The organism is Nonomuraea sp. SYSU D8015, assembly GCF_008065375.1.
GTDB lineage: Bacteria > Actinomycetota > Actinomycetes > Streptosporangiales > Streptosporangiaceae > Nonomuraea.
Window position 1 is genome coordinate 1 of sequence record NZ_VJYI01000028.1, and the last position, 56,128, is coordinate 56,128.

Annotated in this window: 53 protein-coding genes, 2 pseudogenes and 2 riboswitches (1 of these 57 cut by a window edge); of the genes and pseudogenes, 28 read left to right on the forward strand and 27 right to left on the reverse strand. The window is 72.4% G+C overall.

What is annotated here, in order from left to right; genetic code table 11:
• The 3 genes and pseudogenes from ID574_RS61015 to ID574_RS50745 form a co-directional block, all read left to right on the forward strand.
• Positions 1-121: pseudogene (locus ID574_RS61015) on the forward strand (IS630 family transposase); the annotation flags it as partial.
• Positions 122-382: 261 nt separating this feature from the next.
• Positions 383-481: riboswitch (glycine riboswitch) on the forward strand.
• A riboswitch (glycine riboswitch) is annotated at positions 482-594 on the forward strand. It begins immediately after the preceding riboswitch.
• Between the two features lie 57 nt (positions 595-651).
• A complete protein-coding gene (gcvP, locus tag ID574_RS50740) occupies positions 652-3,483 on the forward strand; it encodes an aminomethyl-transferring glycine dehydrogenase (protein ID WP_188196282.1) in 2,832 nt (943 codons plus the stop codon).
• A gap of 123 nt (positions 3,484-3,606) precedes the next feature.
• Positions 3,607-4,395, forward strand: coding sequence for a tetratricopeptide repeat protein (locus ID574_RS50745; RefSeq protein WP_188196283.1), 789 nt, complete (start codon positions 3,607-3,609; stop codon positions 4,393-4,395).
• A gap of 22 nt (positions 4,396-4,417) precedes the next feature.
• Here ID574_RS50745 and ID574_RS50750 read toward each other — a convergent pair whose 3' ends face one another.
• Entirely contained in the window at positions 4,418-4,792 is a 375-nt protein-coding gene (locus ID574_RS50750) for a hypothetical protein (RefSeq protein ID WP_188196284.1), read from the reverse strand.
• Between the two features lie 82 nt (positions 4,793-4,874).
• Here ID574_RS50750 and ID574_RS50755 point away from each other — a divergent pair, with 82 nt between their 5' ends.
• A complete protein-coding gene (locus ID574_RS50755) occupies positions 4,875-5,471 on the forward strand; it encodes an alpha/beta hydrolase family protein (RefSeq protein ID WP_188196388.1) in 597 nt (198 codons plus the stop codon).
• A 1-nt stretch (position 5,472) separates the two neighbouring features.
• Here ID574_RS50755 and ID574_RS50760 read toward each other — a convergent pair whose 3' ends face one another.
• Both ID574_RS50760 and ID574_RS50765 read right to left on the reverse strand, forming a co-directional pair.
• On the reverse strand, positions 5,473-5,664 hold the full coding sequence (locus ID574_RS50760; RefSeq protein WP_188196285.1) for a DUF5999 family protein: 192 nt from the start codon (positions 5,662-5,664) through the stop codon (positions 5,473-5,475).
• A 197-nt stretch (positions 5,665-5,861) separates the two neighbouring features.
• Positions 5,862-6,422, reverse strand: coding sequence for a TetR/AcrR family transcriptional regulator C-terminal domain-containing protein (locus tag ID574_RS50765; protein WP_188196286.1), 561 nt, complete (start codon positions 6,420-6,422; stop codon positions 5,862-5,864).
• A gap of 125 nt (positions 6,423-6,547) precedes the next feature.
• Here ID574_RS50765 and ID574_RS50770 point away from each other — a divergent pair, with 125 nt between their 5' ends.
• On the forward strand, positions 6,548-6,949 hold the full coding sequence (locus tag ID574_RS50770) for a hypothetical protein (protein WP_188196287.1): 402 nt from the start codon (positions 6,548-6,550) through the stop codon (positions 6,947-6,949).
• An 85-nt stretch (positions 6,950-7,034) separates the two neighbouring features.
• Here ID574_RS50770 and ID574_RS50775 read toward each other — a convergent pair whose 3' ends face one another.
• The 3 genes from ID574_RS50775 to ID574_RS50785 form a co-directional block, all read right to left on the reverse strand.
• The gene (locus ID574_RS50775) at positions 7,035-8,438 is read right to left on the reverse strand and encodes an RNA polymerase sigma factor (protein WP_188196288.1); all 1,404 of its coding nucleotides are present in this window, start codon (positions 8,436-8,438) and stop codon (positions 7,035-7,037) included.
• A 177-nt stretch (positions 8,439-8,615) separates the two neighbouring features.
• Positions 8,616-8,942: a hypothetical protein gene (locus tag ID574_RS50780; RefSeq protein ID WP_188196289.1), complete on the reverse strand. Its 327-nt coding sequence runs from the start codon at positions 8,940-8,942 to the stop codon at positions 8,616-8,618.
• Between the two features lie 43 nt (positions 8,943-8,985).
• Positions 8,986-10,134 (reverse strand): AMP-binding protein, encoded by a 1,149-nt coding sequence (locus ID574_RS50785; protein WP_188196290.1) that lies wholly within the window; start codon positions 10,132-10,134, stop codon positions 8,986-8,988.
• 100 nt (positions 10,135-10,234) lie between these two features.
• Between ID574_RS50785 and ID574_RS50790 the strand changes: the two genes are divergently transcribed.
• Complete coding sequence (locus tag ID574_RS50790; protein ID WP_442939434.1) at positions 10,235-11,128, forward strand: o-succinylbenzoate synthase; 894 nt, start codon at positions 10,235-10,237, stop codon at positions 11,126-11,128.
• The gene (menD, locus tag ID574_RS50795; protein ID WP_188196291.1) at positions 11,125-12,786 is read left to right on the forward strand and encodes a 2-succinyl-5-enolpyruvyl-6-hydroxy-3-cyclohexene-1-carboxylic-acid synthase; all 1,662 of its coding nucleotides are present in this window, start codon (positions 11,125-11,127) and stop codon (positions 12,784-12,786) included. The genes ID574_RS50790 and menD overlap by 4 nt, the downstream gene beginning before the upstream one ends.
• Before the next feature lie 251 nt (positions 12,787-13,037).
• Here the strand turns inward: menD and ID574_RS50800 are convergent, their stop codons facing one another.
• Together ID574_RS50800 and ID574_RS50805 are read right to left on the reverse strand one after the other, a co-directional pair.
• Entirely contained in the window at positions 13,038-13,931 is an 894-nt protein-coding gene (locus ID574_RS50800; RefSeq protein ID WP_188196390.1) for a 5'-3' exonuclease, read from the reverse strand.
• A 5-nt stretch (positions 13,932-13,936) separates the two neighbouring features.
• Positions 13,937-15,127, reverse strand: a complete 1,191-nt coding sequence (locus tag ID574_RS50805; RefSeq protein ID WP_223167927.1) for a PP2C family protein-serine/threonine phosphatase — start codon at positions 15,125-15,127, stop codon at positions 13,937-13,939.
• A 155-nt stretch (positions 15,128-15,282) separates the two neighbouring features.
• Between ID574_RS50805 and ID574_RS50810 the strand changes: the two genes are divergently transcribed.
• Positions 15,283-16,392, forward strand: a complete 1,110-nt coding sequence (locus ID574_RS50810; RefSeq protein WP_188196293.1) for a M24 family metallopeptidase — start codon at positions 15,283-15,285, stop codon at positions 16,390-16,392.
• A 79-nt stretch (positions 16,393-16,471) separates the two neighbouring features.
• Positions 16,472-17,671, forward strand: coding sequence for a cytochrome P450 (locus ID574_RS50815; RefSeq protein WP_188196294.1), 1,200 nt, complete (start codon positions 16,472-16,474; stop codon positions 17,669-17,671).
• Between the two features lies 1 nt (position 17,672).
• On the opposite strand, the gene ID574_RS50820 is transcribed toward ID574_RS50815, so the two are convergent.
• The gene (locus ID574_RS50820; protein WP_188196295.1) at positions 17,673-18,254 is read right to left on the reverse strand and encodes an HD domain-containing protein; all 582 of its coding nucleotides are present in this window, start codon (positions 18,252-18,254) and stop codon (positions 17,673-17,675) included.
• Between the two features lie 27 nt (positions 18,255-18,281).
• Between ID574_RS50820 and ID574_RS50825 the strand changes: the two genes are divergently transcribed.
• Positions 18,282-19,052, forward strand: a complete 771-nt coding sequence (locus tag ID574_RS50825) for a protein phosphatase 2C domain-containing protein (RefSeq protein WP_188196296.1) — start codon at positions 18,282-18,284, stop codon at positions 19,050-19,052.
• Between the two features lie 77 nt (positions 19,053-19,129).
• Positions 19,130-19,900 (forward strand): annotated as a pseudogene (locus ID574_RS63200) (ATP-binding protein); the annotation flags it as partial.
• Positions 19,901-21,849: 1,949 nt separating this feature from the next.
• Here the strand turns inward: ID574_RS63200 and ID574_RS63205 are convergent.
• A complete protein-coding gene (locus ID574_RS63205; protein ID WP_223167953.1) occupies positions 21,850-22,131 on the reverse strand; it encodes a pentapeptide repeat-containing protein in 282 nt (93 codons plus the stop codon).
• Between ID574_RS63205 and ID574_RS63210 the strand changes: the two genes are divergently transcribed.
• The 7 genes from ID574_RS63210 to ID574_RS50860 all read left to right on the forward strand — a co-directional run bounded on the left by ID574_RS63210 (position 22,130) and on the right by ID574_RS50860 (position 28,820).
• Positions 22,130-22,615, forward strand: coding sequence for a helix-turn-helix transcriptional regulator (locus tag ID574_RS63210; RefSeq protein WP_223167954.1), 486 nt, complete (start codon positions 22,130-22,132; stop codon positions 22,613-22,615). The two genes, ID574_RS63205 and ID574_RS63210, sit on opposite strands and share 2 nt — an antisense overlap.
• 363 nt (positions 22,616-22,978) lie before the next feature.
• The gene (locus ID574_RS50835) at positions 22,979-23,845 is read left to right on the forward strand and encodes a terpene synthase family protein (RefSeq protein ID WP_188196298.1); all 867 of its coding nucleotides are present in this window, start codon (positions 22,979-22,981) and stop codon (positions 23,843-23,845) included.
• Between the two features lie 257 nt (positions 23,846-24,102).
• Complete coding sequence (locus ID574_RS50840; protein ID WP_188196299.1) at positions 24,103-24,696, forward strand: GTP-binding protein; 594 nt, start codon at positions 24,103-24,105, stop codon at positions 24,694-24,696.
• A gap of 24 nt (positions 24,697-24,720) precedes the next feature.
• The gene (locus tag ID574_RS50845) at positions 24,721-25,197 is read left to right on the forward strand and encodes an Lrp/AsnC family transcriptional regulator (RefSeq protein ID WP_188196300.1); all 477 of its coding nucleotides are present in this window, start codon (positions 24,721-24,723) and stop codon (positions 25,195-25,197) included.
• A gap of 403 nt (positions 25,198-25,600) precedes the next feature.
• The gene (locus ID574_RS50850; protein WP_188196391.1) at positions 25,601-27,031 is read left to right on the forward strand and encodes a glycosyltransferase 87 family protein; all 1,431 of its coding nucleotides are present in this window, start codon (positions 25,601-25,603) and stop codon (positions 27,029-27,031) included.
• A complete protein-coding gene (locus ID574_RS50855; protein WP_188196301.1) occupies positions 27,028-28,152 on the forward strand; it encodes an L-talarate/galactarate dehydratase in 1,125 nt (374 codons plus the stop codon). The genes ID574_RS50850 and ID574_RS50855 overlap by 4 nt, the downstream gene beginning before the upstream one ends.
• Complete coding sequence (locus ID574_RS50860; RefSeq protein ID WP_188196302.1) at positions 28,149-28,820, forward strand: FadR/GntR family transcriptional regulator; 672 nt, start codon at positions 28,149-28,151, stop codon at positions 28,818-28,820. The genes ID574_RS50855 and ID574_RS50860 overlap by 4 nt, the downstream gene beginning before the upstream one ends.
• 191 nt (positions 28,821-29,011) lie before the next feature.
• On the opposite strand, the gene ID574_RS50865 is transcribed toward ID574_RS50860, so the two are convergent.
• From ID574_RS50865 to ID574_RS50890, 6 genes are read right to left on the reverse strand one after another with little or no spacing between them, the layout of a single operon-like run.
• Entirely contained in the window at positions 29,012-29,992 is a 981-nt protein-coding gene (locus ID574_RS50865) for an N-acetylglucosamine kinase (protein ID WP_188196303.1), read from the reverse strand.
• Positions 29,989-31,251, reverse strand: coding sequence for a 6-phospho-beta-glucosidase (locus ID574_RS50870; RefSeq protein ID WP_188196304.1), 1,263 nt, complete (start codon positions 31,249-31,251; stop codon positions 29,989-29,991). Before ID574_RS50870 ends, ID574_RS50865 begins: the two co-directional genes overlap by 4 nt.
• Entirely contained in the window at positions 31,248-32,144 is an 897-nt protein-coding gene (locus ID574_RS50875; protein WP_188196305.1) for a carbohydrate ABC transporter permease, read from the reverse strand. Before ID574_RS50875 ends, ID574_RS50870 begins: the two co-directional genes overlap by 4 nt.
• Complete coding sequence (locus tag ID574_RS50880; protein ID WP_223167928.1) at positions 32,141-33,079, reverse strand: carbohydrate ABC transporter permease; 939 nt, start codon at positions 33,077-33,079, stop codon at positions 32,141-32,143. The genes ID574_RS50875 and ID574_RS50880 overlap by 4 nt, the downstream gene beginning before the upstream one ends.
• 2 nt (positions 33,080-33,081) lie before the next feature.
• Positions 33,082-34,422 (reverse strand): ABC transporter substrate-binding protein, encoded by a 1,341-nt coding sequence (locus tag ID574_RS50885; RefSeq protein ID WP_188196306.1) that lies wholly within the window; start codon positions 34,420-34,422, stop codon positions 33,082-33,084.
• Between the two features lie 22 nt (positions 34,423-34,444).
• Positions 34,445-35,641: an ROK family transcriptional regulator gene (locus ID574_RS50890; protein WP_188196307.1), complete on the reverse strand. Its 1,197-nt coding sequence runs from the start codon at positions 35,639-35,641 to the stop codon at positions 34,445-34,447.
• 334 nt (positions 35,642-35,975) lie between these two features.
• Between ID574_RS50890 and ID574_RS50895 the strand changes: the two genes are divergently transcribed.
• From ID574_RS50895 to ID574_RS50910, 4 genes are all read left to right on the forward strand, one after another.
• On the forward strand, positions 35,976-38,177 hold the full coding sequence (locus ID574_RS50895) for a HelD family protein (RefSeq protein WP_223167929.1): 2,202 nt from the start codon (positions 35,976-35,978) through the stop codon (positions 38,175-38,177).
• A gap of 864 nt (positions 38,178-39,041) precedes the next feature.
• Positions 39,042-40,706, forward strand: coding sequence for an apolipoprotein N-acyltransferase (gene lnt, locus ID574_RS50900; protein WP_223167930.1), 1,665 nt, complete (start codon positions 39,042-39,044; stop codon positions 40,704-40,706).
• Positions 40,707-40,708: 2 nt separating this feature from the next.
• Positions 40,709-41,458: a polyprenol monophosphomannose synthase gene (locus tag ID574_RS50905; RefSeq protein ID WP_188196308.1), complete on the forward strand. Its 750-nt coding sequence runs from the start codon at positions 40,709-40,711 to the stop codon at positions 41,456-41,458.
• A 73-nt stretch (positions 41,459-41,531) separates the two neighbouring features.
• Positions 41,532-42,008, forward strand: coding sequence for an FxsA family protein (locus ID574_RS50910; protein WP_188196309.1), 477 nt, complete (start codon positions 41,532-41,534; stop codon positions 42,006-42,008).
• Positions 42,009-42,285: 277 nt separating this feature from the next.
• Here ID574_RS50910 and ID574_RS50915 read toward each other — a convergent pair whose 3' ends face one another.
• The 3 genes from ID574_RS50915 to ID574_RS50925 all read right to left on the reverse strand — a co-directional run bounded on the left by ID574_RS50915 (position 42,286) and on the right by ID574_RS50925 (position 44,065).
• Positions 42,286-42,630 carry an RNA polymerase-binding protein RbpA gene (locus tag ID574_RS50915; protein WP_043625492.1) on the reverse strand — a complete coding sequence of 115 codons (345 nt, stop codon included), beginning with the start codon at positions 42,628-42,630 and terminating at the stop codon, positions 42,286-42,288.
• A gap of 124 nt (positions 42,631-42,754) precedes the next feature.
• Positions 42,755-43,414: a hypothetical protein gene (locus ID574_RS50920; protein WP_188196310.1), complete on the reverse strand. Its 660-nt coding sequence runs from the start codon at positions 43,412-43,414 to the stop codon at positions 42,755-42,757.
• 198 nt (positions 43,415-43,612) lie between these two features.
• Positions 43,613-44,065: a nuclear transport factor 2 family protein gene (locus ID574_RS50925; protein WP_188196311.1), complete on the reverse strand. Its 453-nt coding sequence runs from the start codon at positions 44,063-44,065 to the stop codon at positions 43,613-43,615.
• A gap of 33 nt (positions 44,066-44,098) precedes the next feature.
• Here ID574_RS50925 and ID574_RS50930 point away from each other — a divergent pair, with 33 nt between their 5' ends.
• On the forward strand, positions 44,099-44,578 hold the full coding sequence (locus ID574_RS50930) for a winged helix-turn-helix transcriptional regulator (RefSeq protein WP_223167931.1): 480 nt from the start codon (positions 44,099-44,101) through the stop codon (positions 44,576-44,578).
• On the opposite strand, the gene ID574_RS50935 is transcribed toward ID574_RS50930, so the two are convergent.
• The 7 genes from ID574_RS50935 to ID574_RS50965 all read right to left on the reverse strand — a co-directional run bounded on the left by ID574_RS50935 (position 44,579) and on the right by ID574_RS50965 (position 50,993).
• A complete protein-coding gene (locus tag ID574_RS50935; RefSeq protein WP_188196312.1) occupies positions 44,579-46,006 on the reverse strand; it encodes an MFS transporter in 1,428 nt (475 codons plus the stop codon).
• 119 nt (positions 46,007-46,125) lie between these two features.
• Complete coding sequence (locus ID574_RS50940; RefSeq protein ID WP_188196313.1) at positions 46,126-46,926, reverse strand: glycerophosphodiester phosphodiesterase family protein; 801 nt, start codon at positions 46,924-46,926, stop codon at positions 46,126-46,128.
• 36 nt (positions 46,927-46,962) lie between these two features.
• Positions 46,963-47,502 carry a TrmH family RNA methyltransferase gene (locus ID574_RS50945; RefSeq protein ID WP_188196314.1) on the reverse strand — a complete coding sequence of 180 codons (540 nt, stop codon included), beginning with the start codon at positions 47,500-47,502 and terminating at the stop codon, positions 46,963-46,965.
• A complete protein-coding gene (locus ID574_RS50950) occupies positions 47,499-48,104 on the reverse strand; it encodes a class I SAM-dependent methyltransferase (RefSeq protein WP_188196315.1) in 606 nt (201 codons plus the stop codon). The genes ID574_RS50945 and ID574_RS50950 overlap by 4 nt, the downstream gene beginning before the upstream one ends.
• An 11-nt stretch (positions 48,105-48,115) precedes the next feature.
• Positions 48,116-49,063 carry a VWA domain-containing protein gene (locus tag ID574_RS50955; protein WP_188196316.1) on the reverse strand — a complete coding sequence of 316 codons (948 nt, stop codon included), beginning with the start codon at positions 49,061-49,063 and terminating at the stop codon, positions 48,116-48,118.
• Positions 49,060-49,995, reverse strand: coding sequence for a DUF58 domain-containing protein (locus ID574_RS50960; protein WP_188196317.1), 936 nt, complete (start codon positions 49,993-49,995; stop codon positions 49,060-49,062). Before ID574_RS50960 ends, ID574_RS50955 begins: the two co-directional genes overlap by 4 nt.
• A complete protein-coding gene (locus ID574_RS50965; RefSeq protein WP_188196318.1) occupies positions 49,992-50,993 on the reverse strand; it encodes an AAA family ATPase in 1,002 nt (333 codons plus the stop codon). The genes ID574_RS50960 and ID574_RS50965 overlap by 4 nt, the downstream gene beginning before the upstream one ends.
• 56 nt (positions 50,994-51,049) lie before the next feature.
• Here ID574_RS50965 and ID574_RS50970 point away from each other — a divergent pair, with 56 nt between their 5' ends.
• Positions 51,050-51,817, forward strand: coding sequence for a hypothetical protein (locus ID574_RS50970; RefSeq protein WP_223167932.1), 768 nt, complete (start codon positions 51,050-51,052; stop codon positions 51,815-51,817).
• Between the two features lie 207 nt (positions 51,818-52,024).
• A complete protein-coding gene (locus ID574_RS50975) occupies positions 52,025-52,885 on the forward strand; it encodes a DUF2268 domain-containing putative Zn-dependent protease (RefSeq protein WP_188196319.1) in 861 nt (286 codons plus the stop codon).
• Positions 52,886-53,334: 449 nt separating this feature from the next.
• Here the strand turns inward: ID574_RS50975 and ID574_RS50980 are convergent, their stop codons facing one another.
• Positions 53,335-53,997, reverse strand: coding sequence for a DJ-1/PfpI family protein (locus tag ID574_RS50980; RefSeq protein ID WP_188196320.1), 663 nt, complete (start codon positions 53,995-53,997; stop codon positions 53,335-53,337).
• Between the two features lie 179 nt (positions 53,998-54,176).
• On the opposite strand from ID574_RS50980, the gene ID574_RS50985 reads away from it, so the two are divergent.
• The 3 genes from ID574_RS50985 to ID574_RS50995 form a co-directional block, all read left to right on the forward strand.
• A complete protein-coding gene (locus ID574_RS50985; protein WP_188196321.1) occupies positions 54,177-55,130 on the forward strand; it encodes a GlxA family transcriptional regulator in 954 nt (317 codons plus the stop codon).
• A 353-nt stretch (positions 55,131-55,483) separates the two neighbouring features.
• Positions 55,484-56,047 carry a ClpP family protease gene (locus tag ID574_RS50990; RefSeq protein ID WP_188196322.1) on the forward strand — a complete coding sequence of 188 codons (564 nt, stop codon included), beginning with the start codon at positions 55,484-55,486 and terminating at the stop codon, positions 56,045-56,047.
• Between the two features lies 1 nt (position 56,048).
• Positions 56,049-56,128, forward strand: partial view of an ATP-dependent Clp protease proteolytic subunit gene (locus ID574_RS50995; protein WP_188196323.1) — the 5' portion only. The gene runs 538 nt beyond the window's last position; only the first 80 of its 618 coding nucleotides appear in the window; its start codon is at positions 56,049-56,051; its stop codon lies beyond the right edge, outside the window.

Consider the following 56,128-nt stretch of genomic DNA (forward strand, 5'->3'; position numbering starts at 1 on the left):
GGACATCCGCGACTGGATGGATCAGTGGAACGACGACCCCAAGCCGTTCGTCTGGACCAAAACCGCCGAAGAGATCCTGGAATCCCTCGCTAAATATTGCCGACGAATTTCAGGCGCATGACACTAGGCGAGCGTTCCCCCTTCTCCGCACGATCGGTTCCGTGCCGCCCCTTCGCAGATGTCAAGGCCCCGCCCAAGTGCGGCTTCCGCGAGTGGACCTCCGTCGAAGCCGGCGGGGCGGGGGAGAGCAGGCCTGCCGTGGTGGGACGCGGAAGACGAGGCCCTCGGTGGACGCCCGGAAACCGGTGATTCGGGCCGACGCGACCGGGCAGGGTCATTCGCCCGTAACACGTAGGGTTGTAATCTAGGACAGCAAGGCTGACGACCCCGTGCGGGAGAGTCCCTGGGGCTTCACGTCCCAGGGCGCCGAAGGAGCAACCCTCCCCGGAATCTCTCAGGCATCCTGTACCGCTCGGGCGAGGCAACTCTGGAAAGCAGGCGCGCCCGCCAGGTGCGCCTCACCGACGGTGCAAGCCCCCGCCCGGGGGTGAAGCTCTCAGGTCGCGGCGACGCCGCGCTGACAGAGTGGGGAGATCCGGCACTCGCCCGCGCCCTGGCGCCGGTCTCCATAAGCCTCAGGAGGCACTCTCCATGACCGACCTGTCAGCTCCGCCGTTCTTCACCCGGCACATCGGCCCCTCGGAGTCCGAGCAGCAGCGCATGCTCGAGGCCGTCGGCTTCGAGTCGGTGGCCGACCTGGTGGCCGTGGCCGTCCCCGAGGCCATCAGGGCCAAAGACCGGCTCAAGCTGCCCGCCGCCGCGAGCGAGACCGAGGCGATCGCCGAGCTGCGCGAGCTCGCCGGCCGCAACCGGGTGCTCACCTCCATGATCGGCCTGGGCTACCACGACACGATCACGCCCGCGGTCATCCGCCGCAACCTGCTGGAGAACCCGGGCTGGTACACCGCGTACACGCCGTACCAGCCGGAGATCTCGCAGGGCCGGCTCGAGGCGCTGCTGAACTTCCAGACGGTCGTCTCCGACCTCACCGGCCTCCCCGTCGCCGGCGCCTCCCTCCTCGACGAGGCCACCGCCGCCGCCGAGGCCATGACGCTGGCCCGCCGTGCCGGCAAGTCCAAGAGCAGCGTGTTCGTGGTCGACGCCGACGCGCTGCCGCAGACCAAGCGGGTGCTCGCCACCAGGGCCGAGCCGCTCGGCATCACGCTCGTGGAGCACTCCCTCGACGGCGAGCTGCCCGAGTGCTTCGGCGTGCTCGTCCAGTACCCCGGGGCCTCCGGGCGGCTGCGCGACTTCCGCGCCGTGGCCGCGGCGGCGCACGAGGCGGGCGCGCTGGTCGTGGCGGCCGCCGACCTGCTGGCCCTCACGCTCGTGGCCGCGCCGGGCGAGCTCGGCGCCGACATCGCGATCGGCTCCTCACAGCGCTTCGGGGTGCCGTTCGGGTTCGGCGGGCCGCACGCCGCGTACATGTCCGTCCGCGAGGGCCTGCAGCGGCAGATGCCGGGCCGGCTCGTCGGCGTGTCGGTGGACGCCGACGGCGACCCCGCCTACCGGCTGGCCCTGCAGACCCGCGAGCAGCACATCCGCCGCGAGAAGGCCACCAGCAACATCTGCACCGCGCAGGTCCTGCTCGCCGTCATCGCGGGCATGTACGCCGTCTACCACGGCCCCGAGGGCCTGCGCCGCATCGCCCGCCGCGTGCACCGGCACGCCGTGTCCATCGCCGACGGGCTGCGCCGCGCCGGCCTGGAGGTCGTGCACGACACGTTCTTCGACACCGTCCTGGTCCGCGTGCCGGGCCGGGCCGCCGAGGTGGTCGCCGCCGCGGCCGAGCGCGGGATCAACCTCTGGCAGGCCGGCGACGACCACGTCTCGGTCTCCTGCGACGAGAAGACCGGGGCAGCCGAGGTCGCCGCGGTGCGGGGCGCGTTCGGCGCCTCCGACGGGGAGGTGGACGTCGAGAGCGCGGGCGACGCGCTGCCCGCCTCGCTGCTGCGCCAGACGCCGTACCTCACCCACCCCGTCTTCCACAGCCACCACTCCGAGACCGCGATGCTGCGCTACCTGCGCAAGCTGCAGGACAAGGACATCGCGCTCGACCGCTCGATGATCCCGCTCGGCTCCTGCACGATGAAGCTCAACGCCAGCACCGAGATGGAGCCGATCACCTGGCCGGAGTTCGCCGGGATCCACCCGTACGCGCCCGAGGCCCAGGCCGAGGGCTACCTGGAGCTCATCGGCACGCTGGAGCGCTGGCTGGCCGAGGTCACCGGCTACGACGCCGTGTCGCTCCAGCCGAACGCCGGTTCGCAGGGCGAGTTCGCCGGGCTGCTGGCCATCCGCGCCTACCACCGGGCCAACGGTGAGAGCGGCCGCGACGTCTGCCTCATCCCGTCCTCCGCCCACGGCACCAACGCGGCCAGCGCCGTCATGGCCGGCATGCGCGTGGTGGTCGTGGCCTGCGACTCCGACGGCAACGTCGACCTGGCCGACCTAGACGCCAAGATCGCCAAGCACCGCGACGCGCTGGCCGCGATCATGGTGACGTACCCGTCGACGCACGGCGTGTACGAGGAGTCCATCACCGAGGTGTGCGCCAAGGTGCACGAGGCCGGCGGCCAGGTGTACGTCGACGGGGCCAACCTCAACGCCCTGGTGGGCCTGGCCAAGCCGGGCGAGTTCGGGGCCGACGTGTCCCACCTCAACCTGCACAAGACGTTCTGCATCCCGCACGGCGGCGGCGGGCCCGGCGTCGGCCCGGTCGCGGTGCGCGCCCACCTGGCGGCCTACCTGCCCGGCCACCCGCTGCACGACGGCACGCCGGTCGGACCGGTATCGGCGGCGCCGTACGGGTCGGCGGGGATCTTGCCGATCTCGTGGGCGTACATCCGCATGATGGGCACCGACGGCCTCACGGCCGCCACCGAGCAGGCCATCCTGTCGGCGAACTACCTGGCCCGGCGCCTGGCCCCCCACTACCCGGTGCTCTACACCGGCCGGGGCGGGCTGGTGGCGCACGAGTGCATCATCGACCTGCGGCAGATCACCAAGGAGACCGGCGTCACCGTGGACGACGTGGCCAAGCGGCTCATCGACTACGGCTTCCACGCGCCCACCATGTCGTTCCCCGTGGCGGGGACGCTGATGATCGAGCCGACCGAGAGCGAGGACCTCGGCGAGCTCGACAGGTTCGTGGAGGCGATGATCGCCATCCGCGGGGAGATCGCCAAGGTGGCGTCGGGCGACTACGACAAGTCGGACAACCCGCTCAGGAACGCGCCGCACACGGCGGAGGCGGTCGCCGCCGACGAGTGGGCGCACCCGTACACGCGGAGCGAGGCCGCCTATCCGGTGCCGTCGCTGCGGGACGGGAAATACTGGGTGCCGGTGCGGCGCATCGACCAGGCGTACGGCGACCGCAACCTGGTGTGCTCCTGCCCGCCGCTGGAGGCCTACGAGGACTAGTCCTTCACCGGGGGTGCCGGACAGGGCGAAAAGGGCATCGGCCAGTCCTTCGGCGTCAAGTGAGCAGACATGATCGCCAGAAGTCGTTAGGCTTCGGTGCGACCGTCGCCAGAAGGAGCTCTCTTGACGTCCTCAGAGCTGGAGACCCCGCCTCTCGACACCGCCCGCCGCCTCGCGGAGGCGGGCGACCTCGACGGCGCCGCGGCCATCCTGAGCCGCCTGGTCGCCGACCCGCAGGGCCCCGACCGGGCCCAAGCCGCCGTCGGGCTCGCCGTGGTGCTGGAGGAGCGCGGCGACGTCGAGGGAGCCAGGGCCGCGGCGAGGACCGCGCTGGCCACCGGGCATCCCGAATACGCCGCCCAGGCCGCCTGCCACCTGGCGCAGGGCTTCGAGCGCGAGGGGCGGGCCGAGCAGGCCAGGGCCGCCTGGCAGGCCGTGCTGGGCGTCGGCACGGCCGCGTACGTGCCGCTGGCGCATCTCGCGCTGGCCCGGCTGGCGGCGAGCCTCGACGAGGCGGAGAAGGAGCTGAGGGCCGCCATGGCGGCCGGGGATCCCCGGGTGGGGGCGCACGCGGCGCGGCTGCTGGCCGACCTGCTGCTGGAGCACGGCGAGCCCGGGCCTGCGGCCGACGTGCTGATCGACGCGCTGGAGGCGGCGCCCGAGGACGAGGTGCCGGGGCTGCGGGTGCAGCTCGGGATCGCGCATCTGGAGCTGGCCTGCGCCGAGTTCGCCGAGACCGTGCAGGGCGGGGCCGACCCCGAGACGAGTGCGCTGGCCATCGAGCTGCTGGCCCGGACGCTGCCGCTGCGCGGCCGGCCGGACGACGCCGACCAGGTCTGGTCGTACGGGCTGGAGCACGAGGACGAGACGCTGGCCGCCGAGGTGCGGCTGCGCTACCACCGCGACGCCTGACCCGCGGCGGGTACGCGGCTGCTCAGCCGCGGCGCATGATGGCCCCGGCGGCGGCCACGTTGATGAGGACGATCGCCAGCCAGCAGATCGTCAGCCCCACCAGCCCCGCATTGCCTGCCGCGATCGCCGTCAGCGGGATGCCGATGCCCATCGAGCCGAGCGTGATCGGGATCATGGCGGCGCCGGGGTTCTTGGCCTTGGGAGGGGGCGGGGCGTAGGGCGGGCCGTAAGGGCTCACACCGTGGTTGCCTAGCTCGGCCTGGACGCGGGCGGCGATCGTGGCGTCGAGGCGTTCCACGAACGACTCCACGAGCGCGGCCTCGTAGTCGGGGCCGAGCTCGCGACGGGCGTCGAGCGTGGCCTGCAGGTCGTCCCTGAGCGGGCGCTTGTCGTGCATGGCCACCATCATCCTGGGCGCGGGGCGCGCCGTCATCAGCCCTGAGGCCGAGGACGGGATCGTCCGAAGGTACGGTTCTGCCATGCAGGTCATGACCCCGCGAGGGCCGGCGCTGGTCCAGATCGACGAGGTGGCCGATCCCCGGCTGCTGCTCGTGCTCACCCACGGGTCCGCCGGGGGAGTGGACGCTCCGGACCTGATGGCCGTGCGCGACGCCGCGCTCGCCGCCGGGGTGAGCGTGGCCAGGGTGACGCAGGCCTTCAGGGTGGCCGGGGCGCGGGCGCCCGGCTCGCCGGCCAGGCAGGACGAGGCGTGGGAGATCGTGCTCAAGGAGCTGCGCTCACGGTGGCCCGGCCTGCCGGTCGTGCAGGGCGGGCGGAGCAACGGGTCGCGGGTCGCCTGCCGTACGGCCAAGGCGGTCGGCGCGGCGGCGGTCGTGGCCCTCGCCTTCCCCCTGCATCCGCCGGGTAAGCCGGAGCGTTCCAGGGCCGAGGAGCTGCGCGGCGCCGGGGTTGACGTGCTGGTCGTCAGCGGGGACCGGGATCCGTTCGGGATCCCCGACGCCGCGGACGCGGCGCGCCTGGTGGTGCTGCCGGGCGAGGGGCATGACCTCAAGCGGGACCCCGCCCGGGTGGGCGAGATCGTGGCGGAGTGGATCGTCCACTACGCGCGGGCGTAGCTCAGGCCGCGCCGACGACGGGCCGGTGCGGCTCGATGGCTGCGCCGCTGGGCAGGAGCTCCCCGGTGTCCTCGAACAGGACGACGCCGTTGCAGAGCAGGCTCCACCCCTGCTCAGGGTGGCAGGCGAGGGTGCGTGCCTTCTCGCGGTCAGGCGCCTCTGCATCCGGACAAGCCGGGACGTGCGGGCACATCGGCGTGCCTCCGATATCTCGTGGGATGCCCCCGTTGAGGGCGGGAGCGGACTCGGGTTGTTCTTTTGGCAAGTGTGCGGCGTGCGTCACATATTCCGACATAGTCCGTTCGGACTGTTACAGGAGGATCCCCGGAACGTGTGACCTTCGACACAGCGTGCCTTAAGCAGGATAACGGGCCAAGCGCGACACGCGCATCACGTTTGCAAACCCTTGAGAAGAGCGTCGAGTCCGCGCTCGAAGTCCACATCGGCCCTTTCATCCCTCCTGACCCATTCGTCAACTTCGGGATCGGCCCAGCCGGACTGCTGCACCTCGACGGCCACGCTGCCGAACACGAAGGCCCGCAGCGCGCGTACGGCCTCGGCGGCGTTGTCCAGGCCCCCGTCGGCGAGCTGCTCGGTCTGCTCCCTGATGGCGATGGCCGTGGCGCCCTTGGGCGGCTTCGTGAGCGCCAGGGCCAGCACGCCCGGATGCTCGCGCAGCAGCTCCCGCCCGGCCCGGCACCACGCCTTGGCGGTCTCCTGCCAGGTCGGGCCCTGCTCCACGTGGACGGTGGTGACGTGCTCGGCCAGGGCGTCCATCAGCGCCTCCTTGCCGCGGGGCAGGTGATGGTAGATGGCCATGGCCTCGACCTGGAGCGCGTCGCCCAGGCGGCGCATGGTGAGCCGGCGCAGGCCCTGGCTGTCGGCGATGTGGAGTGCGGCCTCGATGATGCGCTCGCGGGAGAGCGGGACCGGTGGCCTCTTGGCGGGCATGGTGATCATCTTACAATGTAAAGGGCGGTGCGGCGGGCCGATTTCCGGGCGTGTCGTCAGACGGCGTACCCTTGGCCCTTGAACACGTATCAGCCACGTATCAGCAGGGCGAAGGGGCAGGGTCGATGGCGTTTTTCCGTCCGCGGGTGAGCCGGGAGGCCGAGGTTCGCTATCACGCGGACCAGGAGATCTCCAAGAGCTTCCCCGAGCTGCTCGAGAAGGCTCGGCAGGCTGAGCAGACGCTGCGGGAGCTTCGGGCCGCGGCGGCCGACGAGATCGAGCTGCTGGCCGCGGGGCGGGCGCTCGACCGGGCCTTGACCGAGGCGCTGCGGGCCGCCGAGGCGGGGCAGCGGGCGACGTTCGGTGTGAAGGCCTATGACGACCGGATCGCGCGGCGCAAGGCCAAGGCGACGCCTGCGGGGCGGATGTGGACGGCCGAGGTGGATCGGCTGCGTACGTTGCGCGAGGAGAACCGGCTGTGGGGGATCCCGAGCGTTCCCCGGCCCCTCCCCGCCACCACCCGCTGACGCTCAAGGGCCCTGACGCCGGGGGCGTGGGCGGTGAAGACGAGGAAGCCCCGGTCACACGGGGGTGTGGCCGGGGCTTCGGTGGTCAGCTGGCCCAGTCGAGCAACGGGCGGGTGTTGCTCGGGTGGCGGAGCTTGGAGAGGGACTCCTTCTCCAGCTGGCGGATCCGCTCCCGGGTCAGCCCCAGGTGCTTGCCGATCTCGTCCAGCGTATGCGGCTTGCCGTCCACCAGGCCGAACCGCAGGGCCATGATCTTCGACTCCCGGGGCGAGAGATTGTCGAGCACGCCCCGCAGCTGGTCGCCCAGCAGCTGGCGGTCGACGATCTCCGAGGCCTCCGGTGAGTCGACGTCCTCGATGAGGTCGCCGATCGTGGTCTCCCCGTCCTCACCGATCGTCGCGTTGAGCGAGATCGGCTGGCGGCTGGTGCGCAGCAGCTCCTCGATCTGGTCCGGCGTCTTGTCGAGCTCGACCGCCAGCTCCTCGGGCGTGGGCTCCCGCCCCAGCCGCTGGTGCATGTCACGCTCGACCCGCGACAGCTTGGAGAGCATCTCCAGCACGTGAACGGGCAGCCGGATCGTCCGGGCCGAGTCGGCGAAGCCGCGCTGGATGGCCTGCCTGATCCACCACATGGCGTACGTGGAGAACTTGAAGCCCTTGGTGTAGTCGAACTTCTCCACGGCCCTGATCAGCCCCAGGTTGCCCTCCTGGACCACGTCCAGCAGGGACATGCCGCGGTCGGTGTACTTCTTGGCGACCGACACCACCAGCCGGAGGTTGGCCTCCAGCATGTGGTCCTTGGCCTGCCTGCCGTCCTCGACGACCATGCGGAGGTCCTCCTGGACGTCCAGGGGCAGGTCGGGCTGGGTCTCCAGTTTGTACTCGGCGTACAGGCCGGCCTCGATGCGCCGGGCCAGCTCGACCTCCTGCGCCGCGGTGAGCAGCGTGCGGCGGCCGATGGACTTCAGGTACGTGTGCACCGAGTCGCCCATCGTGGACGCCGTGTCGTCCAGGTCGAGCTGCTCGGTCTCGAGTTCGGCTTCCTCGGCGTTCATGACGAGGTCGTCGTCGGGCACGTCCTCCACGTGCTCCGGCTTGGGCTCGGGGGGGACGACGCCCTTGGCCACGCCGTTCGCCGCGTCCGGCGCGGCGGTTTTTGCCTTGGCGGCCTTGCGGCCGGTAGCCTTTGATCGCGAGGCCGGAGCCCTCTTCGGAGCGGCTTCCTCCTGCTCCGCGGCGGACTTCGGCTGAGTGGTCTTCCTGGTGGTCTTCTTGGGGGCGGTCTTGCTGAGAGACGGCTCGTTCTCGGCGGCCAGGCTCACGCCTGCCTCCGACAGCTCGCGGAGTATCGTACGACCCTCAGAGGGGCTGATGCCGGCTTCGGCGAACGCGTCACGCAGTTCCGCCAGAGAAAGGTGACCCTGGCTACGCCCTCGTTCAAGCAGTTGGTCGAGAGTCGCGGGTGGGGTCGCCACGGCGGTTCCGGGCATGAGGACACCTCCTCCGTACGGAGTTAGAAGCGATCGGGCAGATTGTGGCGTGGCGGCTTCGCTTGTCCGCACGGCGCACCAGTATCAATAACGCCATCTGCCGTCATTTGTTCCCGTGTGGCCGAAAAGCCGAAAAAGGGGCGGATCGCCACCTGGCGCCGCCCCCTCGTGCGGGCCTTACTCGCCCACGCGGATCTCTCCTGGTCCGACCTCCGGCATGGGCATGGGCTCGGCGTCTTCCATGCGCTGATCCGTCCAGTATTCGAGGACCTCGCCGGGATCCGGGTTGACCTCTTCGGAGACCACGATGCCGTCGGTGGTCTTGGGGTCGGGGGTCGGCTGCTCCTGCGGGCCGGACGGTGTGGCCTTCTCCACCACTGCTCTGGTCTCCTTGCTGACCTGATCGAGCTTGCCCGCGGAGGCGGCCGCCGCGACCGACGCGCCACCGGCGACGATGACGCCGACGACGGCCACGGATGCCCACATCTTGCGGGTCTGGTCCATGAAGGCTCCCTCCTTCTCCCCACTATGACGCAGCCGCAACTCGTCAGGTTCCTGCTTTCAGCCGTACCAAATCGGTCTTTCCGTTGGGTAGCAGCGGCAGGCCGGAGACCAGACGCAGGCCGCGCGGGGCGGCGTGAACGGGAAGCCTATCGCGGGAATATGCCCGCAATTCGGCAAGCGTGGGCGGCGTGTCGGGGTCCGCGGGCACCACGACGGCTGTGACCAGCTCGCCCCATTCGGGATCGGGTACGCCGATCACGGCCACGTCGGCGATCGCGGGGTGTCCGGCGAGCACCGTGGCCACGGCGGTGGCCACGACCTTCTCCCCGCCGGTGTTGATCACGTCGTCGGCGCGGCCCAGCACGCGCAGCCGCCCGCCGGCCAGCTCGCCCAGGTCGGAGGTGACGAACCAGCCGTCGTCGAGCGGCGCGGGGCCGCCGAACCGGTAGCCGGAGAACAGCACGGGGCCGGAGATCCGGATCAGTCCGTCGTCACCGATTTTGAGATCTACATTGTAAAGGGGCTGGCCGTCGTACACGCAGCCGCCGCACGTCTCGCTCATCCCGTACGTCGTGACGACCCTGGCGCCGAGGTCCCTGGCCCGCTCCAGCAGGCCGGGGCGGGCGGCGGCGCCGCCGAGCAGGATCGTGCGGAACACCGACAGGTCGGCCCCGAGCTCCACCAGCCGGTGCAGCTGGGTGGGCACCAGCGAGACGTGGTCGGCGCCCGAGTCGAGGACCGCGCGCGGGTCGAAGCGGGCATGGATGATCGGCTCGCTGTCCGACATCAGGGCGCGTACGAGGACCTGCAGGCCGGAGACGTGGGAGACGGGCAGGCAGCACAGCCAGCGCTCGCCCTTGGACGCCTCCAGGCGCCGCAGCGAGGCCGCCGCCGAGGCGCGCAGCGCGGTGGCCGACACCATCACGCCCTTGGGCGCGCCCGTGCTGCCGCTGGTGGCGATCACCACGGCGACGTCCGGCGGCACGCCCGCGCCGCCGTCCTGGAGGACCCCGTCCACGTGGGTGGGGCGCAGCGCGGCGATCATGGCATCGGGGGAGTGGCCGGGAGCGAGGGGCAGGACGGCGGGGCCGTCGCCGTGGAGCGCGTCGCGGATCGCCGTGAACAGCGCGGGTCCGGGAGGCTGCACAATGGCATGCAGCGGGCGGTCCGGATGCGACGGGTTCCTCCACATGCTCGTAAGGTTAATGGCGACAAGGTCGGACGGCGGCGCAGGGAAAGCGGGGAGGGTCGTGGCGCGTTCTCCCGTGTCACCCGTGGTCTTCAGGATCCCGATGCGCACGCGTTTCCGGGGGCAGACCGTCAGGGAAGGGGTGCTGCTGCACGGCCCGGCGGGGTGGGGGGAGTTCTCCCCGTTCCCGGAGTACGGCCCGCGCGAGTGCGCCCGCTGGCTGGCGTGCGCCCGTGAGGCGGCCTTCGAGGGCTGGCCGGAGCCGGTGCGCGACCGGGTCCCCGTCAACGCCACCGTGCCGGCCGTGGACGCCGAGCAGGCCCACGACATCGTGCGGCGCTCGGGCTGCGGCACGGCGAAGGTCAAGGTGGCCGAGCGCGGGCAGACGTTCGACGACGACCTGGCCAGGGTGGAGGCCGTGCGCGACGCGCTCGGCCCCGCGGGGCGGCTGCGCGTCGACGTCAACGGCGCGTGGAGCGTCGATGAGGCCGTGCGGCGGCTGAAGCGGCTGGACAAGTACGACCTCGAATACGCCGAGCAGCCGTGCGCCACGCTGGAGGAGCTGGCCGCGGTGCGGCGGGCGTGCGACGTGCCGATCGCGGCCGACGAGTCGATCAGGCGGGCCGAAGACCCGCTGCGGGTGAGGGCGGCCGAGGCGGCCGACGTCGCGGTGGTCAAGGTGCAGCCGCTCGGCGGGGTGCGCAACGCGCTGCGCGTGGTGGAGGCGTGCGGGCTGCCCGCGGTGGTCTCCAGCGCCGTCGAGACCTCGGTGGGCCTGGCGGCGGGGCTGGCGCTGGCGGCGGCGCTGCCTTCGCTGCCGTACGCGTGCGGGCTCGGCACGATGTCGCTGCTGGCGGGTGACGTCGTGGACGACTCGCTGGTGCCGGTGGACGGCGAGCTGGTGGTCCGCCGCCCCTCGGTAAATTTTCAGCTTTTGTCGGCATTTGAGATTGAATCTCCCCAGTGGCTTCGCCGGATGCAGGAGGCCTCACGTTGAACCCCGCCACCGCGCTGGCCACGGTGCTGGTCGACGAGCTGGTGCGCTGCGGCCTGACCGACGTGGTGCTGGCGCCCGGCTCGCGCTCCGCGCCGCTGGCGCTGGCCCTGCACGCCGAGTCGCGGGTGCGCCTGCACGTGCGCATCGACGAGCGCTCGGCGTCCTATCTGGCTCTCGGGCTGGCCAAGCGCGCCGAGCGGCCGGTCGCGCTCATCTGCTCGTCCGGCACCGCGGTGGCGAACTTCCATCCGGCCGTGATCGAGGCCGCCGAGGCGGGGGTGCCGCTGCTGGTGCTCACCGCCGACCGTCCGCCCGAGCTGCGTGGCACCGGCGCCAACCAGACGATCGACCAGATCAAGCTGTTCGGCGGCGCGACCCGCTGGTTCGCCGAGGTCGGCGTGCCGGAGGACCGTCCCGGGCAGGTCGCCTACTGGCGGTCGCTGGCCTGCCGCGCCTACCAGCGCGCAGCCGGCCCGGCCAACCCGGGCCCAGTCCACCTCAACCTGGCCTTCAGGGAGCCGCTGATCCCCGACGGCGACACCACGTGGTGCGAGCCGCTCGACAACGGCGCCGGCGGCCCCTGGGTGCGGGCCAGGGTCGCGCCCCCGCCCATCGCCCTGCACATCCCGCCGACCCGGCGCGGCGTGCTGGTCGTCGGCGACGGCGCGGCCAACGTGCGCCGCTACGTGGCCGCCGCCGGCATGGCGGGCTGGCCGGTGCTGTCGGAGCCGCACGGCGGCGCCCGCTACGGCGACCACGCCATCTCGGCCTACCACTACCTGCTCGGCACGCCCGAGTTCGCCGACGGCCACCGGCCCGACGTGGTGGTCACGCTCGGCCGCCCGGGGTTGTCGCGTCCGCTGCTGTCGTGGCTGCGGCGGGCGGGGGAGCACATCGTGGTGGCGCCCGACCTCGACCGCTGGCCTGACCCGACCCGGTCGGCCACGCAGGTGGCGCAGGCGGTGGAGATCCCCGTCGCCGCGGGCGACGACAGCTGGCTGCACGCCTGGCGGCGGGCTGACCTCGCGGCCCGGGCGGCCATGGACGAGGTGCTCGACGCCTCGGGGACCAGCGAGCCGCGCCTGGCCAGAGACCTGGTGGACGCGCTGCCGAACGGCTCGCTGCTGTTCTGCGGCTCCTCGATGCCGATCCGCGACCTGGACCAGGCGATGCGGCCGCGGCGCGGCATCAGGGTGATGGCCAACCGGGGGGCCTCCGGCATCGACGGGCTGGTCTCGACCGCGATGGGGGCGGCGCTGGCGCACAACGGGCCGGCGTTCGCGCTGCTGGGCGACCTGTCGTTCCTGCACGACCAGAACGGGCTGATCCTCGGGCCCCGCGAGCCGCGGCCCGACCTGTGCCTCGTGGTGGTCAACAACGACGGGGGCGGCATCTTCTCGCTGCTGCCCCAGGCGGCGATCCGGGATCCGTTCGAGCGGGTCTTCGGCACGCCGCACGGGGTCGACCTGGCGTACGTGGCCGCGGCGACGGGCACGCCGTACACGCTGGTGTCGGACGTGGCGGACCTGCCGAAGGCGCTGCGCGGCGAGGGGCCGCGCGTGGTCGAGGTGCGGACGGACCGTGAGGAGAACGTCGTCGTGCACGCCCGCCTGCGCGAGGCCGCCCAGGACGCGGTCCGCGCCTGCCTGACCACCTGACCCCACCACCTCCCGGCCCGAGGGGACCCGCGCTGCGGTCCCCTGCCGCTCCTCCGCCACCCCCATACTTCGGCGGACGTCCCTTGGGAAGAGGACGAAGGCGCTCTTCTCCCGGACGAACCCGCATCGGTCCCTTTCGCAAAGGGGCCGGCACCAGTCGCCTCTCCCACGGGCCTGCACCGGTCCCTTCTCTCCCGAAGGGACCCGCGCCGACGTGCGGTGGGAGTGAAAGGACGCAGGCCGGCCGCAGGTCAGCCGCGCAGGGCGTCGAGCAGGCGGTTGAGCGGGCCGTCCAGGCCGTACCTGTCGGCCAGCGCCACCAGCGCCTCCGGGTCGCGCGGCTTGTCCGGCAGGGTCAGGTCGGCGGGCGGGAGCGGCGCGTCCGGGGCCACCTTGACGACGGCGGGGGCGGCGCTCAGGTAGTCGCGGGCGGCGGCCAGCTTGATGCGGGCGCCGGCGGGGAAGCCGTCGGTCTCGCCCGCGTCCAGGGCGGCGAGCAGCGCCTGGAGGGAGCCGAAGCGGGTGATGAGGGCGGCCGCGGACTTCTCGCCCACGCCTGCGACGCCGGGCAGCCCGTCGCTGGGGTCGCCGCGCAGCGTGGCGAAGTCGGCGTAGCCGCGGCCGGGGATGCCGTATTTGGCGGTGACGAACGCCTCGTCCACGATCTGGAGGTTGCGGATGCCGCGCGCGGTGTAGAGGACGCGGACCGGGCGGGCGTCGTCGACCAGCTGGAACAGGTCGCGGTCGCCGGTGACGATGTCGACCGCGCCGCTCGCCTGGTGGGTGAGCGTGCCGATGACGTCGTCGGCCTCGTAACCGGGCGACTCCAGGCGGGCGATGCCGACGGCGTCGAGCACCTCCTGAATGACGGCGATCTGCGGCACGAGGGCCTCGGGCACCACCTCGGTGTTGCCGTGGGCGACGCGGTGGGCCTTGTACGTCGGGATGGCCGCCACCCGGAAGGCGGGCCGCCAGTCGGCGTCCATGGTGGCAGCGAGCTCCGCGGGGGAGTGCTGGCGCACCAGGGTGGCGATCATGTCGATGAGGCCGCGTACCGCGTTGACCGGCGAGCCGTCGGGAGCCTTGATCGACTCCGGCACGCCGTAGAAGGCGCGGAAGTAGAGGGACGGGGTGTCCAGAAGCATCAGCACTAGCTCAGTATGCCCACCCCCAGCAGGCACGCGTCGTCCTCCGGGTTGGGACCGCCGATGTCGGACAGCATCCGGTCGAGCCCGGCCTCCAGATCGCCGCCCGGCACGTCGCGCGCGGCGGCCAGGGCCAGGTCGAGGCCGACGTCGATGTCGCGGGTGCGCCGCTCGACCAGCCCGTCGGTGAACATCAGCAGCAGGTCGCCGGGCCGCAGCCGGGTGATGGCCAGCTCGTACGGCCGCCCGGACGCGGCCCCCAGCAGCACGCCCCTGGGCTGGTCGAGGCGGCTGGCGGCCCCGTCGCGCACGAGGATGGGCGCCGGGTGCCCGGCCTGGCTCCAGGCGAACACGCGGGTCTCCGGGTCCAGGTGGCCGACGATCGCGGTGGCGGTGGTGTCGGTGAGCTGGTGCAGGACCAGCTCGTTGAGCCAGTCGAGCAGCCGGTTGGCGGGCCGGCCGGTCATGGCCAGGCCGACGAGGGCGTGGCGGAGCTGGGCCATGTGCGCGATCGCGGGCAGTCCGTGGCCCGAGACGTCGCCGACCGCCAGCAGCAGGCGGCCGTCGGGGGCGGGGGTGGCCTCGAACCAGTCGCCGCCCAGGTTCGCGGTCTTCTCCGCGGGCACGTACCGCACCGCGATCCTGGTGTGCGGCAGGTCGGGGCGGCAGCCGGGGTCGGGCAGGATCGCCGCGCGCAGCGCCAGCATCACGTGGCGGTCCTCGGCGGCCTGCTCGCGGGTCTCCAGGAGCTGGCGGCGCGACTCCGACATCATGCGCTCGGCGCGGCGGCGGCCGGTGATGTCCTGGATGACGCCGTGCAGGCCGATGGGGCCGCCGGGGGCCATGAGCGGCTCCAGCACCACGCGCAGGTCGCGCAGCTCGCCGCCGCGGCGGATGCGGAACTCGGCCTGGACGGGGTCGACGCCCTGCACGGCGGCCCACAGGAGGCGGTCGAGCGCGGCCACGTCCGCGGGCTCGACGTGCTTGGCCAGCTGGGGCAGGGCGATGGGGCCCTCGGCGGGGTCGCGGCCGAAGATCGTGTACACCTGGTCGGACCAGATCGTCTCGCCGGTGTGGAGATGCCATTCCGCCCAGCCCATGTTGCCGAGCCGTTGCGCGTGCGCCAGCCGTACGGCGAGCATCTCCGCGTCGGTTTCGTGCCCGAGCAGCCCGGCCCCCACCGCGCCAGTGCCCATGACGTCGACCATAGTCTCACTCTCAAAGTGCAGTGGATCTGGACAATTGTCCCCACGATACGTGATCGATGTTCAACGGAGTGTAGCGATCCATTGCTGTGATGTGAGAGCTTTTCGCGGATTTTAGGAGGCGTGGGCGCGAGTAGATTGGGCCTGTGACGTCCTCAGACCTGTATCCCGTGTCCCGTCTGGCCGCCGTGCAGGAGGCCACCGCCAAGGCCGGGCTCGACGCCCTGCTGCTCACGCCCGGTCCCGATCTGCGTTACGTGAGCGGCTACGACGCCAAGCCGCTGGAGCGGCTGACGTGCCTGGTGGTGCCCGCCTCCGGGGAGCCGTGCATGGTGGTGCCCCGGCTGGAGCTGCCCGCCGCGGAGGCCTCGCCCGCGTCGCGGCTGGGGCTGGAGTTCGTGGCGTGGGACGAGACCGACGACCCGTACGCGCTGGTGGCCGCCCGTCTGGGCCGGGTGGCCAAGGTCGGGCTGGCCGATCGCATGTGGGCGATGTCGTCGCTGCGGTTCCGCGACGCGCTGCCGGGCGCCGAGCAGGTGCTGGCCGGGAGCGTGCTGCGGGAGCTGCGGATGCGCAAGTCCCCGGCCGAGGTGGCGGCGCTGCGCGAGGCGGGGGAGGCCATCGACGCCGTCCACCGGCGGGTGCCGGAGTTCCTGCGGGCCGGGCGGACCGAGCGCGAGGTGGGCAGAGACATCGCCGAGGCGATCCTGGCCGCCGGGCACGCCACGGTCGACTTCGTGATCGTCGCCTCCGGCCCCAACGGCGCCAGCCCGCACCACGACGTGTCCGACCGGGTGATCCAGGCGGGCGAGCCGGTCGTGGTCGACATCGGCGGCCAGCTGCACAACGGCTACTGCTCCGACTCCACCCGCACCTACAGCGTGGGCGAGCCGCCCGCCGACTTCGCCGCGTACTACGAGGTTCTGCGCCGCGCCCAGGAGGCGGCGTGCGCGGCGGTCCGGCCCGGCGTGTCGTGCGAGTCGGTCGACGCCGCCGCCCGCGACGTCATCGCCGAGGCCGGGTACGGCGGCTACTTCATCCACCGGACCGGGCACGGCATCGGGATCGAGACGCACGAGGAGCCGTACATCGTGGCCGGCAACGGCGAGCCGCTGGAGCCCGGGCACGCCTTCTCCGTCGAGCCGGGCATCTACCTGCCCGGCCGCCACGGCGCCAGGATCGAGGACATCGTCGTGTGCACCGAGAACGGAGGCGAACGGCTCAACGACACGCCGCGCGAGCTGGTGATCGTGTAGGCGGGCCGCCGCGGGAGATCGCAATATGAGGCGATCTCAGGTCTATCGCCATCCCTCTCGGATCGCTACCGTCTCGATCATGGCCGAATTCGAGCACTATCCGTTCATGCCCGGCCCGCGGGGTATCCCGGCCGGGACGTACGCCGAACGGCGGGAGAAAGAGCCGCTGGGCAAGGTGCGCCTGCCCAGCGGCGACACCGCGTACCTCACCACCACCTACCAGGACGCCGCCGGCGTGCTGAGCGATCCGCGCTTCAGCCGGGACCTCACCCGTCCCGGCTCGCCCCAGATGTTCGCCGGCTACACCATCGGCGACACGCCCGGCGTCCTCACGAGCATGGACCCGCCCGAGCACACGCGGCTGCGCCGCCTGCTGTCGGGGGTGTTCACGCCGCGCCAGGTCAACGCCTGGCGGCCGCGGCTGCGGGCGCTCACCGGCGAGCTCATCGACGCGCTGCCCGAGGAGTTCGACTTCCTCAACGACTTCGCCTTCCCGCTGCCCGTGCAGATCATCTGCGACATCACGGGCGTGCCGGAGATCGACAACGTACGGGTGCGCGCCTGGTCGGACGCGATGCTGTCCACCTCCAGTCTCACGGAGGAGGAGAAGCTCACCGCGGCGATGGAGTTCTACGGCTACATCGCCGAGCTGATCGCCGCCCACCGCGACAACCCCGGCGACGGCCTGCTGGCCACCATGATCCACGCCCGCGACGGCGAGGACCGGCTGACCGAGGAGGAGCTGGTACGCAACACGCTCGGCCTGTTCCTGGCCGGACACGAGACCACCGGTTCGGTCCTGGCCAGGTCGATCCTGCGGCTGCTCGACCCGCGCGACGGCTACGAGCGGCTGGCCGGCCGGCCGGAGCTGATCCCGAGCGCGGTCGAGGAGCTGCTGCGGCTGGAGCAGCCCGGCGACAGCCCGCTCCTCCGGGTCGCCACCGAGGACGTCGAGCTCCCGTCGGGTGTCGTGCGCAAGGGCGAGGGCGTGATCGCCTCCTTCGCCGGCGCCAACTTCGACCCGTCGGTCTTCCCGGACCCGGAGGTCATGGACCTGCGGCGGGAGACGACGCAGCAGCACCTGGCGTTCGGCCGCGGCCCCCACTACTGCCTGGGCGCGAACCTCGCCAGGATGGAGCTGCAGGAGATCCTGGGCGTGCTCGTCGAGCGCCTGCCCGATCTCGCGCTCGCCATGCCCGCGGCCGACGTGCCGTGGACGGAGGGCAACATCATCGTCAGGCCCGTACGGGTGCCCGTGCGCAAGTCCGGCGCCGCCTGAGTCACCCGGAGGCGAGCGGATACGCGTTCTGGAAGGCGAGGCGGGCGTCGGCGCCCTCCGCGATGCGCGTGAGGAGGTCGTCCAGCTCCATGAAGACCTGCCAGGCCGGCGCCGCGCCCGCGAGCCGGCCGACGACGAGCTGCTCCAGACCGGGCACCCGCTTGGCCTTCCAGACCTTGTCGGCCAGGCTCACCAGGTGATCCTCGAGGGTGGTGCCCGGGCCGGTCCAGGAGGCGTGCGTACGGGCGAAGCGGGCCAGGCGCTCGGGCACCCCGCGGGCGAGCAGGAGCCGGTGGCCGTCGGGCTCGTGGGCCGAGCCCGGGCCCGACAGCTCGGCCGGATGCAGGCATTTGCCGATGTCGTGGGTGGCCGCGCCGAACAGCACGGCCTCCCGGTCCACCGGCACGTCCGGGTGGCGGGCGGCGAGCCAGGCGAGCAGGTCGGCGGCCACGCCGTGGACGGCGCGCAGGTGGGCCGCCAGGCGGGGCGGCGCGTCCAGGTCGCGCAGCAGCGCGGCGGCCTCGGGCGGCAGGGGGCGCGAGGGCGGGTCGGTCAGGGCGCGGTGGAGGGCGGCCGAGGTCACAGCCGCCACTGTGGCACAGTCGCTGTCATGTTCGCGGAGGTCACATACGCCACCGGCGCCGGCTCCGAGCGGCCCAACGAAGACCTGGTGATCGCCGGCCCGTCGTGGCTCGTCGTGCTCGACGGGGCCACGGCGGCGGCCGGGGTGGACAGCGGCTGCCTGCACGGCGTGCCGTGGCTGGTGGCCCGGCTCGGCGCGGCGCTGGCGGCGCGGCTGGCCGCCGGCGGCGACACGCCGCTGGCCGGGACGCTGGAGGCGGCCATCGACGAGACCGCGGCCGCGCACGGGGGCTCGTGCGACCTGGGGAATCCGGACTCGCCGTCCTCGACGGTGGCCATGGTGCGGGCCGCGCGGGGCCGGGTGGAGTACCTCGTGCTGGGGGACTCGCCGGTGCTGCTGTCCCGGGCGGGCGGCGGGGTCGAGGTGGTGGCCGACGACCGGCTGGAGCGGTTGCCCGGCGGGCGGCCGTACTCGGTGGAGCTGGTGCGGCGTATGCGTAACGTGGCGGGCGGGTTCTGGGTGGCCGCCGCCCGGCCCGAGGCGGCCTTCCAGGGGGTGTGCGGGGCGGTGGACGTACGGGAGGTGCGGGCGGCCGGGGCGTGCACGGACGGGGTCGCGAGGCTCGTCGACTGGTACGGCTGGAGCTGGGACGACCTGGCCGCCGCACTGGACGGCCGGGGGCCGGGCGCGGTGATCGGGGCCGTGCGGGAGCTGGAGGCGGCGCGCGGGCCGGTGCGCGGGAAACGGCATGACGACGCCACGGCGGCGTGGGCGCGCTTGGGGGCTGCTTCGCGGTGACGGTCCCCGGCCGGCCAGGGTGTATCAGGCGTGGCCGGCGCTGCTCTGCCATTGCGAGGGCGGCGGAGGGAGTGCGCATGTTCGTCGGCAGGACGGCCGAGCTCGCTCTGCTGCGCGCCGAGCTGCGCGCGGCGGGCGGGGGCTGCGCCAGGAGGGTGGTGATCGAGGGGCCGGAGGGGATCGGCAAGACCGCGCTGGTCCACCACACGCTCGGCGGGGAGGCGGGCGTGCGGGTGCTGGCGGTCAGCGGCGAGGAGGGCGAGCGGCGGCTCGCGCTCGGCGTCATGCGGCAGCTCGCGGACGAGGTGGCGCGGGGGACGGGGGATGAGCACACGGGACGACTTCTGTGGCTCGGCCTCGCCGGACCCGGTGACCCCATGAGGCCTGCGGACCTCACCAGGCCCGGGGGTCTCGCGGGGCCGGGCGACCTCACGAGATCCGGCCGTCTCGTGGGGCCGGGCGACCTTTCCGGGCCGGGCAACCTCGTGGAGCCGGATGACCTCGCAAGGCCCGCCGCCCTTGCGGAGCCCGGCGACCTCGCTAGGCCGGCGGACCTCTCGGCGCCTGGACTCGGAGGCCCGGGATGGGCGGGCCCCAGAGGCATGGCGGCGGATCAGGGCGGTCCGGCCGACGGCCTCGAAGGGGACGGCGCCGGTATGGAGGGGTTCGCGGCGGCCGGGCTCAAGGCGATGGGGCGGGATCCGTGCGCGGCCGGGCAGGTGTTCTGCGACCTGATCGGGGCGCTGCAGGCGCACGGGACGGTGGTGGTGCTGATCGACGACGCCCAGTGGGCGGACCTGCCCTCGCTGCGCGCCCTGGGGTACGTGCTGCGGCGGCTCCGGGCCGGGCGCGTGCTGGTCCTCATCCTCTGCCGCGATCTGGCCGACCCGTGGCTGCCTGACGGGCTGCGCCGCCTCCTGACCGGCGACGAGACGCTCCGCATCACGCTCGGCGGCCTGAGCGCGGCCGAGCTGTCCGAGCTGGCCCAGCTGGCCGTGCTGTCCACCGCCCTGCCACCGGCACCGGCCCCCGTCGGCTCAGCGTCGGCACCGGGCCGTGCGGGCCCGCCGTCCCCGGTGCCCGGCCGTGCTGAGGATCCGCTGTCGTCCCCGGTGCCCGGCCGTGCTGGGAATCCGCTCTCGTCCCCGGTCCCGAGGCCGGCGGGCGTCCAGGAGCCGGCGGGCCTCGGACAGGAAGCGGCCGAGCGGCTGCGGGAGCACACCCTGGGCAGCCCGTTGCACGCCCGCGCCCTGCTGGCGAGCGTGCCACTGCCCGTCCTGCGGGACGCCGCCGTACGCCTGCCGGCACCCGGCACGTACCTGCTGCCCTTCAAACGCCGCCTGGACGGTTGCCGACCGGCTGTCCGGCGGCTCGTCGCGGCCTGCGCCGTACTCGGGGAAGCGGCGCCGCTGCACGTGGCCGCGGCCGTGGCGGGTGAGCTCGGCGAGCCGCTGGACGTCCTCGAGGAGGCGGTCGAGGCCGGGCTGCTCACCGAACTGCCCGGCCGCATGATCGACTTCCCCGAGCCCCTCGCCAGGGCCGCCGCCTACGACGTGCTCGGCGCGGGCACCAGGGCCCGCCTGCACCTGGCCGCCGCCGCCCTGGCGGGCGACACGGGGACGGCGCTGCGGCACCGGGCCGCCGCGGCCGGCGGACCCGACGACGTGCTGGCCGAGGAGCTGTCCGGGTACGCCGCCAAGACAGCACAGCACGGGCAGTGGCGGGAAGCCGCCGCCCTCCTGGAGTTCGCCGCCGGGCTGACCGAGGCGGCGCGGCAGGACGAGCTGCGTACGGCCGCGCTGGAACACGTCCTCATCGGGGGCGACGTGCTCCACGCGGCGCGGCTCGCCGGGGCCCTGAGCGCGCGGGGCGCCGCCGTGGACGGCGATCCGCGCCCCGCCCGCCACTACGTCCTGGGCCGGCTCGCCCTCGTCTCCGGGCGCTTCGACGAGGCGTCGGAGCTGCTGGCGCAGGCGTGGCGGCACCGGGAGCCGGGGATCGCCGCCGACGTGGCCGAGCAACTGGCCTGGCTCCACCTGGTCACAGGGGACCGGGCGGCGGCGGTGAGATGGGCCCGCCTGGCGATCGAGCAGCCCCTTCAGGGCATGACCGCCAGGCCGTACGACGTGCTGGCGCTGGGAGGGGCTCCCGGCGTCGGCGCGCCGCCCGACAGTCTCGCGGCGGCGGCCGTCCACCTCGGACGGGATGCGCCCGAACCGGCGTGCGCCGTGCTCCGGCAGGTCGTGGCCGGGGCGGAGAAGGCCGGACTGCCGCACCACCGGCTGCTGGCCAGCGCGCTGCTGGCCGCCGCCGAGCACGCGTGCGCCCGCTGGGACGACGCCGCCGCCCGCGCCGAACGCGCCCTCGCCGAGGCGACGGCTCTCGGCCAGCGGTGGCTTCTGCCCTGCCTGGAGGCGGTCTGCGTGGCGCCGCTGGCGGCCCGCGGGGAACACGAACGCGCGCTCGCCCACGCCACGGCCGCCATGAGCGCCGCCCGCCGCATGCGCCACGCCCTGGGGGAGAGGCAGGCGGGCCTGGCGATGGCCCTGCTCGGCGTCGAGGACACGGCCTTCGGAGGACGGCTGGGCGATGGGGCGCCGGACGCGGGCGAGCCGTTCGAGCCCGGCCTCTTCGTGCCCGACCCGCGCCCACGCCGCATCGAGGCACTGGTCGCCGGCGGCCGACTGACGGAGGCCGAACGCGCCCTCACCGCCTTCGACCTGGTGAGTGCCACCCCGCCGGACAGTGACGGAACCGCCCCCGACCGGTCGCGGCGCACTCGGCCAAAGACCGATCATCAGCGATCCCCCGGACGGAGGACCGATGGGACCGATGGGTCGGAATCGGCTGAGCCGGGATCTGCCGGCTCGGCACCCGTCACGTCGGCACCCGTCACGTCGGCACCTGGCAGGTCGGCATCCGGCAGGTCGGCACCTGGCAGGTCGGCATCCGGCAGGTCGGCATCCGGCAGGTCCGAGGCGGCACCCGACGGCTCCCGCGGAGCGGGAGACGGCCGGGCCGGGAGGGACGGCGCCGGTCTGGTGCGGTGGGCAGGCGTGCGGCGGGAGGCCGAGCGCATGCGTCTGAGCGCGTTGCTGCTGGCCGCGAGGAACGTTCCAGCCCAGGCCGAGCAGAGCTTCTGCCGCGCACTGACGCTGGTCGAGGGCGGGGTCTGCCCATTGGAGGAGGCGCGGGTGCTGCTGGACCTCGGCCGCCTGCTGCGCCGCACCGGCCGGCGCAGGGCGGCCGCGGAAAGGCTCGGCGCCGCCCGCGCGATCTTCGAACGGCTCGGCGCGCGACCTCTCGTGGACCGCTGCGCGCACGAGCTGGAGGCGTGCGGGCTCGAGCCCCAGGCCACCGTACGGCTCGGGCTGACGCCTCAGGAGCACAGCACCGCCCTGCTCGTGGCCCACGGCCTGACCAACCGCCAGATCGCCACCGAGCTCCTGATCAGCGTCAAGACCGTCGAGTACCACATCGGCAAGATCTACACCAAGCTCGGCATCAGCTCCCGCGTCGCGCTCGCCGCCAAGGTCGCCGCCACCGACGCAGGTCCGGCCTAGCTCCAGACCGCCGCGCTCAGACACGGAGCCAGAGGTCGCCACCGGCTCACGGCCCTCCGGCCGACGCGCCGGAGGGCCGGAGGGCCGGACGCGCCGCCGGAGCGGAGTGGGCGCCGCACGCCGGTGGTGAAGCGGCCTGGCCTCGGTGGCGCGCCCTCCCGCCGGCCAGACGGGACAAACCGTGAGAGCAGGCGACCGGCCTCACCCGGTGGCGTTGACAGCCATCGGATCAGGCCGATCAGCTATGCAGCTGATACCTTGATCGATACCGCGCGATCATGAAAGAATTTCCCAAATAAACGCATATTTCCGGGTATTGGGGGTCGTCGCCCATGATCCGCGAGCCGATCGAGCGGCCCTAGGATGTCGGACGGCGAGCTGGGCGAGGCGTTCGAGCTCGGCAGAACGTGCGCCATGGCCGCCGAGAGCTGCAGGGACCTGCGCCGCTGCGCCCAAATGTACGGCGTGCTGTTCCCGCCGGCGGCCTTCGACGCCGAGCTGTACAACGCCCTGACGCTCACCACGGCCTTCAGCGCCCCCTGGGCCACCGCCGACCGCCTGAAGGTCGTCAACCGCACCGCCTTGTGGGTCCTGGCCGTCGACCGCCTGGTGGACCACACCGCGACCACCCGCGAGCAGGTCAACCGCCTCACCCGCGAATGCCTGTCCGTCGCCGACGGCGCGGTGCCCCGCTCGGCGGTCACCCGCTTCCTGGCCGACCTGCGCGACGAGCTGGCCACGGTCAAGGAGTTCGGCGGCCTGCGGTGGCTCTGGCGCGACCAGCTCGCGAGGATGCTGGCGGGCATGTCGAGGGCGTGGGTGTGGCGCGACACGCAGGCCACGCCGACGCTGGCCCGCTACCTGGACAACGCCGACAGCCGCGGCTCCTGCTTCGTGGACCTGTCGCACTGGATCTACACGGCCGACGGGTGGGCGAAGGCGCACCTGGAGGAGCTGCGTGCCGTCAGCCGGCAGGTGCAGCGCTACCTGCACCTGCTCGGCGACGTCGCGTCGTACCGGAAGGACATGAGCTGGGGCGACCTCAACATCCTGGGCCTCGGCGTCAGCCGCGCCGAGGTGACGGACGCGATGGCCTCGCTCGCCCGCGAGGCCGCGCAGCTCATCGAGCCGGTACGCGAGCACAGCCCCCGCACCGCCGCCTACCTGCGCAGACAGATCGGATTCAACGCCGGGTTCACCGGCGTTTCCGGCCATGACCGGCCGGCGTAACCGCTGTGTCGGATCTCATGACACACGTGCTTGACTCGGTTCCGGTGAGACAGGCAAATAACGGGGCGGGGGGCGACAAACCGTCATATTTTGTTTCTTGTAAAACAGCGCGGCTTGAGTGGAAAATGTGGCGTTGCTAGGGTGTCTCGATGCCAGGCATGTGGATCGGCCTTCTCAACACACCTTGACAGGTACCACTGACCACGGCACCTCAGGGCGGGGCCGCGCATGCGCGGGAGATGTACGGGCGGTGCTGGATGGAATTCGGTCGCTCTGACCGTTGGCGGCTGCCGACGGCGATCAAGATTTTGATCGCCGGAGGGTTCGGCGCGGGCAAGACCACCATGGTCGGCGCCGTGTCCGAGACCCGCCCTCTGCGCACCGAAGAGGCGCTCACCCAGATCGGCACGCACGTCGACGACCTGTCCGGCGTCGAGCGCAAGTTCACCACCACCGTGGCCATGGACTTCGGCCGCATCACCATCGCCAACGACTACATGCTCTACCTGTTCGGCACCCCTGGCCAGGAGCGGTTCTGGTTCGTGTGGGACGAGCTCGCCCTGGGCGCGCTGGGCGCCGTCGTGCTGGCCGACACGCGCCGCCTCGACGACTGCTTCCCGTCCGTCGACTATTTCGAGAAGCGCGAGCAGCCGTTCATCGTGGCGCTCAACTGCTTCGACGGCACACAGCCCTTCACCGTCGGCGAGGTGCGCCAGGCGATCGGCCTGGAGCCCGACATCCCCATCGTGCGCTGCGACGCCCGCAGGCGCGATTCGGGCAAGGAGGTCCTCATCACGCTGGTGGAGCACGCGATGCGCCGCGGAGTCTCCCCGGTCGGGACCATGTCGTGACCATGACCGGCTACCTTTGATCCGATGGAGGAGATCGACCGCCGGATCGTCACGCTGCTGGCCCGCGACGGCCGCATGAGCTTCACCGACCTGGCCAGGGAGACCGGGCTCTCGGTCTCGGCGGTGCACCAGCGCGTGCGCCGCCTGGAAAAGCGCGGGGTCGTCCGCGGATACGCCGCGATCATCGACCACGACGCGATCGGGCTGCCGCTGACCGCGTTCGTGTCGATCAAGCCGATCGACCCGGCGGCGCCCGACGACGCGCCCGAGCGGCTGGCCCATCTGACGGCCATCGAGGCGTGCCACAGCGTGGCGGGCGACGAGAGCTACATCCTCAAGGTCCGGGTGGCCTCGCCGGTGGCGCTGGAGGACCTGCTGCAGCAGATCCGCGCGGCGGCGAACGTCTCCACCCGCACCACGGTCGTGCTGAGCACGCCGTACGAGCACCGCGCCCCCGACGTGACCGCCGAGCCCGCCCCCATCCAGGAGGGCTCCGCCTGATCCGGCCCCGCCGCGACATCACACGCGATCGCACCGCCGGCCCCGTTTCCGCGCGTCACCGTGCCTGACCGCCGCTTCCTCCCTGCCCACCGCACTTCGGCGGAGGCCTCTGATGAGGAGGAAGGGACAGGGACGCGCGTCTCGTGGCGGCCGGCCTGCGACGAAGCGGGACGCGCGAAATGGGGCCGGGCCGATGAGGGCTCGCCTGCATCACGGGTGACCGCACCGCCGATGCGGCCGATGGCGGGATCGCCGGCACCAGGCGCGACCGCGGGACTCGCCCAGGAGACGTCGCGCGTGACCCCGCCGCGTGCGCATCATGAGCGTCCGCACCTCTTACGAAGTGCGGACGGAATGGGCCGCAGCCGCCTCCTGGCCGCCGCGCGATGCCACGCTGCACACCATGAACGCCGCACCACGGTCCCGCTCCTCGACGGTCGCCCGGCCGCCGGAGGTGTCATCGGTGCGCCCCGGACGCCGCGCGGGCCTGGCGGCGGCGCTGCTCGCCGCCCAGGTGGCCGTCCTCGCCGTCGTCTTCCGCGCCGCTCCCGACGGGCTGTTCTGGTGGTACGCCGCCGCCTGGGCGCTGTTCGGCGCCGCGGTGTGGGCGCTGCGCGGCGTGCCGGGACCGGCGGCCAGGCGGCTCGTGATGGCGGGGAGCCTGGCCGCGATCGCCACCGGCCTGCTCGGTCCGCCGGCCACCAGCACGGACTCCTTCCGGTACGCCTGGGACGGGCGCGTCCAGTCCGCCGGCCTCTCCCCGTACGACCACGCCCCGGCCGACCCCGCCCTCGCCCACCTGCGCGACCCGTGGCTCTTCCCCGACTGCCGGCAGGGCCGCCTCTACCCGATCGAGGGGGCGTGCACGAGGATCAACCGGCCCACCGTCCACACGATCTACCCGCCGCTGGCGGAGGCGTACTTCCTCCTCGTCGACCGGCTCTCGCCCGAGGGGGCGCGGCACAAGCCGCTGCAGGTGTCCGGCGCGCTGCTGGCCGCGGGCACCACGGCCGCGCTGCTCCTCCTGCTGCGCCGGCGCGACGTCCGGCAGGCGGCGTACTGGGCGTGGTGCCCCGCCGTCCCGATGGAGGCCGTCAACAACGCCCACGTGGACATGCTCGCGGTGGCCGCCGTGGTGCTGGCCCTCGGCACCGCCCGGCGCGGGCTCGGCGCCGGGCGCGGCACGCTCGGCGCCGCCCGTCCAGGGCTCGGCCTCGCCCGGCGCAGATCCGTCGGCCAGGGGGCGCTGCTCGGCGCGGCGGTCGCGGTCAAGCTGGTGCCCGTCGTGGTGGTGCCCGGCGCGCTGTCGGGCGCCCTGTCGAGCGTGCGGGCGGCCCGCCGCGCCCTGTGGACGCTGGTCCCGGCCGGCCTCGTGGTGGCCCTCGCCTACCTGCCGTACATCCTCGCCTCGAGGGGGTCGGTCCTCGGCTACCTGTCCGGCTACCTGACCGAGGAGGGCTACGACGAGGCCGGGGCCCGCGACCGGTACGCGCTGCTGCGCTGGCTGCTGCCCGACTCCTGGGCCCTGCCCGCCGCCCTCGCCGTCCTCACCCTCGTCCTGCTCCACGTCCTCAGGCACGGCGACCCGGAACGCCCCTGGCGCGGCGCGCTCGTGCTGACCGGGGTGGCCTTCCTCGTCCTGACCCCCGGCTACTCGTGGTACGCGCTCCTGGTCGTCGCACTGGCGGCCCTCGACGGCCGCGCGGAGTGGCTCGGCGTCGCCCTGGCGGGGGCCGCCGCGTACCTGACACCGTTCGGCACCGCCGCCTACGCCGCGGCCGCCGCGGTCGCGGCTGGCGCCTGGGTTGTACGACGACATACGATGTCATCATGATGACTTCCGCGGATCGTATCGCCTGGGTGCGCCTGTCCTCCGTCTACCTCCCGCTCGACACGCCCGTCAGCGACGCCAAAGTGCTCACCGGGCGGCAGCGGCCGATGACCGAGATCGCGTTCCTGTTCGCCGAGATCGGCACCGAGCAGGGCCACGAGGGCATCGGGTTCGGCTACTCCAAGCGCGCCGGCGGCCCCGGCCAGTACGCGCACGCGAAGGAGATCGCCAATGACCTGGTCGGCGAGGACCCGAACGACATCGCCCGGCTGTGGGACAAGCTGTGCTGGGCGGGCGCGTCGGTGGGGCGCAGCGGGCTGGCGGTCCAGGCCATCGCCGCGCTCGACATCGCGCTGTGGGACATGAAGGCCAAGCGCGCGGGCCTGCCGCTGGCCAAGCTGCTGGGGGCCCACCGCGACTCCGTACGCTGCTACAACACCTCGGGCGGATTCCTGCACGCGCCCATCGAGCAGGTGCTCGACAACGCCACGGCGGCGCTGGAGCGCGGCATCGCCGGCATCAAGATCAAAGTCGGCCAGCCCGACACCCGGGCGGACCTGGCCAGGGTGAAGGCCGTACGCGAGCACCTAGGCGACGCGGTGCCGCTCATGGTCGACGCCAACCAGCAGTGGGACCGGCCGACCGCCGCCCGGATGGGGCGGGCGCTGGAGGAGTACGGCCTCGTGTGGATCGAGGAGCCGCTGGACGCCTACGACCACAGCGGCCACGCGGCCCTGGCCGCCGCCCTCGACACGCCGATCGCCACCGGCGAGATGCTGACCAGCGTCGCCGAGCACGCCGAGCTCATCAGGGCCAGCGGCGCGGACATCATCCAGCCGGACGCCCCGCGCATCGGCGGCATCACCCCCTTCGTGCGGCTGGCCGCCCTCGCCGAGCACGAGCGGCTGCAGCTGGCGCCGCACTTCGCCATGGAGATCCACCTCCACCTGGCCGCCGCCTACGCGATGGAGCCGTGGGTGGAGCACTTCGAGTGGCTGGAGCCGCTGTTCAACGAGCGGCTGGAGATCCGCGACGGGCGCATGCTCGTGCCGCGGAGGCCGGGGCTCGGCGTCACGATGAGCGAGCAGGCGGTCAAGTGGACCGCGGAGCGGTACGAGACGTGACCAGCCGCACCCAGCAGCTCGTCGACACGCTGACCGCGCGCATCCAGGAAGGCGTGATAAGGCCGGGGGAGCGGCTGCCGACCGAGAGCGACCTGGTGGAGACGTACGGCGTGAGCAGGACCGTCGTGCGCGAGGCCGTCGCGCGGCTCAAGGCGGCCGGGCTGATCGAGACCCAGCACGGGCGGGGCAGCTTCGTGCTGGCCCGCCCGAGCACGACCGGGTTCGACCCCGCGCCGGCCAGGACCCGGCAGGAGGTGCTCGACCTGATCGACTTCCGCATGGGGGTCGAGGTCGAGTCCGCCGGCCTGGCCGCCGCCCGGCGCACCGGCCCCGGGCTGACGGGGCTGCGGGAGGCCCTGGAGAGCTTCGAGTCGGCCGCGGGGCACCCGAGCGCGGCGGTCAACGCCGACTACCGCTTCCACCTGCGGATCGCCCTGGCCACCGGCAACCGGTACTACGCCGACCTGCTCGCCTCCCTGGGCCCGTCGATGATCATCATGCCGCGCGACCGGCTCCAGCCCGGGCGGGAGGACTTCGCCAGGATCGTGGCCGAACACGACAACATCTACACCGCGATCGAACGCCAGGACCCGGATGCGGCCCGCGCCGCCGCCCGCGTCCATCTGTCCAACAGCCGCGCCCGCCTCCTCCGCGACACCCCCGCCTGACGATCACGAGCGCGCCCACCGCCAGCCGGCATGCGACCGACGGCACCGCCCCCAGCTCCGGTGGCGTGGCGGGGCCGGGCACGGCAGGCGTGGGTGCGCCGGCCGGCCCGCCATGGCATCCCACGGCACGGCGCACGCCCGCGCCGGCGGAGCCTGCGACGGCCCCGCATGCAGGCGAGCCCGGCAAGCGGTCAGGGAGCGCCCGCTGGGGCGTAGTGGGCGCGGAGGCGGGTCTTGGCGGACTCGTGGGCGCCGAGGTGGTCGAGGGCGAGCAGGGCGGCGCCCATGACCGGGGGCACGTCGGCCACCACGAGCTCGGCCCGCGGCGCCCGCAGCGCGAACTCCGCGTCCAGCAGCGACGTCAGCAGCGGATCCCGGGCCGTCAGCAGGCCGCCGCCCAGCACCACCTCGACCGGCGTGTCCAGCAGGCCGAGCCGGCGCAGGCAGACCTCGGCCAGCACCGCCACCTCCTCGGCCTGCCGCTCCACCAGCGACCGCGCCACCGCGTCCCCGGCGGAGGCCACCGCGAACACGCCGGGCACCAGCTCGTGCAGCCGCCCCTCGCCCACCCGCCCGAAATGGATCTCCAGCACCAGCTCCTCGACGCTTCGCGTGCCGAATCGGGCGGTGATCAGGCCGGCCAGCGCCGTCGGGACGCCCCGGCCGTCCTCGGCCCGGACGGCGTGCCACAGCGCCTCCTCCGCCAGCCCGTGCCCGCCGCCCCAGTCCCCGCTGAGGCGGCCGAGCGCCGGGAACCGGGCCACCGCGCCGTCGGGGGAGACGCCGACCGCGTTGATGCCCGCCCCGCATACGACGGCCACCCCCCAGGGGGCGGACGCGCCCGCCCGCAGCAGCGCGAACGTGTCGTTGCGCACGGCCACGTCCCCGCCGAACCCCCTGTCGGTGAACTCCTTGGCGAGCGCCGCCTCCTCCACGGGCAGGTCCGCCCCGGCCAGGCAGGCCGACACATGGCCGAACCCGCCCTCGGGCACCCCGCCGAGCGCCGCGACGGCGGCCTCCACCACGCCCACGGCCGCCGCCACCCCCTCCGACTGCGGCGCGAACGGCCCCGCGCGGCCCGTCCCCAGCACCTCGCCGTCCGCCGACAGCAGCACCACGTCCGTCTTGCTGTTGCCGCCGTCCACGGCCAGGGCGACCCTGGAACGCGTCACTCGCCCACCGTCCACGGCAGGTGCTCGCCTCCCGCCTCCAGCAGCAGCCGCGTCAGCTCCTCGGCCGGTTCGTCCTGCCCGATCAGCGGATGGGCGAGCAGGGCGTCGCGCACGCGGTCCGCGCCCCCGTGCAGGGCCGCCTCCAGGGCGAGCGTCTCGTACGCGGACACGTGCGCGATCAACCCGGCGTACAGCGGCTCGACGGCGGGCACGGGCAGCGGCACGGCCCCGCCGGCGCCGACCGCCGCCGGCACCTCGATGACCGCCGCGTCGTCCAGGAACGGCAGCGTGCCGCCGTTGCGGACGTTCACCACCTGGGTGTCGCCCCGGTCGCCGAGCAGTGAGGCGATCAGCGCCACCGCCGCCTCCGAGTAGAAGGCGCCGCCCCGCTGCGACAGCAGCTCCGGCTTGGTGACCACGGACGGGTCGGCGTACATCTCCAGCAGCCGCGCCTCCATCCCCGCCACCTCGGCCGCCCGCGACGGTTTCGTGCGCTGCTCGCGCACCACCGCGTCGTGCGCGTAGAAGTAGCGCAGGTAGTAGGACGGCACCACGCCGAGGCGCTCCAGCAGCCCCGGCCGCAGACCGAGGCTGTCGGCGATCTCCTGGCCGTGCTCGGCGAGCAGGGCGGGGAGCACGTCCTCGCCGTCCAGGTAGACGGCGCGCTCCCAGGTCAGATGGTTGAGCCCGACGTGGCCGAGCGACACCCGCGACGGGTCGGCGCCGAGCCAGGCGGCGAAGCGGCGCTGGAAGCCGATCGCGACGTTGCACAGCCCGATCGCCCGGTGCCCGGCGTCGAGCAGCGCCCGGGTGACGATGCCGACGGGGTTGGTGAAGTCCACGATCCAGGCGTCCGGCGCGTGCTCCCGTACGAGCGAGGCGATCTCCAGCACGACCGGGACCGTGCGCAGCGCCTTGGCCAGCCCGCCCGCGCCCGTCGTCTCCTGCCCCACGCAGCCGCACCGCAGCGGCACCGTCTCGTCCAGCTCGCGGGCGGCCTGACCGCCCACCCTGAGCTGGAACAGCACCACCTGCGCCCCCGCCACGCCCTCGGCCACCGACGAGGTGGCCACCACCCGCGCCGGATGCCCGGCGTGCGCCAGCATGCGCCGCGACACCCCGGCCACCAGGCCGAGCCGCGCGGCGTCGGGATCGATGAGGGCGATCTCCGTCACCGGCAACTCCTCGCGCAGCCGCGCGAACCCGTCGACCAGCTCCGGCGTGTACGTCGAGCCGCCCCCGACCACGGCCAGTTTCAACCCTTCACTCCCGTCAATGTCACGCCCTCGATGAACACCTTCTGGGCGAAGAAGAACACGATGATCACCGGTGCCGTCACCAGGAGGGTGGCGGCCATGGTGAGGTTCCACTGCACGCTGTGGAACGCCTTGAACGTCGCCAGCCCGAGCGACAGCGTCAGATTCTCCTGCTCGACGCCGGCGTACAGCAGCGGCCCGTAGTAATCGTTCCAGCAGTAGAAGAACTGGAACAGGGCCACCGCCGCGATCGCCGGCCGCGCCATCGGCAACACCACCCTGACCAGGGTCCGGAAGTCCGAGCAGCCGTCCACCTTGGCCGCGTCGGTGTAGTCGCGCGGGATCGTCACCAGGAACTGGCGCAGCAGGAAGATGGAGAACGCGTCCCCGAGCAGCAGCGGCAGGATCAGCGGCCACAGGCTGTCGGTCAGCCCCAGCCGTGCCCACACCAGATAGATCGGCACCGCCACGACCTGCGGCGGCAGCATCATCGTGGAGATCACCACGAGGAAGGCCGCCCGCCGGCCCCGGAACCGGAACCTGGCCAGCGCGTACGCCACCGGCACCGACGACACCAGCGTGAACAGGGTGCCCAGGCCCGCGTACAGCAGCGTGTTCGCCGCCCACCGCAGCAGCCGCGACTTCTCGAACACCTCGGCGAAGTTGTCCCAGTTCCAGCTCCGCGGCCACAGCTCGCTGGTCAGCGCCTGCTGATCGGTCATCAGCGCGGTCAGCGCGATGAACCCCACCGGCGCCAGGAACATCAGCGCCAGCGCGACGGCCAGCGCGTGCGTGGCGATCCACAGCAGCAGCCTGCGCCTGCGGGCGCCGGTCCCACGGCGGCGCGCGTGCCGGGCGAGGGCCTGCGGCGTGGGGGCGGTGATCGTGGCGCTCATGAGGCCTCCTCCGCCCGGCGGAACTGCCGCAGCAGGATCAACGTGAAGATCATCGAGGTGCCGAACAGCAGCAGCGCCAGCACGCACGCGTACCCCATGGAGTAGTCGCGGAAGCCCACCTGGAACAGCCACTGCGGCAGCGTGAGCAGCGACTCGTCCGGGTAGCCGGGGCTGAAGCTGCTGCCGGGCGAGTCGGTCGAGCCCTGGGCGACCCGGGAGGCGATCATGGCCTGGGAGAAGTACTGCAGGGCGTAGATGACATTCGTGACCAGGGCGAACATCAGCACCGGCGCGATCGTCGGCAACGTGACGCTGCGGAACTGCCGCCAGGGGCCCGCGCCGTCGATGGCGGCGGCCTCGTACAGATGCCGGGGCACGTCGAGCAGCGCCGCCATGAAGATCACCATGAGCTGGCCGCAGCCCCACAACCCCAGCAGCGTCAGGCTCGGCTTGGACCAGGCCGGGTCCCCGAACCAGTCGGGGCCGCGGATGCCGATCAGGGACAGCAGGTGGTTCACCGGCCCGGTGGCCGGGTTCAGCAGGAACACGAACGTGATCGTGCCCGCGGTCATCGGCACCAGCGACGGCAGGTAGAAGATCGTGCGCAGCAGGCTCACACCCGCCTTCAGCCGGATCACCAGCTGGGCGAGGGCGAGGGAGAACAGCACGGTCGCCGGGACCATGAAGGCCACCAGCCACAGCGTGTTCCTCGCCGACGCCGCCACGCGCGCGTCCTGGAACAGGTAGCGGTAGTTGTCCAGGCCGATGAACTCGAGGGTGTACATGTCGTAGCGGTGGAAGGAGAAGTACACCGTGGAGATCAGCGGGTAGATGAAGAAGATCGACACGCCGGCGATCCACGGCGACAGCCAGGCGAGGGCGCGCAGGCCCTCGCCGCGCCGCCATCGCGGCGGCGCGGCGGGGAGGGAGGTCACGATCAGCCTCCGGACAGCTTGAGCTTGTCGTTGATCTGCTTGTCGACGTCCTTGAGCCCGGCGTCCAGGTCCGTCACCGAGCCCTTCTCCCACTTGGTCATGAACTGGCTCATGACCTCCTGGTTGAAGACGCTGTTCACAGTCGCCGGCAGAGTCGTGGTCTTCGGGTGGGCGAAGATGTCGAGGAACGTCTTGAAGTTGTCGTCCTTGGCCAGGTCGGGCGACTCCATCGACGCCTTGGTGGTGGGGACGTTGCGCAGCGCGTTCGACAGCGTCACCAGCGACGTGGTGTCGGTGGTCAGATACTTGATCAGCTCCCAGGCGTGCTGCGGGTGCTTGGCGCCCTTCGGCACGCCGATCACGGTGCCGGCGGTGAAGCCGCTGCCGTACAGGTCGGGCTTGTCGTCGGCGACGGGCAGGGGAGCGGTGCCGTAGTCAAGGCCCTTGGCGTCGTTGGCGATCATGGCGTTGCGCCACTCGCCGTCCAGGATCATGGCCACCTTGCCGTGGTAGAACGGGTGCTCGGCGCTCCACTCGTCGCCCAGGCTCTTGCGGAACTTGTCGAGCTTGGCGTAGCCGAACCAGTCGACCAGCTCCTTCTGCCAGGTCAGCAGCTGCTTCCAGGCCGGGTCGGAGCCGATGGCCGAGGTGCCGTCGTCGTTGTACCACTTGGCGCCCACCATGGGGCCGAGGTGGCTCGGGCTGTTCTCGTAGTACTGCACGCTCGGGATGAAGCCGGCCACCTTGATGTCGCCGTTCGCGTCCCTGACGGTGAGCTTCTTGGCCAGCTCCGTCAGCTCGCCGAGCGTTTTGGGCGGCTGCTCGCCCTTCATGAGCGCCTTGTTGTAGTAGAGGCCGTAGGCGTCGGCGAGCAGCGGCAGCGTGCACTGCTTGCCCTCGAAGGCGGTGTAGGAACGTGCCACTGCCGGAAGCACCGACACATCGATGCCGTCCTGCTCGATCACCGGCGTGAGGTCCTGGAACGCTCCCGACCTGCACCATTGTGCGACGTTGTCGGTCGTGAACGAGGCGGCGACGTCGGGGGCGTTGCCGCCGCGGATGGCCTGGGTGATCTGGTCGTCCTGCACGCCCTTGGTGGCTTTGACGGTGATCTGGGGGAACTTCTTGTTGAACCCGGCGATCGCGTCCTCGAACGCCTTGACCTCGGCGTCGGTGGAGAAGCCGTGCCACAGCTCGATCGTGGCGGCCGGGAGGGCCTGCGAGGCGGATCCTGAGGGTTTGGGCTGGGCGCCGAGCGACGGCCCGGCCTCCTTGCCTGCGGTGCAGGCGGTCAGCGCGGAGCCGAGAAGGGCCGCGGCGACCGCCAGGGGGACGAAGCGCACGGGGGGTGCCTCCTGCCTGGGATCAGGTGGGAACGGTTGAGCTGAAGACCTCCTCGCGCACGGTGTCGAGGGCGAGGTCGAGCGCGCCGGCCAGGACCGGGTTGCCCTCGACGCTCGACAGGCGCACGCGGGGTCGCGGAATGGTGAGCGCGTGCAGCTCGTGCTCGACGAGCTCGCGCAGGGTCTCGCCGCCGGACAGCACCACGCCGCCGGTCAGCACGATGAGTCCGGGGTCGACGACGGAGGTGATGGCGGCCAGGCCCACGGCCAGGCGGGCGGCGATGTCGCGCAGCCCGGCCCTGGCGTCGTCGGCCTTCTGTCCGGTGCCCGCGGCCGTGCGCACGGCGTTGGCGACGGCCTGGCGGAAGTCGGCGCCGCGCACGCCGTACGAGCGCAGCAGTTTGAGCACGTACGGGCCGCCGGCGAGCGCCTGGTAGCCGTGGTTGGCGTAGCGGCCGGCCTCGCGGGCCGTCGGCGCGCCCGGGGTGGGCATGTAGCCCACCTCGCCCGCGCCGCCGGTCGCGCCCCGGTGGATGCGCCCGCCCAGGACGACGGCCGAGCCGATGCCCTCGTCCGCCCACAGCAGCACGAAGTCCTGGCTGTCCTGGGCGGCGCCGTGCGCCTGTTCGGCGAGCGCGACGAGGTTGACGTTGTTCTCGACGTCGACCGGCACGCCCAGCCCGGCGCTGAGGGTGGGCACCAGGTCGGGGATCTGCCAGCCGGGCACGTCCTTGGCGGCGGCGTACCCGAGCCGGCCGGTGGTCGGGTCGATGGCGGCCTGCACGCCGATCACGACCCGGCGCAGCTTGTCGGGCGGGTCCGCGCCCAGCAGCGCCGTGTTGAGCCGGTCGACGAGCTCGCCGTGGGGGCGGCGCGGCGTCGGCAGGGTGTGCTCGCCGACGATCGTGCCGGTGATGTCGGCGATCTTGGCCTCGATGCGGTCGGGGGTGACGTCGAGCGCGCCCACGTACGCCGCCGCCGGGTTGATCCGGTAGACCTCCGCCGTACGCCCGGGCAGGCCCTCCCTGATGCCGTCGAGCACCACCAGCCCCGCCTCCTGCAGGCGGGCGAGGAGCTGGGAGGCCGTCGGCTTGGACAGGCCGGTGAGCGCGCCGATCTCGGGGCGCGTCAGCGGGCCGCGTTCGAGGAGGGCCTGCAATGCGGCGCGATCGTTGATGGCGCGTAGCAGACTGGGTGTCCCCGGCACCGGACCGCTCACGGTGTCTCCTTCACTTGCAGTTAGGAAACTTTCCTAACTCGGGATGACCATAGGGAGGCTCGGTGGAGATGGTCAAGGGGTGAAACGAAGACGTAACCGAATGCCATGGAATGGCTCATGGAAAGGAGGAAAGCGAGCGGAGTACCTCAACAGGCATGCTAATGTCGTCGTTTGTCGTAACAACAAGCAGAATGGCCCGGAGTGTCCCATTAACCACATTAATGGTCAGGCGGCAACTCGTCAAACGGAGCTCGCCAGGGAGCAGACGTACGTCACGCGGCTCTACGACCGCCTCGACACGCTGCGCGAGCGCACCCAGCACCAGCTCAAGGAGGTGCTGGCCACGGGCGCCGTCGGCACGATGCAGAACAGGTCCGAGCGCGACACCTTCGCCGACATGTACGCCGCCCGGCTCGCGCGGCTGTGGGCGGTCGAGCGCGGCCTGGTTTTCGGACGGCTGGATCACGTCGAGGAGGGCCGGCTCTACATCGGCAAGCTCGGCCTCACCGACGACGACCAGCGGCGCCTGCTCATCGACTGGCGCGCCCCGGTGGCGCAGCCGTTCTACCGCGCCACCCCGGCCGCCCCGATGGGCGTCACCCGGCGACGCCACCTGCAGACCAAGGGCCGCACGGTCGTCGGCGTCGACGACGACCTGCTCGACCTCGACTCGCTCAGCGACGACGACCGCGCCACGCTCAACGGCGAGGCCGCGCTCCTGGCCGCGCTCGACGAGCAGCGCACCGGGCGCATGCGCGACATCGTCGCCACCATCCAGGGCGAGCAGGACCGCGTCATCCGCAGCGACCTGCGCGGTGTCCTGGTCGTCCAGGGCGGCCCCGGCACCGGCAAGACCGTCGTGGCCCTGCACCGCGCCGCCTACCTCCTCTACACCCACCGGGAGCGGCTGGAGCGCCGCGGCGTGCTCATCCTCGGCCCCAACCTCACCTTCCTGCGCTACATCGAGCAGGTCCTGCCCTCGCTCGGCGAGACCGACGTGCTGCTGTCCACGGTCGGCGAGCTGTACCCCGGGGTGACCGCCACCGTCAGGGAACGGCCCGAGGTGGCCGCGCTCAAGGGCGACCTGCGCATGGCCGACGTGATCGCCAAGGCCGTGCGCGACCGGCAGAAGGTGCCGCGCCAGCCCATCGAGCTCACCGTCGGCCGCGTCACGCTCACCGTCGACCGCTCCATGCTCGAGGCGGCGAAGAACAAGGCCGCCCGCTCGCGCCGCCCGCACAACCAGGCCCGCGCCGTGTTCGTCAGGTCGCTGCTCAACGCGCTGGCCAGGCAGCAGGCCCGCAAGATCGGCAAGGGGCTCATCGACGAGGAGGAGCTGGCCGACCTGCGCGAGGAGCTGCGTACCGAGCCGGTGGTCAAGGCCGCGCTCAACCGGCTGTGGCCGTACCTGACGCCGCAGCGGCTGCTGCTCGGCCTGTACGGCTCGCCGGAGCGGCTCGCGTACGCGGCCTCCGCCCTGAGCCCGGAGGAGCGCGCCCTGCTGCGGCGGGACGGCGCTCGCCTCGGCGAGTGGACCGAGTCCGACGTGCCGCTGCTGGACGAGGCCGCCGAGCTGCTCGGTGAGATCGACGAGCAGGTGCTGCGCGCCAGCGCCCTGCAGGCCGAGGAGGAGCTGGCCGCCGCCCGCCAGGCCGAGGAGCACCAGCGGGAGGCCGAGCTCGCCTACGCCCGCGAGGTGCTGGAGCTGACGGGCCTGTCCGACGTCATGGAGGCCGAGCGGCTGGCCGAGCGCCAGCGCGGCGAGGGGCCCTATCTGACCACCGCGGAGCGTGCCGCCGCCGACCGCACCTGGGCCTACGGTCACGTGATCGTGGACGAGGCGCAGGAGCTGTCGCCGATGGCCTGGCGGGCGGTCATGCGCCGCTGCCCCACCCGGTCGATGACGATCGTCGGCGACATCGCCCAGACCGGCTCGGCGGCCGGGGCTCGGTCGTGGGCGGAGGTCCTCGACCCGTACGTCGCCGGGCGCTGGCGCCAGGAGCGGCTCACCGTCAACTACCGCACCCCGGTCGAGCTGATGGCGGTGGCCGCCCGCGTGCTGGCCACCATCGACCCCGCGCTGGAGGCTCCGGCGTCCGTGCGCGAGCTCGGCGTGGAGCCGTGGTCGGCGCCGCTGTCGGCGCTGCCCGAGCTGGCCAAGGCCGAGGTCGGCGAGGGCGGCAAGGTCGCCGTCGTGGTGCCCGACGCGCTGCTGCCGCAGCTGGGATCGCAGGTCGTGGCGGCCGTGGCCGGCGCGGTGGTGGTCGAGCCCGGGGCGGGGCGGTCGAAGGGGGCCGAGGCCCTGGACGCGCCGGTGGCCGTCATGGGGGTGACCGACGCCAAGGGGCTGGAGTTCGACTCCGTGATCGTGGCCGAGCCCGACCTCATCGCCGCCCAGTCGCCACGGGGGCCCAGCGACCTGTATGTTGCTCTTACCCGCGCCACACAACGGCTCGGCGTCGTCCACGAGCGGCCGCTGTCGCCTGCCCTCGAGGGCTTGCCAAGCCGCTCGACGGCTCCCGCAAATGGGCTTTGATCTGCTTTGCGGCAGGCGGTCGCGCATGTCCTACCTGCGGAAACTTGATGTTTCTGCTGATCGGGACACGGTTGACATCTGAGGTGGAGTCGGTAGTTTGCTGCGCAGTCCAGCACGGGACTTGGCCGGTTGGCCGTCTCTGACATCGCCGGATCCTGCGTCCGTGACGGAGCGTGGCTTCGTCCACACAGCCAGGTGCAGGGCCGTCGGTCCGTCGAGTCGGGGCACCCCAACCGGGCGGGGGGTTGGACCCGGGACGGGCCCGGGAGCCCAGTAGACAACGGAATTCCGCGCTCGCCGCCGACGAGACGGGTCCGGTCCGAAGGGTTTCCGGGCCCTCTTCCCGCTCTCGTGCGCAGGACCGGCAGTGCGCCGGGTGGTCCCGCCGGTCGCGGGATCACCCTGCCGCGCTCGTTCGTCTCCCTCTTCCGAACGCCCTAATCTGATCTTCCACGGCCCGCGCTGGCATGAGCGCGGCCCTGGGGCGGTAGCGTTTTCGCAAGCAGGCGTTCGAGGTGGCGAGGAGATCCCGGAGTGGTTCAGGACAGAACGAGCCTACCGCCCACAACGGGCCGCGGCTCGGACGGTGCGCCGCGCACGCCCTCCGGCCTGTCGCCCGCCGCCGATGGCCTGCTTCCCGAGCCCGCCCTGCCCGGCCCTTTCACGCCCGAGCCGCCGACGTCCGCCGCCGGCACAGGACAGGCGGCTGGGTCCGCGCCTGACGCGCCGCCCGCCGACAGGCCGTCGACGTCCGCATCCGGCGCGCCGGAGGGTGACGGCACATCGGGGTCCGCCACGCCGTCCGTGTCAGACACGCCGCCTGCGAAGACCGCGCCTATCCTTGGCACGTCGCCTGCGGAGGTCGTGCAGGCATCCGACACGGCGGCGGCGGCTGGGGACGAGGTGTCGGGCAGGGCGGCGGCTGAGGACGAGGTGTCGGGCGGTGTGGCCGCGCCACTGGCCGGTGGCGGCGATGCGCCGCCCGCGCCCCGGACCGCAGGTGACGGGTCCGGGCGGGAGTCGCGGAAGACGGTGGTCGCGCGGGCGGCGGCGGCCGTGGCCGGCGGGATCGCGTTGTTCCTGTCATTCCCGCCGCTCGGCTGGTGGCTGTGCGCCCCCCTCGGCATCGCCCTGATCACCGGCTCCCTCTACGGCGCCCGCCCCGGACGGGCCGCCTGGCTCGGCTACCTCGGCGCCGCGGTGTTCCTGTTCCCCGCCCTCGCCTGGGTGCGCACCATCGGCGACGACGTCTGGTTCATGCTGGTCGGCGTCGAGAGCCTGTTCTACGCCGCCATGGCCGCCCTGGCCGCGCTCGTGTTCCGGCTCCCCGGATGGCCGGTCTGGTTCGGCTGCCTGTGGGTGGCCATGGAGTGGGCCCGCGGCCTGGTGCCCATCGGCGGGTTCCCGTGGGCGCGGGTGGCCTTCAGCCAGGGCGAGTCGCTGTTCACCGAATACGCCGCGCTCGGCGGCGCGCCGCTGGTGTCGTTCGCCGTCGCCCTGTGCGGCGCGTTGCTGGCCCACGCCGTCCTCGTACGGAGCCGTGGCTGGCACAGGGCGGTGCCGGTGGCGGCGGCGCTGGCCGTGCCCCTGCTCACCCTGGCGATCCCGCGGCCGGGCGACGAGGGCCGCAGCGTCAACATCGGCATCGTGCAGGGCAACGTCCCCGGCCGGGGCATGTACGCCCTCGGCGACGAGCCCGCCGTCGTGCTGAAGAACCACGCCAACGAGACCAAACGCCTGGCCCAGGCCGTACGTGAGGGCAAGCTCCCCAAACCGGACATCGTCGTGCTGCCGGAGAACTCCACCGACATCGATCCCTACAGCGACGAGTTCGCCCGCCAGATCATCCAGGACTCCGTACGCGACGTCGGCGTGCCCACGCTCGTCGGCGCCGTCGTGGCGATCGGCGACGACGAGCGCGCCACCCGCAGCCTGGTGTGGGACCCGGTGACAGGCCCGGGCGCTTATTACGACAAGCAGAACCTCGTGCCGTTCGGCGAGTACACCCCGTTCAAGGAGATCGTGCTGGCCCTGTGGGAGCGGGCGAGCCTGGTCGGCAGGCAGTCGGTCGCCGGCACCAAGCCGGGGGACCTGAAGCTGGGGCCGGTGACGATCGGCGCGGTCAACTGCTACGAGGTGGCCTACGACGGCACCGTGCGCGGCACCGTGCGCGCCGGCGGCACTCCGCTCGTGGTGCAGACCAACAACGCCAGCTACGCCCTGTCCAACCTGCCGCCGCAGCAGCTGGCGATGTCGCAGCTGCGCGCCGTCGAGCACAACAGGGCCGTGGTGACCGCCGCCACCACGGGGATCTCGGCATACGTCACGCCTGACGGTAAGGTCTCCTGGCAGACTCGCGAACTGGTCGCGGACATGAACGTGGTGAAGGTGCCCGTACGCACCCAGGAAACGCTCGCCACCAAGGTGGGGGCGCTGCCTGAGTGGGCATTGATGACGATGGGAGCGATGGCCGTCGGAGTCGCCGCATGGGGTGGCAGGCGGCGAGGCGACCGGGTGAGGAGCGACTGATCATGGAGACTCTCGGCCGGGTGCTCGTCGTCGTCCCGACCTACAACGAGCGCGACAACCTGCCCCTGATCGTCGGGCGGGTCCGCGCCGCGGTGCCAGACGCCCACCTGCTCGTGGCCGACGACAACAGCCCCGACGGCACCGGCGAGGTCGCCGACGAGCTGGCCGCCGCCGACGACCACGTGCACGTGCTGCACCGGCCCGGCAAGCAGGGCCTCGGCGCGGCCTACATCGCCGGCTTCCGCTGGGGGCTGGACGCGGGCTACGACGTGCTGGTGGAGATGGACGCCGACGGCTCACACCAGCCGGAGGAGCTGCCCAAGCTGCTGGAGGCGCTGGCCGACGGCGCCGACCTGGCGATCGGGTCGCGGTACGTGCCCGGCGGCAAGATCGTCAACTGGCCGCACCGGCGGGAGCTGCTGTCCAAGGGGGCCAACGTCTACACGCGCGTCATGCTCGGCCTGCCGGTGCGCGACGCGACCGCCGGGTTCCGCGCCTACCGCGCCGCCACGCTGGAGAAGGTGGGCCTGTCGGGCGTGGAGTCGCAGGGCTACTGCTTCCAGGTCGACCTGACGCTGCGCACCTCCCGGCACGGGCTGCGGGTGGTGGAGGTGCCGATCACGTTCGTGGAGCGGACGGTGGGCAAGAGCAAGATGAGCGGCAAGGTCATGTCCGAGGCGCTGTGGCGGATTGGCCTGTGGGGCATCACCGGCCTGCCCAAGCGCCTGCGCCGCAAAGGCGAGCACGGATAGGCGCGGAGAGGAACGCTCGCGGCGCTCCGGGCGTTGTTCCTGGCGTACGCGCGTGTGCGGAATCGAGGAAACGATGCGGCTCCTGCTCTTCCTGGCCTTCCTGGTCGTCCCCGTCCTGGAGATCTGGCTGCTGATCCAGGTCGGCTCCGTGATCGGCGGGCCCGCGACCGTGGCCGTGCTGATCGCCGACAGCCTGCTGGGCGCGTGGATCGTGCGCCGTGAGGGGCGCCGGGCCTGGCGGGCGCTGCAGGAGGCGCTGCAGTCCGGCCGGATGCCCAACCGCGAGCTGGCCGACGGCGGCCTGGTGCTGGTGGGCGGGGCGCTGCTGCTGACCCCGGGGTTCTTCACCGACGTGGTCGGGTTCTTGTGCGTGCTGCCGTTCACCCGGCCGTTGATGCGCCGCCTGGGCGCGTGGTTCTTCGAGCGCAGGGTCAAGAAGCTGGCGGCCGCCTCGCCGTACGCGAACCTCTTCCCGCCGCAGCCCGGCGCCGACGCCCCGCACGGCGGCCGTGTCGTGCACGGCGAGGTCATCCGCGAGGACCGCGACTAACCCCATCCTCCGCTCCTCGGCCCCGACAGCCATCGCAGCTTCCGCCGTCCCGGCATTCGCAGCCGTAGCGCTCGCTCGGTGCCCTCACCCCGTGCGGGGCGCTCAGACGGCCCGTCCGGGCGCCTGCGGCCACTGCGCACTGGACGATGGCGGCTGGAGGCAGGGCGCACCGCCGCGGGCATTCGTTCTGTGCGCCGGTCCGCCGTCCTCGGGCGGGAATCGGGCAGAAAATGAACCCCCGGGCCGCTCAGCCCGGGGGTTTCACCGTGAGAGGAGGTCAGGCGCTCTTACGACGCTGGGCCCGCAGAACCGCGAGCCGCTCGTTGAGCACCTCCTCAAGGTCTTCGATGGACCGCCGCTCCAGGAGCATGTCCCAGTGTGTCCGCGGCGGCTTGGTCTTCTTCGACTCCGGCTGCTCGCCGTCCACGCGTACCGCCGTCGCGCCGCACATGCGGCACTCCCAGGTCGCGGGGATCTCGGCCTCGGCGGCAAGCGGAACCTCGAAGCGATGGCCCTTAGGACAGGTGTAGGACACCTCCTGGCGTGGGGCCAGATCCGTGTTACGGTCGTTCTCGTAGCTGGTTGCCCCGAGCCGGGTGCCACGAAGCGCGCGCTCGCCCATGTTTAAATGCCTCCTACAGGGCCCCCTTGCGTGGGGGGTCTGTCTCCCACGGTGTCTAACGCTTGGTACCGTGATGGGATTCCCACCCGCGGGGTGATCCAATCTCGCTTAGGGCCTCGGTTCTTCACGCGATTGCCGAATCCGGCCGTGTTTCCGGGGTTCGGCGGCCGTCGTGCTCCGAGAGTGCGTGCTGGTCACGCCGTGTGACCGCCACCGCGAGCCAGAGGCCGCCGATCATGATGAGCGCGCCGTGCGCGATCCGCAGCGGATACGGCCCGAAGAACTGCGGAATGAAGAGCGCGAATCCGAGGGCCAGCGCCGTGCCGCTCCACCGGGGCAACGTGCCGGAGCGCCACACCGCGACCGCCGCCATGATCGTGCCGGCGGCCAGGAGCAGCAGCCCGGAGGCGAACATGGTGAGCGCGACCGGCCCGTACCTGAACTGCTCCGCCAGCTCCATCAGCGCGGGCGCCCCGTCGCGCAGCGAGCGCTGGGCGATCACGTTGAGCCCGAAATCCTCCGCGCCGTAGTACGGCAGCGTCAGGCCTGCGCCGATCCACGTCATCACGGCCGCACGCACCGACAGCCGGTCGCCGAGCAGCCGGTGCAGGCCGAGCACGGCCAGGCCGAGCAGGACGAAGCCGAACATCGCGGCGGCGTGCCCGGCGACCCAGGCGGTGGAGGCCATCGCCGCGGCATCGTCGCCCCACGGGCGGATCGCCGGGTAGAGGAGGAACAGGATGCCGCAGGCCGCGAAGGCGGCCGAGGTGAGGCGGGAGGACATCGGCGCTCCTTGGAGAGTGCTTTGCTCTATTGTGAGAGCAATGCTCTCTCGGGCGGGACGGTAAAGTCAAGAGCGGTGCTCTCGATCTGGAGCGATGACCGCGCCTCGCCGAATGCCTCGGACGACGCCAGGCCCGCGGCGTCTATGCGCGGGGGCGGCGGGTCAGGAGCGGGACCAGGGTGCGGTCGCCGAGGCGGGTCATCGTGGCCAGCGGCTTGACGGCCGCGGACACCAGCAGCGGAAGCCCCGGCTTGCCGGTGGCCCTGGCCAAGCGGGGCCGAGCGCGGCCATCATCGCCGTCAGTGCGGGCAGCGGCCGGATCCACATGGTGATCTCCTCGACCAGCCCGTCGCCGTCCAGCGCGACCAGGGTCGCCTCGTGAACTTCCTGCCGCCCCAGCCGCGCCGTCGCCGTGAGCATGCGCGTCCGCTCGTCGCCGAGGTCGCTCTCGTACCGCAGTCCCGCCAGGACGCCGAACACGACCGAGAACAGCTCCCGCACCTGCTCCTTGCCTTGGAAGGAGGCCGTGGCGCTGAGCGGCGACCGGAAGGTCACGTCCTCGGCGAGCGTCGCCATGAGCGCGTCGAGATCGTGGGCCTCGCCGGCCTCGCGGTACGCCCGGACAGGTGAGTCCTGAATGTGAACTGTCATGAGTTCACTTTATCAACCCACTATTCTGGGTGCGTGAACAGGTTCGGTGAGATGCACTGCTCCATCGCCCAGGCCGTCGGCGTCCTCGCCGAGCCCTGGACCCCGCTCATCCTGCGCGACCTGTTCCTCGGCCTGCGCAGGTTCGACGACCTCGCGGAGGACCTCGGCATCTCGCGCAACCTCCTGACCCGCCGCCTGGAGCACCTGGTCGCGGCGGGCGTGGTGGAGCGGCGGCCGTACCAGCAGCGCCCCGTCCGCCATGAGTACGTCCTCACGGAGGCGGGCAGGGACGTCGTGCCCGCCCTGATGACGCTGATGGCCTGGGGCGACCGCTGGTCCACGCCGCCCGGCGGGCCGCCCGCGCTGCTGGTGCACTCCTGCGGCGAGACGTTCACCCCGGTGGTCACCTGCCCGCACTGCGGCGGCGAGGCCACCGCCGAGACGGTGACGGCCGTGGCCGGCCCCGGCGCGGCCCAGGGGCCGGGCACGATGCTGCTGGCCGCGCCGGCCTGATCAGATCTTGTCCGGCACCTCGTTGCCCGCGTCCCTGATGGCCTTGGGCACGTTCGTGAGGGCCAGCAGCACGAACCCGAGCACGAAGAAGACGATCAGGGACACGATGGCGATGCGGTAGTTGTTGGTGAGCGTCAGGGCGAGCGTGATCGTCAGGTTGCCGATGAACGCCGACCCCTTGTCGCTGATCTGCAGCAGCCCGAAGTACTCCGCCTCCCTGCCCTTGGGGATCACCTGGGAGAACAGCGACCGCGACAGCGCCTGCGTGCCGCCCAGCACCAGGGCGATGGCCAGCGCCATCAGCATGAACTGCAGCACCGCCCGCTCCTGCACCAGCAGGGCCGCGATGACGATCCCCGTCCACACGACCAGGCTGGCCAGCACCGTGCGCTTGGTGCCGAACACGCGGGCCAGCCGGCCCAGCAGCAGCGCGCCGAAGAACGCCGCGAACTGCACCATCAGAATGGTGATGATCTGAATCTCCGTCCCGAGCTTCAGCGCCTGCGAGGCGAAGGCCGCGCTGTGCCCGATGACGGTCTGGATGCCGTCGTTGTAGATCAGATACGCCACCAGGAGCAGCAGCGTCAGCGGGTATCGCCGCAGCTCCTTCAGGGTGCGGCCGAGCTGGCGGAAGCTGCCGGTCACCGAGCCGAGCGCGGTGGTCTCGTGCGGCGGCACCGGCCGGTTGCGCAGCCGCAGGAGCGGGACGACGGTGAAGATCGCCCACCACAGCCCCGACGACATCAGGCTGATGCGCACCGACTCGCTGGTGCTCAGGCCCAGCGCGTCGTGGTTGAGGTAGAGCGCCAGGTTGAGCGCCAGCAGCAGGCCGCCGCCGATGTAGCCGATGGCCCAGCCCTGGGCGGAGACGCGGTCGCGTTCCTGCGGGGCGGAGATCTGCGGCAGGAACGAGTCGTAGACGACCACCGAGCAGCCGTAGGCGAGGTTGGCCAGGACGAACAGCACCAGGCCCAGCATGTAGCGGTCGCCGTCGAGGAAGAACAGGCCCAAGACGGCCAGCGCGCCCGCGTAGGCGAAGCCGCCCAGCAGCTCGCGCTTGCGGCCGGTGTGGTCGGCCAGCGCGCCCGCGATGGGCAGGAACACGATCTGCAGGAGCACCGCGACGGTGGTGGCGAGCCCCCAGATGGCCGCCGGCCGGATGTCGGCGCCCAGGACGCTGACGAAGCCGAGCTGGTCGGTGACCAGCGAGTCGAACCGCTCCGCGCACTCGGCGGCCGGGACGGTGGGGAAGTCCTTGGCGCAGGCGGCGGTCGTGGCCACCGAGATCAGGTACGGGCCGAGGAAGACGGAGATGACCGTGGTGTAGAAGGCGGAGTTGGCCCAGTCGTAGAGATACCAGCCGCGCTGCTCGCGCTTGCGTGCCGCGGGGGAATCGTCGAGGGCCGCGGGGGGTGCGGGGAGGGGCATGGGTCGTGTCGCTCCTAGGCGGCCATTCGGCCGGCGGTCGTGTCGCTGCGGATGCGGCCGGGCGGCCGGTGGCTGTCAGGTGGCTCTGGTGCGGCGGGCGGCCCCGCCTGCGGTGGCTGTCATGCCGCCACGCTGCCCGGATGCCACTGGCCGCGCCGTACGAGCACCTCGCGCAGGCCGGTGACGTTGTCGGTCATGATGCCGTCCACGCCCAGGTCGAGCAGGTGCTCCATGCGGGCGGGGTCGTTGACGGTCCACACGTGCACCTGCATGCCGATGGCGTGCGCCGTGCGGATCAGGCGCCGGGTGGTGACGCGCAGGCCGCGGAAGCCCACCGGCACCTGGGCGCAGGGGATGCCGGCGTGCGACAGGCGGGCGAGCAATCGGCCGTAGCCGGAGGTGGTGGCGGCGGCGCGCAGCGCGGCCACGCCGCGCGGGCCGAGCGCCGAGCACACCTCCCGTCCGATCGCCGCCCTGGCCAGCGCCAGGCGCTCGTCGGAGAAGGAGGTCAGGCAGACGCGATCGTAGGAGTTGGTGCGCCTGATCGCCTCGGCCAGCGGGGCGATGGCCGCCGCCTCCTTGACGTCGATGTTGAAGCGGATCTCCGGCCAGGTGCCGAGGAGGTCTTCCAGCAGCGGGATCTCGTGGACGCCGCCGATGCGGGCCTGCCTGACCGCCCGGTAGGGCAGCTCGGAGATGCGGCCGCGCTGGTCGGTCACCCGGTCGAGCGTGTGGTCGTGGAAGGCGACCAGCACGCCGTCGGCGGTGGCGTGCGCGTCGGTCTCCAGATAGGTGTAGCCGAGCCCGACCGCCCGCTCGAAGGCGGCCACGGAGTTCTCCGCGTTCTCCGCGGCGCCCCCGCGGTGCGCGAAGGCCAGCGGACCCGGGTGGTCGAGAAAGGCGAATCGGCGGCTGAGCACGTCCTGAAGTATGCCCTTCCTGGAGGAAACCTGTGGTTACGAATCGGGGAGATTCTGCCACTCCTGGCGGCGGGCCTCGGCCAGAGCGATGGCCGCCGCCACCGCCACGTTGAACGAGCCGACGCGCCCGACCTGAGGGATGTAGCAGGCGCCGTCGACGGCGTCGAGCAGGGCGGGGGAGCAGCCGTGGTCCTCGCTGCCGACGACCAGGCAGATGTCGCGGGCGAGGTGGGCCCGGTGGAGCGGCACGGCCTCGGCGGTCAGCTCGATGGCGAGCACCGTGTAGCCCTCTTCCCTGGCGGCCTTGACGGCCTCGGTGGCGGGCACCGGCTCGTGCCAGGTGACCAGCCGTTCGGTGCCGAGGGCTGTCTTGCCCGCCTTGGGGTTGGTGGGCGGGGTGGCGTTGCCGGCCAGCCAGATCTCGTCCACGCCGAACGCCGCCGCGCTGCGGAAGATCGAGCCGACGTTGAACGGGCCGGTGACCGACTCCAGGATGAGGGCGAGGCGGTTTTCCGTCTGCCTGCGCCAGGTGCGGTTGAGCCGCTTGACGTCGGTGGGGCGCAGCTGCCTTCTCATCGGGTCACCTTCAGGATGCGGTAGGCGGCCCGGCTGGCCTCGCGGGAGGCCTGCCAGCCCTGCTCGCCGAGCCAGCGCTGCAGGGAGTCCGAGCCGAGGTGTTTCTGGACGACCAGGTAGGCGACGCCGTCGGGCGTCAGGCGGGTCAGCCACCTGGTGAGCATGTCGTGCAGGGCCTGCTTCCCGATGCGGATCGCAGGATTGGACCAGATTGCCCGAAATTTCACATCATCTGGCATTTCATCAACATGCACGGGCCTTACTTTGTAAAGGCGGGCGGCTCGGGCGTTCCGCTCGGTGAGCTCCAGGCTGCGCCGGTTCACATCGACGGCCCACACGGTCGCCCCGGGCGCCCGCGAGGCCATGGTCAGCGCGATCGGCCCGTAGCCGCAGCCGAGGTCGAGCAGGTCGCCCTCCTGGGGCGGCGGCGGGACGGTCTCCAGCAGCACGCGCGTGCCGACGTCGACCCGCTCCGGCGAGAACACGCCGCTGTCGGTCTCCAGGCGCAGGTGCAGGTCGGGCAGGACCAGGTCGACCGAGCCCGGCTTGCTCGCCGCCTCCGGCCGCTCGGAGAAGTAGTGGGCCCCGTTGCCTTTCGTCACGTGGCAAAACGTTACGGGATGCGGGAACCGAACATGACCGCCGCACCGGCCACCAGCAGCCCGGCCAGGATCGCGGCCACGATGAACCACTGGGTGATCTCCTGGTTGACCAGCTTGTAGCCGAGCGAGGTGCCGATCTGCTCGTAGACCTCGCGCAGCTCGGTGCCGGACTCGGCGGCATAGGCCCGCCCGCTGGTGCCGTCGGACAGCGACTGCAGGGTCTGCTTGTTGACCGGCACGTTCACCGGCCGGCCGTCGATGTTGACGGTGCCCTCCTGTGTGCCGTACGCGATCGTGGAGACCGGCACGCGGGCCTGCTGGGCGGCCTCGATGGCCTCGTTGACGGACCTGCCGGAGGTGTTGTCGCCGTCGGAGAGCAGCACGATCGCGGCGGGCGGCGGGTCGGTGGCGGCCTGCTGGTCGAACGAGCGCAGCGCGTCGAGCGCGTTGAAGACGGCCTCGCCGATCGCGGTGCCGGGGCGGGTGGTGAGGTTGCCGATCGCGGTGACCACGGCCTGGTGGTCGGTGGTGGGGGAGACGACGACGTTGGCCGTGCGGGCGAAGGCCACGACGCCGACGTTGAAGCGGTCGGGCAGTTCGGTGGCGAACGTCTGGGCGGCGGCCTTGGCGGCGGCGATCCGGTTGGGCTGGACGTCGTCGGCGTCCATGGACAGCGACACGTCCAGGGCGATCATGATGGTGGCGCGGTCGCGCGGCACGCGTACCTCGTCGGCGGGCTTGGCGGCGCCGATGACCAGCAGCGACATCATGACGAGGAACAACGCGGGAGCGACGTGGCGGCGCCAGCCGGGGCCGGCGGGGGCGACGAGGTCGAGCAGGGCCAGGTTGGTGAAGCGCACGGTGTAGCGGCGGCGGGCGAACATCGCCGCGATGTAGCCGGCCATGAGCAGGATCACCAGGACGAACAGCCACAGCCAGGAGGGGGCGAGGAACGTCATGTCACCTTCCTGTGTACGTGGCTCATTCGGCGCTGGCGCAGCACGAACTGCGCGACGTCGAACACCCAGTCCCGGTCGGTCCGCAGCACCAGGTGGGCGACGCCGGCGCGGCGCAGCGCCAGGCGGGTGCTCTCGCGTTGCAGGGCGGCCGCCTCCGCGTACGCTTGCCGGATTTTAGGGGAAAGGTGCACTTCGCGTACCTTCCCGGTCTCCGGGTCGGCGAACGCCACCCGGCCCACGTCGGGCAGTTCGAGCTCGCGCGGGTCGATCACCTCGACGGCGAGGACCTGGTGGCGGGCGGCCAGGCGCCGCATGGGGCGCTCCCAGGGGCGTTCGGCGTCGGGGTCGAGGTCGGGGTGGGCGTCGAGGAAGTCGGAGACGACCAGCCGCATGCCGCGGCGCCGGCGGCTGGCCGACAGCACGTCGAGGCCCTCGGCGAGGTCGGGCGGGTCGGCCACGACCTGGCCTCGTGGGGCGTCCATGAGGGAGTGGAGCAGCCCGTACAGGGCGGGGCGGCCGGTGCGGGCGGGCATGCGGTGGATGTACTCGTCGTGCAGGACCAGCGCCCCGAACCGGTCGCCCATCCGGCTGGACAGGAACCCGATCGCGGCGACGGCGGCGATCACCAGGTCGCGTTTGTCGGTGTCGGCGGTGCCGAAGTCCATGCTGGGGGACAGGTCGGCCAGTGCCCAGGTCTCCAGCTCGCGGTCGGCGACGAGGTCGCGGACGTGGGGGACGGTGGTGCGGGCGGTGACGTTCCAGTCCATGCGCCGCACGTCGTCCTCGCCCGGCACGTAGACGCGGCTGTCGCCGGCCTCGCTGCCCGCGCCGGGCAGCAGGCCCTGGTGGGCGCCGTGCAGCAGGCCGTCCAGCCGCCGGACGACGGTCAGCTCCAGCCGCCGCAGTGCCTGCTCTGCCGTGGTCGGGCTCAACGGTTCTGGTTCCAGACGACGAGGGGCGGGGGCACGGCGTGCAGGATCTGCTTGACGACCTCCTCGGGGTCGACGCCGTCGGCGAGGGCGTCGAAGGTGAGCATCAGCCGGTGGGCCATGACGTCCACGGCCACGTCGCGTACGTCGTCGGGCAGCAGGTAGTCGCGGCCGCGCAGCAGGGCCAGCGCCCGCCCGGCGGAGACCAGGCCCAACGTGGCGCGGGGGCTGACGCCGATCTCGATGGTCTCGGTGAGGTCGCCCAGGCCGTACTCGGCGGGGGCGCGGGTGGACATGACCAGCCGCACCACGTAGTCGGCGACGAGCTGGTGGACCGAGACCTGCTCGGCGGCCTCCTGCAGGGCCAGCAGCTTGTCGGGGTCGAGGATCCGCTCGGGGACGGGCGGCTTGACGCTCATGCGGTGCAGGATCTCCAGCTCCTCGTGGGCGCTGGGATGCGGCACGCGCACCCGGAACAGGAACCGGTCGCGCTGCACCTCCGGCAGCGGGTAGACGCCCTCGGACTCGATGGGGTTCTGGGTGGCCAGGACGATGAACGGCTTGGGCAGCGGATGGGTGACGCCGGCGAGGGTGACCTGGCGTTCGGCCATGACCTCCAGCAGCGCGGACTGGACCTTCGCGGGGGCGCGGTTGATCTCGTCGGCCAGCAGGAAGTTCACGAACACCGGGCCCAGCTCGACGTCGAACTTCTCGTTGGAGGGGTGGTAGACGCGGGTGCCCATGATGTCGCTCGGCACGAGGTCGGGGGTGAACTGGATCCGGGCGAACGTGCCGCCCACGACGGTGGCCAGGGTGGAGGCGGCGAGGGTCTTGGCGACCCCCGGGACTCCTTCGAGCAGGCAGTGCCCGCGCGCCAGCAGGGCCACGATGAGCCTTTCGACCATGTGGTCCTGGCCGACGATGACCCGCCGGACCTCGTCGAGACTTTGACGCAGCAGTGCCGCATCGTTTCCGCCTGGCAACTCTTCGGCGACGCTCATGACGCCATTCCACCAAACAATGCCGGAAACGTGCACGACGCCACGTCTGTGCTTTCATGGCAAACGTGGCTAGTCCGCTGCAGTACGGCGATCCGCCCCGGTTGGGGCCCTTCGTGGTTCAGGCGCGCCTGCATCAGGTGCCGGCCGGTTTCGTGTATCTGGGCCAGGCGCCCGACGGGCGTGCGGTGTCGCTGGCCGTGCTGACGCGCGGCGCCGCGTTCGACGCCGCGGCACGCGAGCGGTTCATCACCGCGATCAAGGAGTCCGGCGGGGAGCGGTCCGGGATGCGCGGCTGGCTGGGCCGTTCCCGGCAGCGGGGCGCGGTGCTGGACGGCACGCCTGAGGTGCTGGACAGCCACTTCGGGCACGCGCCGTGGGTGGCGGTGCCGTACGTGCCCGGGCGGCCGGGGGCCGAGAAGTTCCTGGAGCCGGTCATGGTGGGCGGCACGTTCATCGGAGAGGCGCACGGCCCCGACTTCGTCCCGTACTGGCTGACCGACCGCGCGCCCGCGCTGCCCGGCCCGACCCGGCGGCGCCGGCCGCTGACCGAGACCCGCAAACGGGTCCTGATGGCCGCGCTGGCGCTGGCGCTTCTGTTGCTGCTGGTGACGGCCATCCTGTGGCTGCTGCTGTTCGGGCGGAGCGACAGCGAGCCCCAGCCGAGGCAGCTGCCGCCGACGGTGTTCGTGCCGACGCCGCCACCGACCCCGGCCACGCCCGCGCCGCAGCCCTCGCCGTCGGAGTCGCCGTCGCCGACCGACAGCGGCCAGGCCACCCCCGGCCGCACGCCCGGGGACGACCCGGGCGCGGAGTCGCCACTGTGACCGTACGGGGCGCCGCTGGGTGATGCCCTGATCATCCGGGGCGCATGCCGCCCAGGGCCCGTCTACCGCCCGCGCGCCGTGGTCGCCCGGCACCCAGCCGGACGCCGCGAGCCGTGCGCTCGTGGTCGGCTTCCCCGCCCGGGGCGACTGGGGGCGGCGTGAATGGGGCTTGAGCCTCACGCGGCGTGAGGCTTTAGCGTCCGCGGCATGGAATTCATCATTCACGACACGCTGACGGCGATGGCCGGCCTGCTGGAGAAGCCGCTGGAGGAGCGGCCCGGCGCGCTGCGGGAGATGCTGGCGCCCATGCGGTCGGCGCTCCCCGTGCCCGGCGACATCGTCGACATCCACCACAAGGGCGGCGGCTTCCGCGTCGACGCCGACGATCCGCGTTACCTGACGGCCGTGCGGCGCATGATCGAGGCCGACGTGCTCGGCCAGGTGCGGCGCGAGCTGGAGCGCGCCTCCGACCGGCTGCGCGAGGCCAAGCAGGCCGATTCGCTGCAGGTCATGTTCGTGCTGGGCAACCCCGACGACGAGCACCTGATGAAGATCTCCGGCGGGTACTACGGCATGGGCGGCTCGCCGGGCTGGCTGTATCTGCTGGCGTGGCCGTCTGAGGAGGTGATCGGCAGGATCGCGCACTGCGCGGTGCACGAGTTCCACCACAACGTGCGCTTCACCAACGTGGAGTGGAACCCGGTCACGGTGACCGTCGGCGAGCACGTGGTGGCCGAGGGGCTGGCCGAGGCGTTCGTCCGGGAGCTGTCGGGGCCGGAGGCCATGGGGCCGTGGTCGTCGATGGTGGCGGGGGAGGACTTCGACCGGGCGTTCGAGATGATCATGGCGGACTTCGACCTGGCGGGGATGCAGCACACCTCGGCGTACGTGCTGGGTGACACCGCGGTGCGGAACTTCGGGCAGGAGCCTCGCGGCATTCCCGACATGGCGGGATATGCCGTGGGGTTGCGGCTCGTCGACCAGGCCCTGTCCGCCACGGGCCTGACCGCCACCGAGGCCACCCTGCTCCCCGCGGCCGAACTCATGCGCCGTGGGGGCGTCCGCTAGAGGGCAGGGCCGGTCGCTCCCTGCCCGGCCCCCGAAGACCTCCTCGCACCCCGGCCCGGCCCGCCCGACGCCGCCGCCCGACGCCGCCGCCCGGCCCGCCTGACGCCGCGGCCCGGGCGCGCCGCATGCCGCAGCGCGCCGCCTGCGAGCCGGGGTGGGTTGCCTTGGCGCGAGCATGCGGTGCCGGCGCGGGGGGAGCCTGCAGCACGAGCCCGCTGACGACAGCCGTGGACAACGCGATCGAGGTGATCCGCCACGCGTCGCCCGGCAGGCCCAGGCCGCTCGCGGTGACGAGCCCCCAGGGCCGAGAGCACGATCCCCAGCCGCGGCGTGGACGCGGGGGATCCGGTACGGGAAACCGAGCACGGAGAGGTCCCGGTCGGCGTCACCCCTCACCAGGGTGCGGCGCGCCCGTCTCAGACGGCGACCGAGGATGCGGCGCGCCCGCCTCAGACGGCGACCGTGGGCGCCGATCCGGTGTCACGCCAGACGACGCCGCGGCGTTCGTGGCCGAACAACCTCTCCGCGGCGTGGGCCACGCGAGGGCCCAGCTCCCGCTCCAGCAAGTACAGTCCGAGGTCGAGGCCTGAGGTCACGCTCGAGGCCGTGACCAGATCCCCGTCGTCGACCACGCGGGCGTCGACCGCGACGACGCCGGTGGCGGCCAGCCCGTCCAGCCCGAGGTGGTGTGTGGTGGCGGGACGGCCTGCGATCAGCCCGGCCATCGCGAGCACCATCGAGCCGCCGCACACCGTGGCCACGGTCGTCCCGGGGCGGTCGAGGGCCTCCTTGAGCAGGCCGGGCAAGGGCGTGTCGAGCGTGCGGGCGAGGATGGCCGGGATGCTGTCCTCCCGCACGTCATCTCGTCCATCGGGGAGACTGCCGGCAGCGCCGGGAACGACGACCAGATCCGCGCGCTGCGGCTCCAGCCGGGCTGTGGCCTCCAGCGACAGCAGGCCCATCCCGCTGGGCACCTGGCGTGGTCCCTCGGCGGAGACCAGCTCCACCTCGAGCGACGCGCCCGCGATGGCGCCACCGGCGGCCAACACCTCGTACGGCGCGATGGCGTCCAGCGGGTCGAACCCGTCGAACAACACGATCTGCGTGAGCAATCGGATCAGTCCTTCCCCGGTGAGAGTGACTCCGACGCTAGCCACCCCATGCGCCCGGCGGAATCGGCTGCATTGCCACTATCCGCCGGATTCTCGCCAACGCTGCTGACCAGCGGATACCCGCGAATGGCCTGGTCTCCAGCCTTGGCGGCCATGAGCAGGCCGTCTATCTTGTCGCCATGCACATCGTGGCCGTGCTCGCCCTGGACAAGGTCATCCCGTTCGACCTGTCCACCCCGATCGAGGTGTTCACCCGCACCCGGCTGCCTGATGGGCGCCCTGCCTACCGTGTCCGGATCGCCGGCGCCACCCCGGCCGTCGACGCCGGAGCGTTCACGCTGCAGCCGCCCTGGGGCCTGGACTCGCTCCGCGACGCGGACACGATCATTCTCCCGGGCTGCGCCGACCCCACCGCGCCCGTCCCGGACGACGTTCTCGACGCCCTGCGGCAGGCCGCGGCCAACGGCACCCGGATCGCCTCCATCTGCGCCGGCGCGTTCATCCTCGCCGCCACCGGGCTGCTCGACGGACTGCGTGCGACCACCCACTGGCTCGCCACCGGCCTGCTCGCCGACCTCCACCCCGCCGTCGACGTCGATCCCGACGTCCTCTACGTGGACAACGGCCAGTTCCTCACCTCGGCCGGAGCCGCGGCCGGCCTGGACCTGTGCCTGCACCTGATCCGCCGCGACCACGGCTCCGCAGTGGCCGCCGACGCCGCCCGGCTGTCCGTCATGCCCCTGGAACGCGAAGGCGGGCAGGCCCAGTTCATCGTCCACGACCGACCGCCCACCCCACGCGGGTCCATCCTCGAACCCGTACTGCGCTGGATGGACGACAACGCCGCCAAAGATCTCACCCTCGGCGACATCGCCGCCTACGCCGGCATGAGCACCCGCACGCTCAACCGCCGCTTCCGCGAGCAAACCGGCACCACTCCACTCCAATGGCTGCTCCGCGCCCGCATCCGGCAGGCCCAGTACCTCCTCGAAGCCACCGACCACCCGGTCGACCGCATCGCAGGCCAGGTCGGATTCGGCTCATCCAGCACCTTCCGCGACCGCTTCAGACGGATCGTCGGCACCAACCCGCACACCTACCGCGCCGCCTTCCGAGGCCCCAGGACCAACTGACCGGAACCACCAGCGCTCACTCCTGCCGTGCCCGCGCACCCGCCCCCGGCCCGCCGGGCCCGGGCGGCGCGTTCCCGACGTGCGTCTCGACGGTCCGTCCGCCCACGCTTCCCCGCCGCCGACCCGCCGGCCAGGTCACCTCGTTCAGCACCGCCGCGAACCCGTCCGAAATGAGCCACGCCCATCGCCGGAACACGGTCCTTTCTCACATCCGTCATTGCCTGTCGAGAGAAATTCGCTGTCGGTGGAATGCGCCCTTAGAGAAATGCGCCGCCAGCGAAAAGATTCCATAATTCACGGCGCCCGGGTCTAGCGTTTCTCGCGGAAACACCACGCACAGAAAGGCACTCGTCATGACGGAGACCCAGCGCGTGGCCTGGCCTGACCAGCTCAGCCAGCGGCTGCTGAAGGAGCGCATCGTCGTCCTCGGCCAAGAGGTCGACGACGACATTTGCAACCGGCTCTGCGGGGAGCTTCTATTGCTGGCGGCAGAGGACCCCAAACGCGACATAACCCTTTACATCAATTCCCCGGGCGGGTCCGTGCACGCCGGGATGGCGCTCTACGACATGATGCAGTTCATTCCGTGCGACGTGGCGACGGTGGCGATGGGGTTCGCCGCCTCCATGGGCCAGGTGCTGCTGTCGGCCGGCGCGAAGGGCAAACGCTACGCCCTGCCCAACGCCCGCATCGTCATGCACCAGCCGCTGGGCGGCATCGGCGGCTCGGCCAGCGACATCCAGATCCAGGCCGACAACATGATCTACACCAAGCGGCGGATGGCCGAGATCATCGCCCACCACACGGGCCAGCCACTGGAGCGCATCCAGGCCGACTCCGACCGCGACCGCTGGTTCACCGCCGAGGAGGCCCTGGAGTACGGCATCGTCGACCACATCGCCGAAGGGATGAACTGACATGAGTGGCCGCTACGTGCTGCCGTCGTTCACGGAGCGCACGTCGTACGGCATCAAGGAGATGAACCCGTACAACAAGCT

Excerpts from the sequence above, each read along its gene's own strand:
- gcvP (WP_188196282.1), top strand. The coding sequence starts at position 652 with ATGACCGACCTGTCAGCTCCGCCGTTCTTCACCCGGCACATCGGCCCC.
- ID574_RS50750 (WP_188196284.1), bottom strand. The coding sequence starts at position 4,792 with ATGCACGACAAGCGCCCGCTCAGGGACGACCTGCAGGCCACGCTCGAC.
- ID574_RS50755 (WP_188196388.1), top strand. The coding sequence starts at position 4,875 with ATGCAGGTCATGACCCCGCGAGGGCCGGCGCTGGTCCAGATCGACGAG.
- ID574_RS50760 (WP_188196285.1), bottom strand. The coding sequence starts at position 5,664 with ATGTGCCCGCACGTCCCGGCTTGTCCGGATGCAGAGGCGCCTGACCGC.
- ID574_RS50765 (WP_188196286.1), bottom strand. The coding sequence starts at position 6,422 with ATGCCCGCCAAGAGGCCACCGGTCCCGCTCTCCCGCGAGCGCATCATC.
- ID574_RS50770 (WP_188196287.1), top strand. The coding sequence starts at position 6,548 with ATGGCGTTTTTCCGTCCGCGGGTGAGCCGGGAGGCCGAGGTTCGCTAT.
- ID574_RS50775 (WP_188196288.1), bottom strand. The coding sequence starts at position 8,438 with ATGCCCGGAACCGCCGTGGCGACCCCACCCGCGACTCTCGACCAACTG.
- ID574_RS50780 (WP_188196289.1), bottom strand. The coding sequence starts at position 8,942 with ATGGACCAGACCCGCAAGATGTGGGCATCCGTGGCCGTCGTCGGCGTC.
- ID574_RS50785 (WP_188196290.1), bottom strand. The coding sequence starts at position 10,134 with ATGTGGAGGAACCCGTCGCATCCGGACCGCCCGCTGCATGCCATTGTG.
- ID574_RS50790 (WP_442939434.1), top strand. The coding sequence starts at position 10,235 with ATGCGCACGCGTTTCCGGGGGCAGACCGTCAGGGAAGGGGTGCTGCTG.
- ID574_RS50800 (WP_188196390.1), bottom strand. The coding sequence starts at position 13,931 with ATGCTTCTGGACACCCCGTCCCTCTACTTCCGCGCCTTCTACGGCGTG.
- ID574_RS50805 (WP_223167927.1), bottom strand. The coding sequence starts at position 15,127 with ATGGGCACTGGCGCGGTGGGGGCCGGGCTGCTCGGGCACGAAACCGAC.
- ID574_RS50815 (WP_188196294.1), top strand. The coding sequence starts at position 16,472 with ATGGCCGAATTCGAGCACTATCCGTTCATGCCCGGCCCGCGGGGTATC.
- ID574_RS50825 (WP_188196296.1), top strand. The coding sequence starts at position 18,282 with ATGTTCGCGGAGGTCACATACGCCACCGGCGCCGGCTCCGAGCGGCCC.
- ID574_RS63210 (WP_223167954.1), top strand. The coding sequence starts at position 22,130 with ATGCGTCTGAGCGCGTTGCTGCTGGCCGCGAGGAACGTTCCAGCCCAG.
- ID574_RS63205 (WP_223167953.1), bottom strand. The coding sequence starts at position 22,131 with ATGCGCTCGGCCTCCCGCCGCACGCCTGCCCACCGCACCAGACCGGCG.
- ID574_RS50835 (WP_188196298.1), top strand. The coding sequence starts at position 22,979 with ATGTCGGACGGCGAGCTGGGCGAGGCGTTCGAGCTCGGCAGAACGTGC.
- ID574_RS50840 (WP_188196299.1), top strand. The coding sequence starts at position 24,103 with ATGGAATTCGGTCGCTCTGACCGTTGGCGGCTGCCGACGGCGATCAAG.
- ID574_RS50845 (WP_188196300.1), top strand. The coding sequence starts at position 24,721 with ATGGAGGAGATCGACCGCCGGATCGTCACGCTGCTGGCCCGCGACGGC.
- ID574_RS50850 (WP_188196391.1), top strand. The coding sequence starts at position 25,601 with ATGAACGCCGCACCACGGTCCCGCTCCTCGACGGTCGCCCGGCCGCCG.
- ID574_RS50855 (WP_188196301.1), top strand. The coding sequence starts at position 27,028 with ATGATGACTTCCGCGGATCGTATCGCCTGGGTGCGCCTGTCCTCCGTC.
- ID574_RS50875 (WP_188196305.1), bottom strand. The coding sequence starts at position 32,144 with ATGAGCGCCACGATCACCGCCCCCACGCCGCAGGCCCTCGCCCGGCAC.
- ID574_RS50905 (WP_188196308.1), top strand. The coding sequence starts at position 40,709 with ATGGAGACTCTCGGCCGGGTGCTCGTCGTCGTCCCGACCTACAACGAG.
- ID574_RS50910 (WP_188196309.1), top strand. The coding sequence starts at position 41,532 with ATGCGGCTCCTGCTCTTCCTGGCCTTCCTGGTCGTCCCCGTCCTGGAG.
- ID574_RS50915 (WP_043625492.1), bottom strand. The coding sequence starts at position 42,630 with ATGGGCGAGCGCGCGCTTCGTGGCACCCGGCTCGGGGCAACCAGCTAC.
- ID574_RS50920 (WP_188196310.1), bottom strand. The coding sequence starts at position 43,414 with ATGTCCTCCCGCCTCACCTCGGCCGCCTTCGCGGCCTGCGGCATCCTG.
- ID574_RS50925 (WP_188196311.1), bottom strand. The coding sequence starts at position 44,065 with ATGACAGTTCACATTCAGGACTCACCTGTCCGGGCGTACCGCGAGGCC.
- ID574_RS50935 (WP_188196312.1), bottom strand. The coding sequence starts at position 46,006 with ATGCCCCTCCCCGCACCCCCCGCGGCCCTCGACGATTCCCCCGCGGCA.
- ID574_RS50945 (WP_188196314.1), bottom strand. The coding sequence starts at position 47,502 with ATGAGAAGGCAGCTGCGCCCCACCGACGTCAAGCGGCTCAACCGCACC.
- ID574_RS50955 (WP_188196316.1), bottom strand. The coding sequence starts at position 49,063 with ATGACGTTCCTCGCCCCCTCCTGGCTGTGGCTGTTCGTCCTGGTGATC.
- ID574_RS50965 (WP_188196318.1), bottom strand. The coding sequence starts at position 50,993 with ATGAGCGTCGCCGAAGAGTTGCCAGGCGGAAACGATGCGGCACTGCTG.
- ID574_RS50970 (WP_223167932.1), top strand. The coding sequence starts at position 51,050 with ATGGCAAACGTGGCTAGTCCGCTGCAGTACGGCGATCCGCCCCGGTTG.
- ID574_RS50975 (WP_188196319.1), top strand. The coding sequence starts at position 52,025 with ATGGAATTCATCATTCACGACACGCTGACGGCGATGGCCGGCCTGCTG.
- ID574_RS50985 (WP_188196321.1), top strand. The coding sequence starts at position 54,177 with ATGCACATCGTGGCCGTGCTCGCCCTGGACAAGGTCATCCCGTTCGAC.
- ID574_RS50990 (WP_188196322.1), top strand. The coding sequence starts at position 55,484 with ATGACGGAGACCCAGCGCGTGGCCTGGCCTGACCAGCTCAGCCAGCGG.